The sequence below is a fragment of the Pseudothermotoga sp. genome (assembly GCF_031962025.1).
In the GTDB taxonomy this organism is placed as follows: Bacteria; Thermotogota; Thermotogae; order Thermotogales; family DSM-5069; genus Pseudothermotoga_B.
In genome coordinates this window covers 44,367-102,037 of sequence record NZ_JAVRKW010000006.1, presented here as the reverse complement: position 1 = coordinate 102,037, position 57,671 = coordinate 44,367, and the positions used below count along the sequence as shown (strand labels likewise).

62 protein-coding genes and 1 tRNA gene (1 of these 63 only partly in view) are annotated in these 57,671 nt (G+C 41.6%); 43 read left to right on the top strand and 20 right to left on the bottom strand.

Annotated features, from left to right (window positions below; translation table 11 throughout):
* The 4 genes from AC4E92_RS06535 to AC4E92_RS06520 all read left to right on the top strand — a co-directional run.
* On the top strand, positions 1-1,095 hold the 3' portion of the coding sequence (locus AC4E92_RS06535; protein WP_490239789.1) for an FAD-dependent oxidoreductase. 519 nt of this gene lie to the left of the window's left edge; the window shows 1,095 of its 1,614 coding nt (coding positions 520-1,614); its start codon lies beyond the left edge, outside the window; its stop codon occupies positions 1,093-1,095.
* Entirely contained in the window at positions 1,088-2,644 is a 1,557-nt protein-coding gene (locus AC4E92_RS06530) for an FGGY-family carbohydrate kinase (RefSeq protein WP_490239788.1), read from the top strand. Before AC4E92_RS06535 ends, AC4E92_RS06530 begins: the two co-directional genes overlap by 8 nt.
* 12 nt (positions 2,645-2,656) lie before the next feature.
* Positions 2,657-4,366: an FAD-binding oxidoreductase gene (locus AC4E92_RS06525; RefSeq protein WP_490239787.1), complete on the top strand. Its 1,710-nt coding sequence runs from the start codon at positions 2,657-2,659 to the stop codon at positions 4,364-4,366.
* Positions 4,367-4,519: 153 nt separating this feature from the next.
* Positions 4,520-5,248 carry a GntR family transcriptional regulator gene (locus tag AC4E92_RS06520; RefSeq protein WP_490239786.1) on the top strand — a complete coding sequence of 243 codons (729 nt, stop codon included), beginning with the start codon at positions 4,520-4,522 and terminating at the stop codon, positions 5,246-5,248.
* A gap of 34 nt (positions 5,249-5,282) precedes the next feature.
* Here AC4E92_RS06520 and AC4E92_RS06515 read toward each other — a convergent pair whose 3' ends face one another.
* The 3 genes from AC4E92_RS06515 to AC4E92_RS06505 are packed head-to-tail and all read right to left on the bottom strand — an operon-like array spanning position 5,283 to position 7,095.
* Positions 5,283-6,371 (bottom strand): MATE family efflux transporter, encoded by a 1,089-nt coding sequence (locus AC4E92_RS06515; protein WP_490239823.1) that lies wholly within the window; start codon positions 6,369-6,371, stop codon positions 5,283-5,285.
* Positions 6,326-6,691, bottom strand: coding sequence for an MATE family efflux transporter (locus tag AC4E92_RS06510; protein ID WP_490239785.1), 366 nt, complete (start codon positions 6,689-6,691; stop codon positions 6,326-6,328). Before AC4E92_RS06510 ends, AC4E92_RS06515 begins: the two co-directional genes overlap by 46 nt.
* 56 nt (positions 6,692-6,747) lie before the next feature.
* Positions 6,748-7,095 carry a cupin domain-containing protein gene (locus tag AC4E92_RS06505; RefSeq protein WP_490239822.1) on the bottom strand — a complete coding sequence of 116 codons (348 nt, stop codon included), beginning with the start codon at positions 7,093-7,095 and terminating at the stop codon, positions 6,748-6,750.
* A gap of 406 nt (positions 7,096-7,501) precedes the next feature.
* Between AC4E92_RS06505 and AC4E92_RS06500 the strand changes: the two genes are divergently transcribed.
* From AC4E92_RS06500 to AC4E92_RS06465, 8 genes are all read left to right on the top strand, one after another.
* Complete coding sequence (locus AC4E92_RS06500; RefSeq protein ID WP_490239784.1) at positions 7,502-8,497, top strand: hydroxyacid dehydrogenase; 996 nt, start codon at positions 7,502-7,504, stop codon at positions 8,495-8,497.
* Between the two features lie 17 nt (positions 8,498-8,514).
* Positions 8,515-9,441 (top strand): sugar phosphate isomerase/epimerase family protein, encoded by a 927-nt coding sequence (locus tag AC4E92_RS06495; RefSeq protein ID WP_490239783.1) that lies wholly within the window; start codon positions 8,515-8,517, stop codon positions 9,439-9,441.
* Entirely contained in the window at positions 9,442-10,428 is a 987-nt protein-coding gene (gene gyaR, locus AC4E92_RS06490; protein ID WP_490239782.1) for a glyoxylate reductase, read from the top strand. It begins immediately after the preceding gene.
* A gap of 80 nt (positions 10,429-10,508) precedes the next feature.
* Positions 10,509-11,021 (top strand): rubrerythrin family protein, encoded by a 513-nt coding sequence (locus tag AC4E92_RS06485; protein ID WP_490239781.1) that lies wholly within the window; start codon positions 10,509-10,511, stop codon positions 11,019-11,021.
* Positions 11,022-11,034: 13 nt separating this feature from the next.
* Complete coding sequence (locus tag AC4E92_RS06480; protein ID WP_490239780.1) at positions 11,035-11,430, top strand: class II SORL domain-containing protein; 396 nt, start codon at positions 11,035-11,037, stop codon at positions 11,428-11,430.
* A 47-nt stretch (positions 11,431-11,477) separates the two neighbouring features.
* The gene (locus tag AC4E92_RS06475) at positions 11,478-13,175 is read left to right on the top strand and encodes a 2-oxoacid:acceptor oxidoreductase subunit alpha (protein WP_490239779.1); all 1,698 of its coding nucleotides are present in this window, start codon (positions 11,478-11,480) and stop codon (positions 13,173-13,175) included.
* Positions 13,175-14,029 (top strand): thiamine pyrophosphate-dependent enzyme, encoded by an 855-nt coding sequence (locus AC4E92_RS06470; protein ID WP_490239778.1) that lies wholly within the window; start codon positions 13,175-13,177, stop codon positions 14,027-14,029. Before AC4E92_RS06475 ends, AC4E92_RS06470 begins: the two co-directional genes overlap by 1 nt.
* Positions 14,029-14,496, top strand: a complete 468-nt coding sequence (locus tag AC4E92_RS06465; protein ID WP_490239777.1) for a peroxiredoxin — start codon at positions 14,029-14,031, stop codon at positions 14,494-14,496. The genes AC4E92_RS06470 and AC4E92_RS06465 overlap by 1 nt, the downstream gene beginning before the upstream one ends.
* Before the next feature lie 22 nt (positions 14,497-14,518).
* Here AC4E92_RS06465 and AC4E92_RS06460 read toward each other — a convergent pair whose 3' ends face one another.
* From AC4E92_RS06460 to AC4E92_RS06435, 6 genes are all read right to left on the bottom strand, one after another.
* Positions 14,519-15,466, bottom strand: a complete 948-nt coding sequence (locus AC4E92_RS06460) for an ABC transporter ATP-binding protein (protein WP_490239776.1) — start codon at positions 15,464-15,466, stop codon at positions 14,519-14,521.
* Complete coding sequence (locus AC4E92_RS06455) at positions 15,442-16,386, bottom strand: ABC transporter ATP-binding protein (RefSeq protein WP_490239775.1); 945 nt, start codon at positions 16,384-16,386, stop codon at positions 15,442-15,444. Before AC4E92_RS06455 ends, AC4E92_RS06460 begins: the two co-directional genes overlap by 25 nt.
* A gap of 9 nt (positions 16,387-16,395) precedes the next feature.
* Positions 16,396-17,202, bottom strand: coding sequence for an ABC transporter permease (locus AC4E92_RS06450; RefSeq protein WP_490239821.1), 807 nt, complete (start codon positions 17,200-17,202; stop codon positions 16,396-16,398).
* Positions 17,203-17,212: 10 nt separating this feature from the next.
* Entirely contained in the window at positions 17,213-18,187 is a 975-nt protein-coding gene (locus AC4E92_RS06445; RefSeq protein ID WP_490239774.1) for an ABC transporter permease, read from the bottom strand.
* Positions 18,188-18,231: 44 nt separating this feature from the next.
* Positions 18,232-19,809 (bottom strand): ABC transporter substrate-binding protein, encoded by a 1,578-nt coding sequence (locus tag AC4E92_RS06440; RefSeq protein WP_490239773.1) that lies wholly within the window; start codon positions 19,807-19,809, stop codon positions 18,232-18,234.
* A 136-nt stretch (positions 19,810-19,945) separates the two neighbouring features.
* The gene (locus tag AC4E92_RS06435) at positions 19,946-20,797 is read right to left on the bottom strand and encodes a BadF/BadG/BcrA/BcrD ATPase family protein (protein WP_490239772.1); all 852 of its coding nucleotides are present in this window, start codon (positions 20,795-20,797) and stop codon (positions 19,946-19,948) included.
* A gap of 96 nt (positions 20,798-20,893) precedes the next feature.
* Between AC4E92_RS06435 and AC4E92_RS06430 the strand changes: the two genes are divergently transcribed.
* Genes AC4E92_RS06430 through AC4E92_RS06400 form a run of 7 tightly spaced genes read left to right on the top strand, consistent with a single transcriptional unit; the run spans position 20,894 to position 28,810 of the window.
* On the top strand, positions 20,894-22,669 hold the full coding sequence (locus AC4E92_RS06430) for an ABC transporter substrate-binding protein (RefSeq protein WP_490239771.1): 1,776 nt from the start codon (positions 20,894-20,896) through the stop codon (positions 22,667-22,669).
* 54 nt (positions 22,670-22,723) lie between these two features.
* The gene (locus AC4E92_RS06425) at positions 22,724-23,692 is read left to right on the top strand and encodes an ABC transporter permease (protein WP_490239770.1); all 969 of its coding nucleotides are present in this window, start codon (positions 22,724-22,726) and stop codon (positions 23,690-23,692) included.
* Positions 23,693-23,701: 9 nt separating this feature from the next.
* Entirely contained in the window at positions 23,702-24,787 is a 1,086-nt protein-coding gene (locus AC4E92_RS06420; protein ID WP_490239769.1) for an ABC transporter permease, read from the top strand.
* On the top strand, positions 24,784-25,749 hold the full coding sequence (locus AC4E92_RS06415) for an ABC transporter ATP-binding protein (RefSeq protein WP_490239768.1): 966 nt from the start codon (positions 24,784-24,786) through the stop codon (positions 25,747-25,749). Before AC4E92_RS06420 ends, AC4E92_RS06415 begins: the two co-directional genes overlap by 4 nt.
* Positions 25,746-26,714 (top strand): ABC transporter ATP-binding protein, encoded by a 969-nt coding sequence (locus AC4E92_RS06410; RefSeq protein ID WP_490239767.1) that lies wholly within the window; start codon positions 25,746-25,748, stop codon positions 26,712-26,714. The genes AC4E92_RS06415 and AC4E92_RS06410 overlap by 4 nt, the downstream gene beginning before the upstream one ends.
* Positions 26,715-26,717: 3 nt before the next feature.
* Positions 26,718-27,737: a serine hydrolase domain-containing protein gene (locus AC4E92_RS06405; protein WP_490239766.1), complete on the top strand. Its 1,020-nt coding sequence runs from the start codon at positions 26,718-26,720 to the stop codon at positions 27,735-27,737.
* Entirely contained in the window at positions 27,716-28,810 is a 1,095-nt protein-coding gene (locus AC4E92_RS06400; protein ID WP_490239765.1) for an anhydro-N-acetylmuramic acid kinase, read from the top strand. The genes AC4E92_RS06405 and AC4E92_RS06400 overlap by 22 nt, the downstream gene beginning before the upstream one ends.
* A gap of 1 nt (position 28,811) precedes the next feature.
* On the opposite strand, the gene AC4E92_RS06395 is transcribed toward AC4E92_RS06400, so the two are convergent.
* Positions 28,812-29,993 (bottom strand): glycosyltransferase family 4 protein, encoded by a 1,182-nt coding sequence (locus AC4E92_RS06395; RefSeq protein ID WP_490239764.1) that lies wholly within the window; start codon positions 29,991-29,993, stop codon positions 28,812-28,814.
* Positions 29,994-30,057: 64 nt separating this feature from the next.
* Here AC4E92_RS06395 and AC4E92_RS06390 point away from each other — a divergent pair.
* Positions 30,058-30,147 (top strand) — tRNA-Ser (locus AC4E92_RS06390).
* Positions 30,148-30,176: 29 nt separating this feature from the next.
* Positions 30,177-31,106 (top strand): class II fructose-1,6-bisphosphate aldolase, encoded by a 930-nt coding sequence (gene fba, locus AC4E92_RS06385; protein WP_490239763.1) that lies wholly within the window; start codon positions 30,177-30,179, stop codon positions 31,104-31,106.
* Here fba and rsfS read toward each other — a convergent pair.
* The 5 genes from rsfS to AC4E92_RS06360 are packed head-to-tail and all read right to left on the bottom strand — an operon-like array spanning position 31,103 to position 34,939.
* A complete protein-coding gene (rsfS, locus tag AC4E92_RS06380) occupies positions 31,103-31,429 on the bottom strand; it encodes a ribosome silencing factor (RefSeq protein ID WP_490239762.1) in 327 nt (108 codons plus the stop codon). The two genes, fba and rsfS, sit on opposite strands and share 4 nt — an antisense overlap.
* Positions 31,430-31,433: 4 nt before the next feature.
* On the bottom strand, positions 31,434-33,251 hold the full coding sequence (glmS, locus tag AC4E92_RS06375) for a glutamine--fructose-6-phosphate transaminase (isomerizing) (protein WP_490239761.1): 1,818 nt from the start codon (positions 33,249-33,251) through the stop codon (positions 31,434-31,436).
* Positions 33,205-34,209, bottom strand: coding sequence for a phosphate acyltransferase PlsX (plsX, locus tag AC4E92_RS06370; RefSeq protein WP_490239760.1), 1,005 nt, complete (start codon positions 34,207-34,209; stop codon positions 33,205-33,207). Before plsX ends, glmS begins: the two co-directional genes overlap by 47 nt.
* A 4-nt stretch (positions 34,210-34,213) precedes the next feature.
* The gene (gene rpmF, locus AC4E92_RS06365; protein ID WP_490239759.1) at positions 34,214-34,396 is read right to left on the bottom strand and encodes a 50S ribosomal protein L32; all 183 of its coding nucleotides are present in this window, start codon (positions 34,394-34,396) and stop codon (positions 34,214-34,216) included.
* A gap of 3 nt (positions 34,397-34,399) precedes the next feature.
* Positions 34,400-34,939, bottom strand: a complete 540-nt coding sequence (locus AC4E92_RS06360; protein WP_490239758.1) for a YceD family protein — start codon at positions 34,937-34,939, stop codon at positions 34,400-34,402.
* 41 nt (positions 34,940-34,980) lie between these two features.
* Between AC4E92_RS06360 and AC4E92_RS06355 the strand changes: the two genes are divergently transcribed.
* Genes AC4E92_RS06355 through AC4E92_RS06335 form a run of 5 tightly spaced genes read left to right on the top strand, consistent with a single transcriptional unit; the run spans position 34,981 to position 40,472 of the window.
* Positions 34,981-35,862 carry a lytic transglycosylase domain-containing protein gene (locus tag AC4E92_RS06355; RefSeq protein ID WP_490239757.1) on the top strand — a complete coding sequence of 294 codons (882 nt, stop codon included), beginning with the start codon at positions 34,981-34,983 and terminating at the stop codon, positions 35,860-35,862.
* Positions 35,863-35,887: 25 nt separating this feature from the next.
* On the top strand, positions 35,888-37,501 hold the full coding sequence (gene fliF / locus AC4E92_RS06350; RefSeq protein WP_490239756.1) for a flagellar basal-body MS-ring/collar protein FliF: 1,614 nt from the start codon (positions 35,888-35,890) through the stop codon (positions 37,499-37,501).
* A 1-nt stretch (position 37,502) separates the two neighbouring features.
* The gene (gene fliG / locus AC4E92_RS06345) at positions 37,503-38,513 is read left to right on the top strand and encodes a flagellar motor switch protein FliG (protein WP_490239755.1); all 1,011 of its coding nucleotides are present in this window, start codon (positions 37,503-37,505) and stop codon (positions 38,511-38,513) included.
* Entirely contained in the window at positions 38,510-39,175 is a 666-nt protein-coding gene (locus AC4E92_RS06340) for a FliH/SctL family protein (protein WP_490239754.1), read from the top strand. Before fliG ends, AC4E92_RS06340 begins: the two co-directional genes overlap by 4 nt.
* Positions 39,159-40,472: a FliI/YscN family ATPase gene (locus AC4E92_RS06335; RefSeq protein WP_490239753.1), complete on the top strand. Its 1,314-nt coding sequence runs from the start codon at positions 39,159-39,161 to the stop codon at positions 40,470-40,472. The genes AC4E92_RS06340 and AC4E92_RS06335 overlap by 17 nt, the downstream gene beginning before the upstream one ends.
* Here AC4E92_RS06335 and AC4E92_RS06330 read toward each other — a convergent pair whose 3' ends face one another.
* Positions 40,473-41,039, bottom strand: a complete 567-nt coding sequence (locus AC4E92_RS06330) for a class I SAM-dependent methyltransferase (RefSeq protein ID WP_490239752.1) — start codon at positions 41,037-41,039, stop codon at positions 40,473-40,475.
* 125 nt (positions 41,040-41,164) lie between these two features.
* Here AC4E92_RS06330 and AC4E92_RS06325 point away from each other — a divergent pair, with 125 nt between their 5' ends.
* Positions 41,165-42,586 (top strand): MATE family efflux transporter, encoded by a 1,422-nt coding sequence (locus tag AC4E92_RS06325; protein ID WP_490239751.1) that lies wholly within the window; start codon positions 41,165-41,167, stop codon positions 42,584-42,586.
* 1 nt (position 42,587) lies between these two features.
* On the opposite strand, the gene AC4E92_RS06320 is transcribed toward AC4E92_RS06325, so the two are convergent.
* From AC4E92_RS06320 to AC4E92_RS06305, 4 genes are read right to left on the bottom strand one after another with little or no spacing between them, the layout of a single operon-like run.
* Positions 42,588-43,751 carry a tetratricopeptide repeat protein gene (locus tag AC4E92_RS06320; protein ID WP_490239750.1) on the bottom strand — a complete coding sequence of 388 codons (1,164 nt, stop codon included), beginning with the start codon at positions 43,749-43,751 and terminating at the stop codon, positions 42,588-42,590.
* A gap of 2 nt (positions 43,752-43,753) precedes the next feature.
* Complete coding sequence (locus AC4E92_RS06315; RefSeq protein WP_490239749.1) at positions 43,754-44,779, bottom strand: AI-2E family transporter; 1,026 nt, start codon at positions 44,777-44,779, stop codon at positions 43,754-43,756.
* Positions 44,758-45,858 (bottom strand): MFS transporter, encoded by a 1,101-nt coding sequence (locus AC4E92_RS06310; RefSeq protein WP_490239748.1) that lies wholly within the window; start codon positions 45,856-45,858, stop codon positions 44,758-44,760. Before AC4E92_RS06310 ends, AC4E92_RS06315 begins: the two co-directional genes overlap by 22 nt.
* A 23-nt stretch (positions 45,859-45,881) precedes the next feature.
* Positions 45,882-46,700 (bottom strand): Mrp/NBP35 family ATP-binding protein, encoded by an 819-nt coding sequence (locus tag AC4E92_RS06305; protein ID WP_490239747.1) that lies wholly within the window; start codon positions 46,698-46,700, stop codon positions 45,882-45,884.
* 76 nt (positions 46,701-46,776) lie between these two features.
* Here AC4E92_RS06305 and AC4E92_RS06300 point away from each other — a divergent pair, with 76 nt between their 5' ends.
* From AC4E92_RS06300 to AC4E92_RS06225, 16 genes are all read left to right on the top strand, one after another.
* Positions 46,777-47,517 carry a metal ABC transporter ATP-binding protein gene (locus AC4E92_RS06300; protein ID WP_490239746.1) on the top strand — a complete coding sequence of 247 codons (741 nt, stop codon included), beginning with the start codon at positions 46,777-46,779 and terminating at the stop codon, positions 47,515-47,517.
* On the top strand, positions 47,465-48,286 hold the full coding sequence (locus AC4E92_RS06295) for a metal ABC transporter permease (protein WP_490239745.1): 822 nt from the start codon (positions 47,465-47,467) through the stop codon (positions 48,284-48,286). Before AC4E92_RS06300 ends, AC4E92_RS06295 begins: the two co-directional genes overlap by 53 nt.
* A gap of 6 nt (positions 48,287-48,292) precedes the next feature.
* Positions 48,293-48,661, top strand: a complete 369-nt coding sequence (gene queD / locus AC4E92_RS06290; protein WP_490239744.1) for a 6-carboxytetrahydropterin synthase QueD — start codon at positions 48,293-48,295, stop codon at positions 48,659-48,661.
* Positions 48,658-49,440 (top strand): GTP cyclohydrolase FolE2, encoded by a 783-nt coding sequence (gene folE2, locus AC4E92_RS06285; protein ID WP_490239743.1) that lies wholly within the window; start codon positions 48,658-48,660, stop codon positions 49,438-49,440. Before queD ends, folE2 begins: the two co-directional genes overlap by 4 nt.
* The gene (gene thyX / locus AC4E92_RS06280) at positions 49,437-50,090 is read left to right on the top strand and encodes an FAD-dependent thymidylate synthase (RefSeq protein ID WP_490239742.1); all 654 of its coding nucleotides are present in this window, start codon (positions 49,437-49,439) and stop codon (positions 50,088-50,090) included. The genes folE2 and thyX overlap by 4 nt, the downstream gene beginning before the upstream one ends.
* A complete protein-coding gene (locus AC4E92_RS06275; RefSeq protein ID WP_490239741.1) occupies positions 50,087-50,440 on the top strand; it encodes a hypothetical protein in 354 nt (117 codons plus the stop codon). The genes thyX and AC4E92_RS06275 overlap by 4 nt, the downstream gene beginning before the upstream one ends.
* A gap of 3 nt (positions 50,441-50,443) precedes the next feature.
* Complete coding sequence (locus AC4E92_RS06270) at positions 50,444-51,391, top strand: CBS domain-containing protein (RefSeq protein WP_490239740.1); 948 nt, start codon at positions 50,444-50,446, stop codon at positions 51,389-51,391.
* Positions 51,388-51,720 (top strand): iron-sulfur binding hydrogenase, encoded by a 333-nt coding sequence (locus AC4E92_RS06265; protein WP_490239739.1) that lies wholly within the window; start codon positions 51,388-51,390, stop codon positions 51,718-51,720. Before AC4E92_RS06270 ends, AC4E92_RS06265 begins: the two co-directional genes overlap by 4 nt.
* The gene (locus AC4E92_RS06260; protein ID WP_490239738.1) at positions 51,717-52,430 is read left to right on the top strand and encodes a phosphotransferase; all 714 of its coding nucleotides are present in this window, start codon (positions 51,717-51,719) and stop codon (positions 52,428-52,430) included. The genes AC4E92_RS06265 and AC4E92_RS06260 overlap by 4 nt, the downstream gene beginning before the upstream one ends.
* A complete protein-coding gene (locus tag AC4E92_RS06255) occupies positions 52,421-52,972 on the top strand; it encodes an ATP-binding protein (RefSeq protein WP_490239737.1) in 552 nt (183 codons plus the stop codon). Before AC4E92_RS06260 ends, AC4E92_RS06255 begins: the two co-directional genes overlap by 10 nt.
* Positions 52,972-55,161, top strand: a complete 2,190-nt coding sequence (locus tag AC4E92_RS06250; RefSeq protein WP_490239736.1) for a BamA/OMP85 family outer membrane protein — start codon at positions 52,972-52,974, stop codon at positions 55,159-55,161. The genes AC4E92_RS06255 and AC4E92_RS06250 overlap by 1 nt, the downstream gene beginning before the upstream one ends.
* A gap of 87 nt (positions 55,162-55,248) precedes the next feature.
* On the top strand, positions 55,249-56,127 hold the full coding sequence (locus AC4E92_RS06245) for a YicC/YloC family endoribonuclease (RefSeq protein ID WP_490239735.1): 879 nt from the start codon (positions 55,249-55,251) through the stop codon (positions 56,125-56,127).
* A 22-nt stretch (positions 56,128-56,149) separates the two neighbouring features.
* Positions 56,150-56,425, top strand: coding sequence for a DUF370 domain-containing protein (locus AC4E92_RS06240; RefSeq protein WP_012003659.1), 276 nt, complete (start codon positions 56,150-56,152; stop codon positions 56,423-56,425).
* 4 nt (positions 56,426-56,429) lie between these two features.
* Complete coding sequence (gmk, locus tag AC4E92_RS06235) at positions 56,430-57,056, top strand: guanylate kinase (protein WP_490239734.1); 627 nt, start codon at positions 56,430-56,432, stop codon at positions 57,054-57,056.
* Positions 57,049-57,279, top strand: a complete 231-nt coding sequence (locus AC4E92_RS06230) for a DNA-directed RNA polymerase subunit omega (RefSeq protein ID WP_490239733.1) — start codon at positions 57,049-57,051, stop codon at positions 57,277-57,279. Before gmk ends, AC4E92_RS06230 begins: the two co-directional genes overlap by 8 nt.
* A gap of 96 nt (positions 57,280-57,375) precedes the next feature.
* On the top strand, positions 57,376-57,671 hold a 296-nt coding region (locus tag AC4E92_RS06225), incomplete at its 3' end, for a flavoprotein (RefSeq protein ID WP_490239732.1).

Here is a 57,671-nt window from a genome sequence, read left to right as displayed (position 1 = left end):
CTGACATTGGAAGGAGCACAGGTGCTTGGAGTCTATGAGATACAAAAGCAACCATCCGGGCTTGCGAGAAATATATCTCAGTGTTTGGAAGATTTCAAGATTCCTCTGTTTCTTTCCCATACGGTTACAAGAGTATTCGGAAAAGAAAGATTACAAGCCGTTGAAATAACAAAAGTCGATGAAAATAAAAAACCCATTCCTTCTACTGCACAAACGATAGAGTGCGATGGATTGATTTTAGCCGTTGGGCTAATACCGGAAAATGAACTTGCAGAGTCGCTTGGAATAGAAATGGACGAAAAAACAAAAGGTCCAGTTGTCGATCAGAACATGATGACAAGTGTAGAAGGTGTCTTCAGCTGTGGAAATGCTCTGCATGTGCATGATCTTGTAGATTATGTTACACAGACCGGTAAAATCGCAGGAAGATCTGCAGCGATGTATTCAAAAGGATTGCTCACGGTTAAAAAGTATCTGCAGATAGAACCATCAGAGGATATCGCTTACTGCGTGCCTCAAAGAATCAGTCTTCCATGCCGTGAAAAAATCAGATTGTTTTTCCGACCAAAATATCAGAAAAGGAACGCAAAATTGCTTGTCAGATCTGATGAAATAATTTCTCAAAAAACTTTTGAGACGGTTAGACCACAGCAAACTGAATTTGTCGATTTTGAGATTTCATCAGTAAAGAGTAAAATCACTATCGAGCTTTCCGGTCTGGGGGGAGAAGATATGGAAAGATTTAACAGAAAAATAGTGTGTATCGTATGTCCAAAGGGATGTGAAATTGAGATTTTTGGTGAAAACGATTTTCGCGGGTACAGTTGTCCAAGAGGCTTTGAATTTGCAAAAAACGACCTTTTGAATCCAAAACGAATACTGTGTACGACTGTTGCCACAATCAACCATAAGCTGCTTCCTGTAAAAACAGACAGACCTATACCACTTGAATCTTTTAAAGAAGCAATGGACTGTGTGAGAAAAGTCGTTGTTCAAAAACCTGTTGCAAGAGGAGAGATCATTCTTGAAAACATAGCCGGAACAGGTGCAAACCTTGTGGCAACAAGCACATCGAAGGTGATAGAGTATGTCTGATGTGATACTCACAATAGATTGCGGCACGCAGAGCCTGAGAGTACTTCTTTTTGATTCAAACGGTAAACTGTTGCAAATGCACAAAGAGGAATACCCGCAAACTTACATCTCGCCAAAACCTGGCTGGGCTGAACAGGATGTAGAAGTGTACATAAAAGCCCTTTCAAAAGCCTGTTCAGTGGTTAAAGAAAAAGACACCGCTCTGTGGAAAAAAATAGCGGCTGTGACAGTAACCACCCAGCGCGACACCTGTGTTTTTCTGGACAAAGATGGCAACCCATTAAAGCCAGCAATTTTATGGTTAGATCAAAGAATGGCTGAGCTTGATATCAAACTACCCTTGCATTACAAAATAGGTTTTAAGATCGTCGGGATGGATAAGGCCGCAAAGATCTCGGCAAAAAAATGCAAGGCAAACTGGGTCAGGCAGAACGAACCGGAGATCTGGCAGAAAACCCACAAATTTTTGCTGCTTTCCGGCTGGTTTCACTATCTTCTCAGCGGCAAATTCATCGATTCAATTGCCAATCAGATAGGTCATATACCTTTTAATTACAAAAAACTCAGATGGGCTGATCCAAAGCACGATTACCAGCCTTATCTGTTTCAGATAGAAAAGGACAAACTCCCCGACTTGGTTGAACCGGCGACCGTAATAGGAACTTTGACCAAAAAGGCTTCAGAACTGACTCAGATCGCACAGGGCACTCCGTTGATAGCCGCAGGATCAGACAAAGGTTGTGAAACTGTTGCCATGGGATGCCTGACAGAATCCCTTGCATGTGCAAGCCTTGGCACAACGACCACGATGCAGATAACTTCCAGAAAATACCTTGAACCATTGAAATTCATGCCTTCATACCCTGCTGTGATCCCGAATCGTTTCAATCCAGAGGTCGAGATATTCAGAGGATTCTGGATGGTTAGCTGGTTCAAAAAGGAATTTGGCAGTTATGAATCTCAAATAGCACAGGAAAAAGGTATAAAAGTCGAAGATGTCTTTGATGAACTGCTGAAAGTAACAAAGCCCGGTTCACTCGGCTTGATGCTTCAACCTTACTGGGGTGCTGGTTTAAAAATGCCAGAAGCAAGAGGAGCAATCATAGGATTTGGTGATGTGCACAACAGAGCTTATCTGTACAGAGCCATAATAGAAGGTCTTTCCTATGCACTGAAAGACGCGGCAGAAAAGATAGAAAAGGTTTCTCACACACCCATCGAAAAAGTCATGGTAACAGGTGGAGGATCAAGATCGGATTTCGTTTGCCAGACACTGGCAGATGTTTTGAACAAAGAAACAGTCAGAGGAGAAACTTACGAAGGCTCTGGTCTTGGAGCAGCTATAGTCGGTTTTGTTGGAATAAAATACTACTCTTCTTTTGAAAACGCCGTTCAAAAGATGGTCAGATACAGCAAACAATTCATACCGGACAAGGACCGTGCAAAACTTTACTCTCAGCTGTATGAACATGTCTACAAAAAGATGTATGGCAGATTATGTCCACTGTATAGATCCATGCAAAGGATAACCGGTTATCCAGAATGTTGAGAGGTGAAAGAAATGGAATTTCAACCAAAATGGATTGAGCAGGCACCTCCTGCTGGTTCTTACAGATCAATCTTCAAATGGGGAGATCCAAATTTTTTCAAACACCCAAACAAAAGGCTCTACAGATTGATGAAGCAGGTCTTTGAATTATCCGATGAACATTTCGAACATCATGTAAATCCCGGTTTTGAACAGGTGAAGGTCGATATACCAATTAAGCTTTCACCAAAACACATTCAAGCTTTCGAAAACATGCTTGGAGCAGAGAATGTGAAAACAGATGACTATTCTAGGGTGAAAGCAAGTTTTGGAAAAACCATGCTTGATTTAATGAGATTGAGAGAAAAGAAAATAGAAAACCTCCCAGATGCAGTTTTATTTCCAAAAGATAAAAAAGACGTTGTAGAAATAGTAAAGTACTGCAGTGAAAACAAAATACCAATCTATCCAAGGGGAGGAGGCTCAACAGTAACAAGAGGAACTGAATGTGTAAATGGCGGTGTTTGCGTAGATTTCACAAAACACATGAATCGAATTCTCAAACTGAACGAAATCAACCACACCGTCACAGTTCAACCGGGTATCTACGGTCCAGAACTTGAAAGAAAACTGAACAACGCACCTGAAGAACTCGGCGCAAAGTACAGATACACCTGCGGTCATCTGCCCCAGTCCTTTGAGGGCTCCACCGTTGGCGGATGGATCGTCACAAGAGGTGCAGGGCAGAATTCGACGTATTATGGGAAAATTGAAGACCTTGTAGTCTGTCAGGAATACATAACCCCCGTAGGAGAGATCATTACAAAAGAATATCCAAGGGCTGCTCTTGGTCCATCGATAGACCAAATCTTCATTGGTAGCGAGGGAGCTTATGGATTACTTGTCTCAGCCACGCTTAAAATCTTCAGATATCTTCCGGAAAATGATCAAAGATTCAGTTTAATCTTTCCAGATTTTCACAGTGCGATAGAAGCAACAAGGGAGATAATGCAATCTCAATTTGGTGTTCCTTCGGTAATGAGATTATCAGACCCCGAGGAAACAGACGTCGCGTTAAAACTCTATGGTGTTGAAGGTACACTGATAGACAAAATGATAAGCTTTCGGGGCTTTAAACCCATGAAAAGATGTTTGCTCCTTGGAATTGCGCAGGGAGAGAAAAGCTATGCAAAAAACGTCAAAAGAAACATAATGAAGCTGGCAAGAAGATATGGTGCGATGTACACAACAGGTTTTGTGGCAAAATCATGGGAACACGGCAGATTTACAGATCCATACCTCAGAGATGATCTGAATGATTTTGGCATAGTCATAGATACACTCGAATGCGCTGTGGCGTGGGATCAGGTTGAATATGTTTGGGAAAATGTCAGAAAATACTGCAAACAAAGACCAAAAACCATCGTTATGAGCCATTGTTCACATTTCTATCCTCAGGGAACCAACCTGTATTTCATCTTCATAGGGAAATTTGAAAGCATCGAAGAGTTTGTTGAATACCAGAGCGGGATACTCGACAACATAGTAAAACACGGTGCGGCGTTGAGCCACCACCACGGAATAGGAAAACTGTTCGCACCATGGTTCGAAGAATGCATAGGCAAAAATCAGCTTGAAGTGATGAAAGCCTTAAAAAGATACTTTGATCCCAACAACATCATGAACCCCGGAGGAACACTTGGATTAGACCTAAGTGATGCACAAAAAAGGAAAATATCATAAAAAGCACCAGATCGCCTCTGGTCACCTTCAAGAAGGTTTAGGCTTTTTGAGCAGATTCACCAACTATTTTTGTACAACTTAGCATCACTCAAAAATATTACATCGTATTCCCAGTAGTTCATTTCTGATAAAATAACTTGGAGGAATGATGAGTTGATAGATAAAACAAGTGCTATGCCTCTTTATGTTCAGCTGAAACAGGAACTGAAAGAAAAGATATTGAAAGGCGATTGGAAAGAGGGAGAAAAAATTCCCACAGAATTTGATTTGATGAAAACCTACAAAGTCAGCAGAGCCACTGTCAGATCAGCTATAGATAGTCTTGTTCTGGAAGGATATCTTGTCAAAAAACACGGAGTTGGCACCTTTGTCAAAAGAATAAGACCATCTCTTGGTTTCGAGCCTCTGATAAGTTTAAGCTATGCCTTGGAGACTTTTAATATCCACTCCAAAAACACTGTAATTGAGAAAAAATACATAGATCTTGATTTGAAATTGAAACAAAATCTTCGTTTCAGGCATACATCAAAATGCCTTTACCTTAGAAGATTACGCTATGTCGATGAAATACCTTTGGCAATTGAAGATTCGTACTTTCATCCAGAAATTGCATCCATCTTTGACGATAAAGATCTGTCAAAATCCATCGCAAAAATACTCGTCAATGAAACAGACATATCGATATCAAAGGTTGAGCAAATAATAATCCCGCGTATAGCAGAGAAAGAAGAAAGGTCACTGTTGATGTTGCCTGAAGAAACTCAGATTTTGCATATGCAACGCTGGATCTATGTCCAAAACCAGACTGAGCCGATTTATTATTTGAACCTGATCATGAGAAGTGATCTATCTACCCTGCGTATAACAACTTTAAATTTTTAAATCATCAGCAGATGAGATAAACAAATATGAAGAACTACAGCACGTTTGTTTCAACAGCATCAATCCTGTTTTTCTCCATCTGGAAAATTTTTCTCAAACCCTTTAGAGTCGCAAGTCCCCACGCAAAAGTCACAGCTTCTGCCACCATATTCCCACACAACATTCCCCACCACACACCTTTTAAACCTAAATTCAAAACAAACACAAAGAGCCATGAAAAGAAAACATGCAAAACCACCGTTCTGAGAATTGAAACTGCAAGGCTTTTAACTCCATGACCTATACCCTGAAACATAGCAGAAGTAAACATTCCAAATGGAACCGTGGGGATGAAAAAGCTCAAAATTTTCAGGGCATTCACAAGATCTCGGAAAAGAACGCTGGCACTTTTCGAATAGGTGAATACAAATGCTATCTTTGAAGCAAACAAAAACACTGCCGTCATTGTGCACAGACCAATGATAAGACCAAATTTCACCGCAAAAAGGTAAGCTTCTTCCAGTTTTTTTGAATTTCTTTCACCATAGGCTGCACCGGTTACAGAAGTCACGGCGTTTGCTATACCCATCAATGGTATCGTGCCGAAATTTATGATTCTCCACGCACTTGTGAAAATGGCAACACCTATATCTCCACCAGCTACTATGATGAATCTATTCAACACAAAATTAGATGTAGACATGATTATTTGGCCAAAAGACGTTGGTATTCCAACCCTCAGTATATCAATCACTATCTGCCTACCCTCACGCAAATGCTTAAAGCTGAGTGAAACATAAGTATTTTTCTTCAAAAACAACCAGTTTGCCATCAAAAGGGTTGAAGCAACTATCGAAGCAACGGTTGCATAAGCTGCCCCCTCAATACCCCAGCCGAAGGTGTATATGAACAAAGGATCTAAGAAAATATTCAAAACTGCTCCAAGGGTTATGGCATTCATTGATCTTTTTGTGTCACCTTCGCCTCTGAGTATCCCATTTACCACGTTGTTAAACATCAAGAGTGTTATACCCACAAGCATTACTCTGGAATACTTTACTGCAAGCTCGAATGTCCTACCGCTGGCTCCTGTTAGTTTTAAAACAGAGCCGAGGAAAGGATACACCGTTGATGTTGCGCTGATGCCAAAAATAATAGCAAGACTATAGAACAGGTAGCTGCAGAATCGGCTTGTTTTTTGTTTCTCTCTCCTATCTTTCGAGATATAACGGAACTTGCGCCGACACCGATTCCACCGGAAAAAGCCAGTATGATCATGAAAATAGGAAAAAACAGCCCAATCCCCGCAAGCGCCTCAGGTCCAAGTCCTGCTACCCAGATGCTATCAACAAGATTATATAGAGCCTGAACAACCAGAGCCACCATCATTGGCAGAGATAACTTCACGACAGCTTTCTTGGGATCGGACCGAAGAAGTGAAACACCCCTTGTGTCTCTTTGCATAAAAACACCTCTAATTCATTATTGAGAGATACCAGTATCTTTTTGCGGATTTTGTTTTACTGTTCACCGCGATTTGGCACAACACATATAAAGTGTGCGAATTTATCACCGACATTTGTAAATTGATGTTCTTCATTTGGTTCCACGAAAACGAAAGCACCTTTTTCAACCACTGTTTCTCCATCTTTTGATTTGACCTTTATTTTTCCATCTACAACAAAAACCTCGTGTTCCCAATCATGGGAATGATATGGTGTACTTGCTCCTGGTTTGAGTGTGAAAAGTCTCATCGCAAAAGTTGGCGAATTGTCATTTGGACCTACAAGAACTCGCTTTAAAACCTTACCATCGAAAAAACTCTGCGGCTGAATATCTTTGTAGCTACCGATTTTCAAATCAGACACCTCCTTTACCATTCTACATCTTTTGACCTGATATATAAGGTTCTCAACACAACTGACATGTTTTTGAAGATGATAAACACCAGAAAGTTTACTTTTTCGTTAATGAAAATGCACCAGAAAAACTACCGTGCACAAGAATTACACTTAAAAATCGGTTTCTGCATAAACCAGCTTTAGAAATAGAGTTTATAATTATTTTAGTCACGAACTGAATCTCAATAAAGGCACGAAAAGTCATACTCATCGCTTATAAAAGCGGGGCTTGAAAAAGCCACAGTTGATTAACCTCAATCAATGAACATTCTGCGATGGGTTCTCTGACAAAAAACATGTAGAAAAAACAAGAAAATTGATGTTAGAAAGGAGGAAAGAGTGCATTTTTCCATCTTGAAGAAGATGGAGTTTTATGCACTCAATACCTATGAAAGTCATGATCGTTCAACCAATTCATGAGAGTGGCATTGAAATGTTACAGCAAGCGGGTTTTCAGGTTGTCCATGCCTCAAGTACTGATCCAGAGGTCCTGAAAAAAGAGATAGTGGATATCGATGGTGTTATAGTCAGGACATCTCCGTTTACCGCAGAAATCATTCAGAGTGCGCAAAAATTGAAAGTGATCGCAAGACATGGAGTGGGCTTGGACAATGTAGATCTTGAAGAGGCTTCGAAAAAAGGCATCTGGGTTGTCAACACACCCAATGCAAATGCCGTTTCAGTAGCAGAGGCAACCATCGCATTCATCCTTGCACTTGCAAAAAAGCTCAAGCAAATGGACAGTGCCACGAGAAACAATAACTTCAAAATACGAGATTTTTTTTCCACAGTGGACTTAGATTCAAAAACTCTGGGGATAATAGGACTTGGGCGGATCGGCACACTTGTAGCCAGAAAATGTCAGATGGCTTTTTCAATGAAAGTTATGGCATTTGATCCATATGTTGATAAAGAAAAAGCCAGAGAAATTGGAGTAGAACTCGTGTCATTACAAACTCTTTTGAAAGAATCAGATTTTATCACAATACATGCACCACTGACCGATGAAACGAGAAACTTGATAAATGAATCTCAGTTAAAATTGATGAAGCCAACTGCTTTCATCATAAACATGGCACGGGGACCATTGTGGGATGAAAATGCAATTTTAAAAGCACTGACAGAAGGATGGATCGCCGGCGCTGCAACAGACGTTTTTGTCCAGGAACCACCACAAGAAGATCATCCATTTTTCAGTTGCGATAAAATACTGCTCACACCACACAACTCTGCTTTAACAAAAGAATGTGTTGTGAGAATGGCTCGGGATGCTGCACAGGGTGTCATAGAAGTTCTTTCAGGTAAAGTGCCGACCTTTGCTGTCAACTCACATCTTTTGAAAAAATATGGATACAGAGTGGATCAATAGAAAAGAAGGTGATGAAATTGTGGTACGATCTTTTTCACATGGGTATAGTGCACTTCATGGCTTATCCAGATGCGAAAACTCAGCAGCAAATAATTGAAAGCGTTAGAAAGATTCTGATCGATGAATTTTTCCAAGCCATCGAAGTTAGCGCTCTTGTTGACGAAGATACTCTCGTAAAGATAGGAAAAATGTGCAATACTGCAAGGGTTCAGTTGCTGATAGCGGCACAGCCTCTGGTTTTATCCTATAAGTTGAATTTGAATTCACTCGATGAAAAAGAGCGATTAAAAGCCGTCGAAAAAATCAAACAGGTCATCGATAGAGCATATATAAGCGGTGCAAAAGCAGTGGCGCTCTTGAGCGGCAAGATGCCGCAAGAAGATCAAATTGAAACTGCAAAAAATAAGCTGGTTGAATCTCTGGTTGAACTCTGCGATTATGCCGAAGCAAAAGCAGATAATCACGGCTATACACTGGCTGTTAACTTAGAGATTTTTGATTGGTCTGTCGACAAAAAAGCCCTTGTTGGACCAGCCCCGATAGCCTTTGATATCGCTTCAAAGGTCAGAACATTTTGCAAAAACTTCGGCTTGACCGTTGATCTTTCCCATCAGCCGCTTTTGTTTGAAGATTCATTTTACACTATTAGCCTGCTTTCAGCTTTCATCACACATGCTCACATTGGCAACGCTGTTCTTCAGAAAGATCATCCTGCTTATGGAGATATGCATCCAAGGTTTGGTATCAAAAACGGCAGCAATGATATCGATGAACTCACATATTTTCTAAAAGCGCTTTTGAAGAACAACTACTTTGAAAAGAAAAACAAACCCGTGGTATCTTTTGAAATAAAACCACTGCCAGATGAAGATCCAGAACTTGTCATTGCCAATGCAAAAAGGACTTTTCTCACATCGTATGCGAGATTAAAGGAGGTTTTGTGAATGGCAAGAAAAAAAGTCTTTGTTACAAGAACAATTCCACAGGAAGGTCTCAAGATGCTTTATGACCACTTCGATGTACAGGTCAGCGATTATGATGGCGTGATACCAAAACAAATGCTGATCGAAAAAGTCAAAGGTGTTGATGGATTGTTGTGCCTTTTGACCGATACAGTGGACAGAGAGGTCATGGACGCAGCAGGACCACAGCTCAAGGTCATTGCAAACTATGCCGTCGGTTATAACAACATAGACATCGAAGAAGCCACTAAGAGAGGCATAATGGTGACCAATACACCGGGTGTATTAACAGAAACGACAGCAGACTTAGCCTGGGCTTTGATGATGGCAATATCAAGAAGGATTGTCGAAGGTGATAAATTTGTGAGAGCCGGAAAATTCCGTGGATGGGAACCCATGTTGCTTCTGGGCACAGATCTGCATGGTGCAACACTCGGTATAATTGGTTTTGGAAGGATAGGTCAGGCTGTGGCAAAAAGAGCCCTGGGTTTTGATATGAAGGTTCTTTACTACAGCCGATCCAGAATTTCCGAGCAGATTGAAAAAGAATTGAAAGCAACATACGTCGACTTAAATACCCTTTTAAGAGAATCTGATTTTGTAACCCTTCATCTTCCTCTCACCAAACAGACATACCATTTAATCAAAGAAGAACAGTTGAGAATGATGAAAAAAGAATCTTACCTGATAAACACCGCACGTGGTCCTGTGGTAGATGAGAAAGCCCTGGTGAAAGCTTTGAAAAACAACTGGATAAGAGGTGCTGCACTGGATGTTTTTGAGAATGAGCCACAGATTGAACCAGAACTTCTAAAGATGGACAACGTCGTTCTTACACCGCATCTGGGTTCGGCTTCGTACAGAACCAGAACCAGGATGTCTGTTATGGCGGCTGAAAACATCATAAAGGCTTTGATGGGTGAGATACCACCAAATCTGGTCAATACAGAAATTCTGAAGAAAAATTAAGAGTCTGGTGATTGAGCATTAATTTTTGAATCAAACTGTAAATTGAATGTGTTGTATAATAAAAATAGGGGGTGAGATGAGTGAGAGAAATGACCAAAAAATTTTTGGAAGATGCCTTTGCAGGCGAAAGCATGGCACACATGAAGTATTTGATCTTTGCAGACGAGGCTGAAAGAAAGGGATTGAAGAAACTTGCCAATCTTTTCAGAGCAATAGCCTACGCTGAATTTGTTCATGCGAGAAACCACTACAGAGAACTGGGTAAAATTCATCAAGAAATGAAGGACAACGTACAGCAGTGTATCGATGGTGAAACCTTTGAGATCAACGAAATGTATCCAGTTTACAACACAGTCGCACAATTTCAGCAGGAAAAGGGTGCTGAAAGAAGTACAAAATACGCATGGGAAGCTGAAAAAATCCATGCAGAGATGTACAAAATGGCTAAGGACTTTGTAGAGAAAAAAGAGGATTACCCAGCCAACAAAATTTATATCTGCTCAGTCTGCGGTCACACAGTGGAAAACGAGCCACCGGAAAAATGTCCGGTCTGTGGTTCTTCCAAAAAAATGTACGTAGAATTTTCTGTTTAAAGGAGGGAAGTGTATGAAACTCGCTGATTTTATCAAGTCAGAAGATTTTAAAAAAGAAAAACACGTACCAATTATAGAAGTAGCTCAGAAAGTTAAGAAGGGAGATAAAGTAGAAATCACAGCTTGTGTTGGTAAACAAATTCCACACCCGAATACGACTGAACACCACATAAAGTGGATTAAACTGTTCTTCCAGCCAGATGGTGATCCGTATGTGTACGAAATAGGCAACTACGAATTCAACGTGCACGGTGAATCTACAAAAGGTCCAAATACAGGTGATGTTTACACTGAACCTGTGGTTAAAACTGTGGTGAAGATCAGCAAATCTGGAACAATTTTTGCACTGTCATACTGCAATATACACGGTCTGTGGGATAACAGTGCAAGAATCGAAGTCGAAGAATAAAAAAAGCCCTGGAAAAATCCAGGGCTTTTTTGTTTGGAGGTATTCTTATGGATCTTTCCATTGTCATTTGCGGTGAAGCCGGGCAGGGCATTCAGACGATTGAATATCTTTTCCCAAAAATTCTCAAGCAATATGGTTTGAATGTCTTTTCCTATAAAGAGTATATGTCTCGTGTTAGAGGTGGAAGCAACTCGACTTTGATAAGAGTCAGTGACAGTCCGGTAAGGGCTTTTTGCAAAAAAACAGATATTCTTTTTTCTCTGTCGCCAGGAGAAATGCACATTCACAGGCTTTTGAATAGGATAGACAAAAATACTTTCATCTTTGTCGACTCAGATTCGAATACAAAGCTTGATGATCTCAAATCAAAGATCAGGCAGATACCTGTTTTGAAGTTAGCCATGCAAGCTGGGGATAAACTGTATTCCAACTCTGTGGTTCTTGGCATGCTCTGTGCTCTTTTGAAACTTCCTTTTGAAAATGCACTTTCGGCTGTTGAGAGATGGTTTTGCAACAAGGGATCCAGGATCTGCGAAGAAAACAAAAAAGCAATTGAACTGGGGTATGATTATTTCACCAAAAACGTAGATTTAGATATCAAAGTGGATCTGAAAACAGATCAAAAAGTGAAAAACCACTTGTTGATGAACGGCGCTGAAGCCGTTGCACTGGGTGCTGTTGCCGGTGGCTGTAACTTCGTCTCCTCTTATCCAATGTCTCCTTCCACAGGTGTTCTCACCAATCTTGCAGTTTATTCAAAAGAATTCGACATAATAGTTGAGCAGGCGGAAGATGAAATATCTGCGATGAATATGGCTTTAGGGGCATGGTATGCCGGAGCAAGAGCACTTGTGACGACCAGCGGCGGAGGCTTTGCACTGATGACAGAAGCGTTGAGCCTTGCCGGGATGATAGAAAGTCCGATTGTAATACACCTTGCTCAAAGACCCGGTCCTGCGACCGGTCTTCCAACGAGAACCGAGCAGGCAGACCTGATGTTTGCGTTGTTCTCCGGTCACGGTGAATTTGAAAGGGTGATCCTTGCACCGGGTAATCTCGAACAGGCATTTTCCTGCACGATGAAAGCTTTTGATATTGCAGATAAATATCAAATACCTGTTTTTGTTCTCACAGACCAGTATCTAATGGACACAATCTACAATTTCCAGGAACTTGAACAGATAAAGGATCTGCCCAGTTACATCGTGAAAACTTCTTCTGAGTACAGAAGATACGAAATAACGGAAAACGGCATCTCTCAAAGAGGTGTACCGGGATATGGGAACGGCTTGGTGTGTGTAGACAGTGATGAACACGATGAATCTGGTAAAATCACAGAAGATTTTTCAACAAGGAAGAAAATGGTCGAAAAAAGGTTGAGAAAACTGAAGAACTTCTCCGACGAAATTTCAGCAGAGTTCATCGGTGACAAAGATTTTGAATATCTCATAGTGTGTTTTGGCTCGACAAGAGATATTGTTCTTGAGGCAACAAAAGACTTTGAAAATCTGGCAGTTGTTCATCTACAACAACTTTACCCATTACCATCCAATCTGAATGAATATCTGAACAAGTCAAAGAAAACACTCGTTGTAGAATCAAATGCGACCTCGCAACTTGGAAAACTCCTTAAAATGGAGCTCGGTTTCAACAATTTCAAAACATTGAACAAATACGATGGCTTACCCTTTTATGTTGAAGAAATAACAGATGCCGTTCAAAGCTTTATAAAGGGGGAGATCTGATGTCCACGAAATTCGATCTTGAAAATGTGGATATAGCATGGTGTCCCGGCTGTGGCAATTATTCAATACGCAGCATAGTCAAATCAGCACTTGAAGAACTCGGTATAGAACCAGAGAATCTCGTACTCGTCTCTGGTATCGGTCAGGCAGCAAAAGCTCCTCAATACATAAAATGCAATTATTTCAACGGCTTGCATGGAAGGAGTCTACCGGTGGCTGTAGGGATAAAGGCTTCCAACCCAAACCTTGTAGTAATTGTCGAAAGCGGAGACGGTTGTATGTACGGTGAAGGAGGAAATCACTTTGTACATGCCATAAGAAGAAATTCGGACATAACCGTTTTGGTTCACAACAATATGGTATATGGCTTGACAAAAGGTCAGGCTTCACCAACAAGTGAAATGGGATTCACAACACCCGTACAGGTTAACGGCGTTATCAACGAGCCTTTTAACCCCATAGCCGTTGCTTTATCGTTGAAATGTTCCTTTGTCGCAAGAGCCTTTTGTGCCGACATAGAGCAAACAAAAGAAATCATAAAAAGAGCCATTCTCCATAAAGGATTCTCACTTGTAGATATATTTCAGCCATGTGTAACTTTCAACAAAGTCAACACCTACAAATGGTTCAAACAGAACACTTACTATATGAAAGACCACGATGAAAAAAACCTTCAAAAGGCTTTTGAAAAGGCTATGGAAAAATCTCCACTACCACTGGGCGTGTTTTATGCCCAGGAAAGACCAACCTTCGAATCACAACAAAGAGTTTATAAAAATTCCTTAGACCCACTTTTCAAAAGAAAGCACAGTATTGAGAAACTCATGGATCTTATTGAGTCAAAGCGGAGGTGATGAAAATGTTGGAAATAGGTTCAACCAGTCCGGATTTTTCTTTGAAGGATCAGGATGGCAACACAATCAGACTTTCACAGTTGAAGGGTAAAAAGGTCCTTCTCTCATTCCATCCATTGGCATGGACATCTGTTTGTGCAAACCAGATGAAATCAATAGAACAGCACTACGATCAATTTGAAAAATTGAACACAGTTCCACTTGGACTGAGCGTTGACCCCGTACCAAGCAAAAAAGCCTGGGCAGAATCGCTGAATCTGAAGAAACTGAAGATTCTCTCTGATTTCTGGCCCCACGGCGAAGTTGCAAAAATGTACAATATATTCAGAGAAAAAGATGGTTTCTCAGAGAGAGCAAACATTATAATCGATGAAGATGGAAAAATCATCTTTTTCAAGGTATATCCAATCAAAGAACTACCAGATATTCAAAAAATAATAGAATTTTTGGCTTCCGCTGCCCAATGAATTTTATTATTCACAGCACCTATCAGGCATATAAAATGCACCTTACTTTTCTGCCGTCGACATTCACGATTTGCGAAAAATTCGAACATTCTTTTTTAGCATAGGGACATCTTGGCATAAAGGCACATCCAGTGGGAGGATTTATAAGATCGGGGGGTTCTCCTGTCTGTCCCAGTTTGTTGCCAACTTTGTTGGGATCTGGTGCTGCGGCTCTGAGCAATTTGGTGTACGGGTGTAATGGTTCATCAACTACCATTTTTGCGTCTCCTTCTTCAATGATCTGTCCGGCGTACATAACCGCTATCGTGTCAGAGATGTATTTTGCACAGGCAAGATCGTGTGTAACATGAATCAGAGAAACGGCATGGTTTTCTCTCAATTTCAAAAGCAGGTTGAGTATAGAGGCTTTTATCGACACATCAAGCATGGAAGTGGGTTCATCGGCGAGTATTATCTTTGGCTTGGTTATAATCGACCGTGCAATGACCACTCTTTGTTTTTGCCCACCAGACAGTTCATGCGGGTATTTTTCGATGGAATCAACAGGCAGTTCGACTTCTCTCAACACTTCGTTTATTCTTTCTTTCACATCAGGTATTTTGAAGATCTTAAGAGGTCTCTCAAGGAACTTGCCCACCTTTTTCACCGGGTTCAATGCCGAGAAAGGGTCTTGAAAGATCATCTGAACGATTTTTCTGTATTCCAATTCTCGATTTCTGCTCATCTTCTTTGGAATTTGTTCACCGAGCACAGATAATTTTCCATCATCCTGAACGTATATTCTTGCGACAACCCTTAAAAAAGTTGTCTTGCCACAGCCACTCTCTCCAACGATTGACAGTATCTCTTTTTCCTTAAGATGAAGGTCTACTCCCCTCAGAGCGTGCACTGTGTAGTGTTTTATACCTTTTCTCAAAACGAAATTTTTGACAATTCCTTCTGCAATCAGTACAGATGACAAGAAACCCACCTGCCTTGCTCAACCTGCTTGTACTCTGGATGCTGTTTAAGGCAAATTTCTTTTCTAAACTGGCATCTTTCATAGAAAGGACATCCTTCAATTGGAATGGAAAGATCTGGTGGTCTTCCCGCAATACTTTTGTACTCTCTGAGTTCTGCAGATATATTTGGTAAAGCTTCAATTAAACCTTTTGTGTAAGGGTGTAATGGCTTTTCATAGACATATCTGGTATCACCGTACTCGACTATCTCACCTGCGTACATTATGGCTAAGTGTTTTGATATTTCAAACAAAAGTGAGATATCGTGCGTTACGAAAACTGCCGAGAATCCTTTTTCCTCCTGCAGCTCAAAGATTTTTTCCAGAATTGATCTTTGCACAACCACATCCAGGGCTGTCGTTGGTTCATCAAAAACCACAAATTTTGGAGAAAGAACCAGTGCCATTCCTATGACTACTCTCTGGCGCATTCCTCCAGAAAGCTGGTGTGGATAACTGTTTGCACGATCTAGCGGAATACCAACAAGTTTTAGAACATCCTCAACCATCTCATAAGCCTGTTTTTTTCCAATACTCATGTGATGAAGTATCACGTCTGCGATCTGATCCTTTATTTTCATAACAGGATTAAGTGAATTCATAGAACTCTGTGGAACAAGAGAAAATTCCTTCCAGCGAATCTTGGACAATTCTTCCTCACATAGGCTGAATATATCTACTTTGTCTATCAAGACTTTGCCAGATTCTACATAACCGGGGCTTTTCAGCAACCTTAGCATCGCCAGAACGAGAGTAGACTTTCCACAGCCAGACTCACCGGCTATACCAAGAAAATCTTTTTCATAAACCTTCAGATTGACGCCATTTACTGCCCTAATGATCTTTTTTCTGAAACGGTAACCTGCTTTCAGATTCAAAATCTCGACCATTGAATCACCCTAACGCTTTCTCAGCCTTGGATTAGTCATTTCATCGAGTGAAAAATTCAAAAGTGCAAAAGCAGTTCCGAGCATGACTATTGCCAAGCCAGGCGCAAGAACCCAAGCCCACATTCGGTTCAACAGAGCATTGGCACTCTGTGCCCAGTAAAGCATCGTACCCCATGAAATTTTGCTCACATCACCCAGACCAAGGAAAGACAAAGATGCTTCACCGATAATCGCGTACAAAACAGCACTGAAGAAATTCGAAGCTATCAAAGACAGCATGTTTGGAAATATCTCAGAAAAGATAATTCTGATATTTCTTTCTCCAACCATCTTTGCCGCGATCACAAAGTCTCTATTTTTAACAGAAAGCATCTGTGATCTTATTATCCTGGCACCACCACCCCAGCCGGTGATCGCTATGACAAGTATAACGGTCCAAAAACTTCGAACCCTTATGTAGGAAGATATCACAATCATCAGGGGAATTCCCGGTATCACCAGAAACACATCTGTTATTGTCGACAGAACACGATCGACAATTCCTCCATAGTAACCTGAAATCATGCCAACAAGAGTTGATATACCGGTCATGAAAAGACCGGTGAGCACTCCAATCAACAGTGAAAGTCTTGTCCCGTATATCAGTTGCGAAAAAATATCCCTTCCCAACCGATCAGTGCCAAGAAGGTGTAAATTGTTCGGCTGTTCGTAAGGTAGATCAACTATTTCACTTGGGTCGTATGGTGCTATGTATGGAGCAAATATTGCTACTATAAGGAAAAACACGATTATACTAAAACCAATCCATGTTTTCACAGTCAAGAACTTACCCCCTCGTTCTTGGATCAAGAAACATGTACACAAAATCCATCAACAGATTCGCACTCAGTACAGACAGTGAGATGAAGAAAAAGATAGCCTGTATCAAAGGATAGTCCTGACTGACGGCTGCTCTGTATAGCTGGTAACCTACTCCGGGATAAGAAAAAACAATCTCCGTTAAAAGTGCGCCGCTCACCACAAATCCCAAGGATAAACCAAAGGCTGTTATACTTGGCAGGATGGCGTTTCTCATTGCGTAATTGCTGAGTATCTCTTTTTGTGAAAGTCCCTTGGCTTCAGCAAGGAGTATATAATCCTCAGCCAGAACAGTGACAATGTTGTTTCTCATCGTCAAAATCCAGCCACCAAGAGACGCAACAACCAGTGTCATACCCGGCAAAATGGCGTGATATATCACACTGGCAACAAAATCCCAACCGCTGAGAAACTCTTTGGTTGAATATGCGTTTGAGAGTGGAAACCATTTGAGAACATAACCAAAAACGTAGAGAAACATCATCGCAAGCCAGAAATATGGAAAGGCTCTTATCATCAAAGACATCATAGTCAGAGTCGTTCCAATTGGTCTATTTCTTTTGTATCCAGCGATTGCTCCCAACCACGTTCCTATCAAAAAACTTATCACAGTTGAGATTCCAACCAGCCCTATGGTCCAGGGCAGAGAAGATGCAAGGACATCTTTCACAGAAACTGGATAGTACACATAAGAGATGCCGAAGTTACCGGAAAAACTGTTTTTAATGTATTCAACATATTGAACAAGAATAGGTTTGTCCTTTTCCAGACCTATGGCAATTCTCAAAGCTTCAACAGCACTTTCACTAACTTCTGAGGAAAACCGAGACATAATTCTTTCCGCAGGATCTCCCGGCATCAAACGGGGAATCAGAAAATTCAACGTCAGAGCTGTCCAGAGAGCTATGAGAAAAAACAAAATCTTCTGAGAAATGTATTTCAAAAACTACACCTCCAGAAAATCGGGGGCGTTAACCCCCGAATCGATCACTTTGGTTCAAGATGCATTACAAGATAGATTTTGTCCATGCCAGTTGTTCTTGGCTCCACAAAAGCGTTGTTTTCATTTGGCCAGCCGGTGAAGTTCTTGGTCGAGTAAATGAACCACACCGGGTTGTAGAAGAGCGGTACAGCCGGAACATTATCAAGTATGATTTTCTGTATCTCTGAGACTATGGATTTTATCTCTTCTTTATCAGCCGTCTGAGAAAGTTTATTGAGCAATTCATCTGTGTATTTATCTATCCATCCTCCTCTGTTACTTCCAACATACGCATTCGAAGAGTATAGATAATTCTGGAAGAAAATATAAGGATTTGGACCATAGTTTGACCAGCTCACCGCAACATCAAAATCTTTCTGTCTGATCTTGGTCAAATACGCACCAAAGTCTATTGGAGTTACATTCAACTCTATACCAACCTTCTTGAGTTGTTGAGACAAAAGCTGTGAGACTGCTATCCAGTCTGTCCAACCAGCCGGGACAATGAGTTCATAAGACAGTCTCTTACCATCCGGTCCAACCAGCACTCCATCTTTAGCGGCTTTAAAACCAAGTGATTCAAGTTCAGTTTTAGCCTGTTGCAGGTTGAAAGTGTACCACTTACTCTTCAAGCTTTCATCTATAAGATATGAGTATCCAGATTTGATGACAACAGGATTGACTTTCACAGCGTAGTTCGTCATGCCTATTCTTATCAATTCGTCTGTATTGATGGCTTTGGCAACAGCTTTTCTGAAAGCCGCATTTTTGAAAGGTTCTCTTTCAAGATTGAAGAACAGAAATACTGGATTTCCTTCTGGGAACCAGTATTTTATGTCCTTGTTCTGTATATTTTCTATCCTGGGATAATTTATACCAGCCCAATCTATTTCACCATTTGCCACTGCAAGCTGTGCGGGCTCATTCCCGTTGAAGGCTGGAATTCTTATCCTGTCGACTTTGACCTTATCTGCCTGCCAGTAATCTACCCTCTTTTTCAAAGTGAAAACCTGGTCCGTAAAAGTTTCAAGCACATAAGCACCTGTACCGATCGGATTCTCATTGGTGAATTTGGATGGATCTTCAACCTTTTCCCATATGTGTTTTGGTACTATGTAGACACCTGCTATGTTGTAGATTACCAAAGTATTGAGTTTTGAAAAGCGCAACTTCACTGTGTAATCATCGATTTTTTCGATATTTTCCAATCCCGACTTATAGATACCTTGTGTGTCTAACGCCGGAAATGCTTTCATCATCTGAAAAGTAAAGATCACATCGTCTGCGGTAAAAGGTTTGCCATCTGACCACGTCACATTCTTTCTCAGATTGAAGGTAATCTCTTTGTAGTCTGAACTCCATTCATAACTAGAAGCAAGCCACGGTATGAGCTCACCGGTGAAGTTGTTTGAATACACTAAGGTTTCGTAAATAAAACCACATGCTGCATAACCGGTTCCACTGGCAAAATAAGGGTTGAAATTTCTCTGATGTGCGCCTGTCACTGAGATGATCATCGAAAGATCTGCCGAGAAAATCGATACCACAGCCATCAAAACCAAGACAACCAAAAATTTCTTCATAACCGCACCTCCCTCTATAAAATGGTTTATTGTTATAACACTATCACTTAGTATAACATATTCAAAAAATGTTCATACCATTATACCGATAAATCACTTTCGTTTAAAAAAATCCTGTAAGAAACTCATCGATTGATTATTTCAAGTTGAACAAAAATCGATTGGTTGCAAGCATATAATCGACATCGTGTTTAAGATTGAGTATCTCTGTGTTAGGAAGATTTTGCATAAAAATATGCTGAAAATGGGTAATCTTGAACATACCACCGTGGATGTACAGTTTTTTTGCACCGGTTTTTTGCAAAACACACACGGTCCTTTTTAGAAGAACCTGCAGATCTTGTTGCATCACTTTTAGCACAAGCGGCGTGATTGTCATACTGCTTGCAAAAGAGGCTATTTTTTCTTTGAAATCTTTCAGTCTCTGCAATTCAACAAGATCTTCGATGTAATTTACCCCGTAAAAACGAATCAATTCATCAAACACAGAATCATATTCACCGATACCATCTCTGTAATCCAGAGCAGCTTTTATGATCTTGCAGACGATGCTGAAAGCTCCTCCTTCATCATCAAATAGATGTCCCCAGCCTCCTGCACGATGAATCACCTGTAAACTGTCAATTCCCATCACCACAGATCCTGTACCGGCGATCGTGACAGCTATGGGTTCGTTTTCGTAACATGAGTACAAAATTCCTTCTGCATCGGTGAAAACCTGAATTGATGACTTTGGAAAATATTTATTGAGCACTTCAACAAGCAGAGATTTTCTTTTTTGGCTGCCAGCACCTGAAAATGCAGCTCTCACAAAATCCACGTCCTGTGACCATTCAAACAATTCTTTTATCGTCTGCTCAAGTTGTTTCAAATCAACAGCAGCCAGATTGACACCGCGATTTAAAACTATTCTGCGCACGGTACCATCTTCTTGTGCGACAGTTGCTTTCAGAGATGTTCCTCCACCGTCTATTCCAAGAATTTTCACACTCATTCCCCCATTTGCCATAGAGATTATCTTTATGATATTATACCTCTTGGAAATTAGTCATATTGTAATCACATTTAGTGGGAGGTGAATGGTGTGAAAAAGTGGTTAGTACTGATCTCGGTTTTCCTGGTAGTTTTAAGCGCTCTTGCGACTGAATTTTTTGTGGAAGACAGCATACTGACACCAGATCCAAAACCAAAATCGGGTGGCGTACTCAGGCTTGCACTTGCTTCAACACCTGAATCATTTTTACTTTATGGCACTCTTGATTCATCTGCGTACACCGTTATCATGGGTCCAATGTATTCCACTCTTGTCGAGATGCATCCCGTAACCAACGAAATCAGACCCGGTCTTGCCAAATCCTGGTCCGTTTCTCCAGACGGGAAAGAAGTAACATTCTTCATCAGGGAAGCGTACTGGTCTGATGGAAAACCCATAGTCGCAGACGACGTGATCTTTACCTTCGAATACTTTGTGATGAACAAATATGCTCGCGGTAATTCCATTGACAGATTCACAATACCAGACGAAAAAGGCGAAAACAAGATGATCCAGTGGGTAAAGATCGATGAAAAAACTGTCAAAGCTATTCTGCCTTCTCCATACGGACCATTTTTCACCGTTTTATCACATGTGTATATATACCCAAAGCACAAACTCGAACCACTGGTGGATAAAAACGACCTTGGCTCTGTGAACAAAATATGGCTGTCGAATGTCGATCCAAAAGAAGTTGTGGTGAATGGACCATATAAACTCGTACAGGTTATAACAGATCAAAAAGTCGTTCTGGAAAGAAATCCAAATTACTGGAAAACAGATCGATTTGGTAACAAACTGCCGTATTTTGACAGAGTTGAGTATCTCATCATTCGAGATGCCGAAGTTCGATTAGCAAAGTTCATGGCTGGAGAAATCGACTTCATGGCAGTAGCTTCCAAAGATTATCCCATGCTCAAACAGCAGGAACTGGCTGGGAACGTTCCATACAAAGTTTATGCAACGCAGCCCAACCAGCCAACGCCAAGCCCAATTCACATATCTTTCAACTTCGACGTTAACGATCCTGATTTGAAAGAGCTGTTTGCAAAGCTCGAGTTCAGAGAGGCTATGGAATACGCGCTGGACAGGCAGAGAATCATAGACGAAGTTTTTGCAGGTCTTGCAATACCAGATGCTGGATTGATGCTTCCTTCAAACAAGGCATTTTACAATCCAAAGGTCGAACAGCTCTTGAGAAAATACGATCTGAAAAAAGCTTCTGAACTGCTTGACAAGATAGGTCTAAAGAATCGAGACAAAGAAGGATACAGACTGTTCCCCAACGGAAGGCGTGTGGAATTCAATCTACTTGTCCAGAGTTCTCCACAGGAATATCAGGACATTGCACTTATTTTCGCACAGGATCTTCAAAAAATAGGTATCAAGGTTAACCTGCAAATCCTGGATTCATCACTGGTTGGTCAGATGTTCGGCGCGGGTAACTTCCAAGCTGGCGTGAGGGCATTTGGAAACCAGCCTGACCCACAGTTGAGAAAGGCAATCTGGCAACCTGGTACACAGCTTTATTACTGGCACTACTCAACAATGGACAAAACAGCCACTCCACCAAAGCCTGTGTTCGAAAACATGTTTGACTGGGAAAAGAGAATCTGGGAATTGTTTGAACTTGGTCAGATCGAAATGGATCCAGCCAAGAGAAAAGCCTACTACGACGAATGGCAGGAGCTTTATCACATTTATCTGCCAGTTATTTTTGTCTGCAAGGGTATGAACATCTGGGGTATAAACAACACACTTGGGAACGCTGGTCTGACACAGGATGGAATGATTGTGTTTACAGTATGGACCGCTTATCGAAAGTGATCTTTTTGCAGAGCTCCTCGAAAAGAGGAGCTCTGTTTTTGGAGGTTTAATTCGATGTGGGCTTTTGTTATTAGAAGAATTCTGATAATGATTCCAATGATGTTTTTAATCTCTATCATCTGTTTTGTTGTCACAGAACTTCAGCCGGGTGATTTTCTTTCTCAGTACCTTGAAAACCCAAGAATTTCACCGGAGCAGATAGAAACACTCAGGAGAGAACTTGCACTTGACAAACCTGCCTATCAGCGATACCTGATCTGGATTAGAAACATAATTCTCAAAGGTGATTTTGGATATTCTTTTTCCTATCAAAGACCGGTTGTTGAATTGATATGGGAAAGACTTGGATGGACTGTGGCAATCGCACTGTTTACGGTGGTGTTTCAGTGGTTGATAGCCGTACCCATGGGCATTTACTCGGCTTTTCACCCTTACAAAGTGAGCGATTATTTTCTGACAGTTGTTGGGTTTATAGGTTTATCAATACCTGAGTTCTTCCTGGCACTGGTGTTTATGTATTTGATACTCAGATTGGGTGGCACAGCCGTTGGCGGGTTGTTTTCACCACAGTTCATTGGATCGCCCTGGAGCTGGGCTAAATTCGTCGATCTTCTCAACCACATATGGTTACCCATAATCGTCGTCGGAGTAAGTGGACTGGCTGGTCTTATGAGAATAATGCGAGGCAACATGCTTGATATAATAGGATCACCATTTGTCACTTCGCTCAGAGCACGCGGCTTAGATGAAAAAGTCGTCAGACGGCATATTGTAAAAAATGCGCTCAACCCATTGGTCAGCATAGCTGGAATGGAACTTCCGAATATCTTCAGCGGTACGATAATCGCTTCGATTGTTCTCAATCTTCCAACTATTGGTCCCTTTTTCTATAACGCACTTTTGAACCATGACCAGTATTTGGTCATGACCTTTTTGATGTTTATTGCTTTGATCACACAGATCGGCAATCTTTTGGCTGACATTGCTCTGGCATTACTCGACCCGAGAATCAGAGTAAGTTGAGGTGGTAAGATGGGTAGATCCAGTAGAGTCTATCATCAGTTCAAAAAGCACAAACTCGGAGTTTTTGGCGTGTGGGTTTTGATTATTCTCTACCTTTTAATCATATTTGCCGACTTTATTTCTCCTTATGATTTTAAAGAAACACACAGCAAATTCACTTATGCTCCACCGACAGTTGTGAGATTTTTCCACGAAGGGAAACTTCACAGACCATTTGTCTATGGGCTGAAAAAAACTCGCGACCCTGTGACATTCATGGTGAAGTACGAACAGGACAGATCCAGAATTTACCCGGTGAAATTTTTTGTGAAAGGAGAAAGATACAAATTCTGGGGATTAATTGAAACTGATTTGCACCTTTTTGGAATAGATGCAGACCCTTCTGAAGCAATGATAGTTCTCTTCGGCACAGATAGATTCGGCAGGGATATATTTTCCAGGACGTTGATAGGCGGCAGAGTATCACTGACTGTTGGATTGATAGGCACTTTCATAAGTGTCATCATAGGTGCCATAATGGGCAGTATTTCAGGATATTACGGTGGCTGGATAGACATTTTAATTCAAAGATTTATAGAGCTTTTACGTTCCTTCCCAAGAATCCCCCTGTGGCTCGCTCTGGCTGTGATCTTACCACCAAGCTGGCCAAGTACGTGGGTTTATTTTGGAATAGTGATAGTACTTTCATTGATAGGATGGATGGGCGTGGCAAGGGTAGTTCGCGGTATGGTCCTGAGTCTTAGAGAGAAAGAATATGTCCTTGCGGCAAAGGTTGCCGGTGTTTCGGATTTCAAGATAATAAGAAAACATCTTCTACCCAACATAACCAGTTATCTGATAGTCGTATCGACTCTTTCTATACCCGGGATGATCCTGGGTGAAAGTGCGATAAGTTTTCTGGGACTCGGCATCAAGGAGCCAATGACAAGCTGGGGGCTTTTATTGAGACAGGCGCAGTCCATCTCAGCTCTTGCCACAAGTCCATGGTTGCTGATACCGGGTGTCTTCATAATGATTTCAGTCCTTGCCTTCAACTTTGTTGGTGATGCACTCAGAGATGCTCTTGATCCGTACAGGGTGGTTGAAAAGGTATGACAATTCTTTCAGTTGTAAATCTCAAAACTTACTTTAAAACCTTTGATGGACTGGTTAAAGCTGTCGATGGTATATCTTTTGAATTGAACGAAGGTGAAATACTCGCACTCGTTGGCGAATCGGGCTGCGGTAAGAGCGTAACAGCACTGACAATAATGGGACTTGTAAAGGGTGCGCTCATTGAAGGATCTATCAAATACAGGGGCATAGAGCTGACGGGGCTGTCAAATCAGGAATACAGAAAAATAAGAGGGAAAAAGATTTCGATGATTTTTCAAGAACCAATGGCAAGCTTCGATCCACTTTACACAGTTGGTCAGCAGATGATGGAAGTTGCCACAACTCATCTGAAAGTAGACCAGAAAACGGCTAAAGACGTTTGCATAGAAATGCTTAGAAAAGTGCATATCCCTCTGGCTGAAAAGAGATTTGACGAATACCCACACGAAATGAGTGGTGGCATGTTACAGAGGATAATGATTGCGATGGCTTTACTCACAAACCCCGATGTGATCATTGCGGATGAGCCAACAACAGCACTGGATGTCACAATTCAGGCACAGGTATTAAAACTCTTCAAAGAACTTCAGAAAACCTTCAAAACTTCTGTTATCTTTATAACCCACGATCTTGGGGTAGTTGCAGAGTTAGCGGATAGAGTTCATGTGATGTATGCTGGAAAAATCGTGGAAAAGGCAAATATCTTTGATCTGTTCAAAAAGCCGTTGCACCCGTATACGACGGCTCTTTTGCAATCCAGGGTAAAAAAAGAATACAAAGGCAAGCAGTTACCATATGTTCCGGGTACTGTACCTGCTGCAAACAAATTCCCAGAAGGATGTAGATTTCACCCAAGGTGTGCCAGGGCAATGAAAATCTGCTCACAAAAAGAACCACCGGAGATTTCTTTTGAAAAAAGTTCTGTGAGTTGCTGGCTTTATGTTAGGGGCGATGATCGATGATTCTCTCTCTTAAAGCCGTGAAAAAATATTTTCCAATAAGATCCGGAGTGTTTCTGCAAATAAGTGGCTGGGTGAGAGCACTTGAAGAGATCGATCTGGATATACAGGAAAATGAAACAGTTGGTGTTGTTGGTGAATCTGGATGTGGAAAGACAACCCTTGGTAAGATCGTCTCACGAATATTACAGCCAACCTCCGGACAGATCTTTTTCAAAGGTATAGATGTTTCAAAAAAAGTACCGAAAAACATTGAAAAAGAGTTCAGAAGAAATGTGCAGATGATCTTTCAGGATCCTTTTAATTCTCTCGATCCAAGAATGACAATAGCGGATATAATTGGCGAACCACTTGAAGCACACAATGTTTTTTCTTCCAGAAAAGAGCAGGAAGATTACATCAAAGACCTTCTTGGTAAAGTGGGATTGGCTGGTGAATATCTGTCAAGGTACCCGCATGAGTTTTCCGGTGGACAGAGGCAGAGAATAGCAATCGCAAGGGCGATATCTTTAAATCCAAAACTGATAGTCTGTGATGAACCCACATCGGCACTGGATGTTTCTGTTCAAAGCCAGATCATAAACCTTTTGATGAAGATAAGAGAAGAGTACAGAGTATCTTATTTGTTCATCTCGCACAACCTTGATGTTGTGTATCACATGAGCGACAGGCTCGTTGTGATGTATCTTGGGAACGTGGTAGAATGTGGTCAAGCCAGTGAAGTCTTTGAAAACCCGATGCATCCATACACAAAAGCGCTGATGAACTCCATTCCAAGCTGGGATCCACAGTTTAGAAAACTCCACACGCTGACACTTTCTGGAGAGCCACCAAGTCCTGTCAATCCACCGACTGGATGCCCGTTTTCAACAAGATGCAATTTGAAAATAGAAAAATGTGAAAAAGAAAAACCAAAACTCATCGGTGATGAAAAGCACAAAGTGGCTTGTTTTTTGAGCGAGGTGTAGAAAATGACGACAGAGGAGAAAATCGACAGAGTGGTTCAGGATGGACTGAACAAAATCTATCCGGGGTGCGTTGTCCTGGTGGGAAAGCCAGGTGAAATAATATACCGGAAGGCTTATGGAACAATTGATTTTGAGAGAAAAACCACCATTGAAACTGTCTACGATCTTGCGAGTCTGACAAAAGTCGTGGCTACAACAACCGCAGTTATGAAACTTTTCTCTGAAGGATACCTGCACCTGAACGACACAGTTGGACGTTTTTTGGATCTTGCAAAACCAAAAAGCGATATCACTATACTTCAGCTTTTGACTCACACATCCGGAATGCAGCCCTATTCGGAGCTGTGGAAATATCTAAAAAACAGAGAATTGCTGGATGAGATACTGAAAATCCAGCCAGTCGAAGAACCGTGTAGAAAAATAGTCTATTCATGCTTGAATTTCATAACTTTGATGGCAATAGTTGAAAAAATCACGGGTATGCCGTTTGACAAATACATCTATTCGATCTTCGAGCCCATAGGAATGAAAAATACGAGATTTTCTCCAGGTCCATCTGAAAATGTTGCACCAACTTCAATAAGAGACGGCAAAAGATTGATCGGTCAGCCGGACGATGAACTTGCCTATTATCTTGGCGGAGTAAGCGGAAATGCAGGACTGTTTTCAAATGTGCTAGACCTACACACTTTCATGACATGCCTTCTCACAGAGGCTATCGTACCGATCAATGTGGTGAAGCTTTTCACTCAAAAGATAGTCGAGGTAAACGGGAGTAAAAGGCATCTTGGCTGGATGTGTCCAATGAGTGGTACCAGCAGCGGCGATATGCTTGGTGAAAAATCCTTCGGTCATAGCGGTTTTACCGGTACAACTATCTGGTGCAGGGAAGATGGTCTTTTTGTGATTTTTCTGACAAACAAAGGATTTATCAAAAGACACGAAGACGAGATAATGAGAATCAGAATACTTCTGCACAACGTTGTATTTGGAGGGATAAAATGCTCTGGAGCAATTTTGTAGAATTACTCAACAAAAAAGAGAGAACCATAATGGGTTTGATGTCCGGCACAAGTGCCGATGGTCTGGATGTGGCAGTTGTCAAATTCACAGGTTCAGGCCGCAGCACAAAATTCAGATTGATTCACTTTCAGAGCATTGATTATCCGCAAGATTTCAAAAAACGCATTATAACAACTTACGATCCACTTTTATCATCTGTTGAGAATGTCACGTTTATGAATTTTGAGATCGCTCGAATGCATGCAAAGATGTTAAAACATCTGAATATGAAAGTTGATGCGATTGGATACCACGGTCAGACAGTTTATCACATGCCACAAAAAGGAGCCACATTGCAGATAGGAGAAGCCGATGTACTGGCAGTTGAGATGAATGTACCTGTGATTCATTCTTTCAGAACAAAGGATGTGGCGCTGGGCGGTGAAGGGGCGCCTATTACGTCCTATTTTGACTGGGCTTTTTTCAGAAAACCCAACACAGTTGTTTTGAACATAGGCGGTATAGCCAATGTCACTTACATAAATGAAAGAGTGCTGGCTTTTGATACAGGACCGGGTAACTGTCTGATCGATCTTTATGTGAAAGAAAATTTCAATTTGCAATACGACAAAGACGGCAATCTGGCAGGCAAAGGAAAGATAGACCAGCAAATCTTAAAAGAACTCATCAAAAAAGATGAAGATTACCTGAACAGAAAACCTCCAAAGACCACGGGTAGAGAGTGGTATAACAGAAAGTTTCTTGAAGGATTTCCAGCCAGAGATTATGATACTTTAAGGACATTGACGTATTTCACAGCTTTCTGTGTGCATGAGAATATCAAAAGGTATCTTTCAAAAGTAGAGAGAATCTACGTCTTTGGTGGAGGTGCTTTCAACAAAATCCTGATTCAGGACCTGAAATCTTTTGGCTACAAAGTGCTTTTGCCACATAAAACTTTTGCAAAAGCAAGGGAAGCCATTTCAATGGCGTTTCTTGCAAACGAATTTTTAAATGGCATGCCGGCGAATATACCGTCGGTAACCGGCGCGAAAAGACCGGCTTTACTCGGTAAAGTTTCTCTTCCATGGTGAATCAAGAAATGATAGCCTTCTTCATTTTCTCATAGAGGATCTCCCAAGTTCTTTCTTTTAGAATGTATTCAACGTTATTCTTTCCAAGCTCTGATATGTTCTGATTCAAAACTCGTTCAAGGGCATGTTGAAGGCTGTATCGATCCTTGTAAAAAATGGCTCCATTTGTCGATTTGAATAACAATCCATCGATGTCAACACTCAACACAGGCTTACCAGATGCCATGTAATCGAGTACCTTGTAAGAACTAACGGCGGGATTATTCATCTGTGCCTGGGAAAGTGTGAACAACAATAAATCACTTTTTGAAAACAAATAAGGTATGCACGTTTTTGGCACAGGTTCAAAGAAAAAGAAATTCTCCTTTGCTATCGCTTTTATCTGTGAAAGATAATCTTTATGGTATGGACCAACGAATATGAAAACGAAATTTTCAACCACGCGCTGGTCAACCTGATTGATCAACTGGATAAATTCTTTGACACCATTGTGTGGAACAATCGAGCCGGCATAAACAACTCTGATTGCCTTGGGTATTTTTGAGAATATTTCATCTATTTTTTCACATCGTTCTGGGTCTTTAAACATCTGAAAATCAACACCGTTTGGAATGTACAGAATATCCCTGCTGTGCAAGCCAAGGCGATTGAAATGCGCTGAAAGATCTGGTACAAGGCTAATTATTTCTGATGCCCTGGGATAGTATTTTTTGCACATATAACTGAAAAACCGCGCAACAGGGTTTGAATAGTTCATCATTCCAAGAGCCACAAGATCATCTGGCCAGACATCCCTTATCTCTATTGTGAACTTTGCTTTTTTCCTTTTACAGTAGTACCAGCCAAGAGCCCAGGAGAAAGGATGTGGCGAAGAGGCAATCACAACATCGTACTCGTTTTTTATGATGATCTTTTTACCGTTCATGAAATAATCACAGCAGGAAAGAAACCTTGACAGAGAATTGCCAAGATATTTTCTCGTCTTGATGACAAAAAACCTGACTCCCTGCACCTCAAAATAAGTCTCATTCCACGGTTTACTGTTCAGGTGTGAAAATTCACCAACGTATATATCTACAGTATGTCCGTCACTCAGAAACCTCTTTGCCAGTTCAAAGTGTCTGGTCTCCGAGCTTCCCATTTGTGGTAAACTCGCGTAGTGATTGAGAATTGCTATTTTCACAGATCAATCCCCTCTTTTCACTTGATCCTTGCAAAACTTTGCCGCTTGAGTATAATATAATCTTGGAGGCGTGTCCGAATTGGCTAAGGAGCCGGTCTTGAAAATCGGTGGTGGTGAAGCCACCTTGTGGGTTCGAGTCCCACCGCCTCCGCCACTTTCAATCCTACCACGGGAGGGCTTAAAATGCCGCTTGTCAGCAGTAAAGAAATGTTCAAAAAGGCTTACGGGAAATACGCCATAGGTGCTTTCAATGTCAATAACATGGAAATCCTTCAGGGAGTCATCGAAGCTGCAAAAGAAGAAAAAGCACCGCTGATTCTTCAAATATCAGCAGGTGCACGCAAGTACGCAAAACAGGTTTATCTGATGAAACTGATTGAAGCAGCTGTTGAGGACGCACCACAAATTCCTATCTGCGTTCATCTTGACCACGGCGATTCATTTGAGCTGTGTAAGGCTGTAATCGATGCGGGATTCACTTCGGTGATGATCGATGGATCTCATTTGCCCTTTGAAGAAAATGTGAAACTCACAAAGCAGGTTGTGGATTACGCACACCCAAGAGGTGTCGTAGTAGAAGGAGAACTCGGCAGACTCGTCGGTGTGGAAGAGCATGTCGTTGTGAGTGAAAGAGAGGCAAGTTACACAGACCCGGATAAAGCCGTTGAGTTTGTAGAAAGAACAAAAGTCGATTCACTGGCTATTGCCATAGGCACGAGCCATGGTGCGTACAAATTCAAAGGCGAGCCCAAACTCGATTTTGATAGGCTTTCAGAAATAGCAAAAAGATTGCCGGGTTTTCCACTGGTCCTGCACGGTGCATCAAGTGTTTTACAGGAATTTGTGGAAAAAGCAAACAAGTACGGCGGAAAACTCGCCGGGGCACAGGGTGTGCCAGAGGAAATGATTCGCAAAGCAACAACAATGGGAATATGCAAAGTTAACATCGACACCGATCTAAGGCTTGCTATGACGGCAACAATAAGGGAAATATTTGCACTTCATCCAGAGGAATTCGATCCAAGAAAATACCTGGGTCCTGCAAGGGATGCGATCAAGGAATTGGTCAAACACAAAATGAGAGCGGTACTTGGTTGCAGCGGTCAGGCTTAGTCAAGCCTGGCTGCATCACTCCACAGACCTTCCAGATCATAAAATTCCCTTGCATGTGATGTGAAAATGTGGACCACTATCTCTCCTGCGTCTACCAGCATCCAGTCATACCCGGTGCCTTTATCAAAATAAATCAAAGGATGGGCATTGGCTGTGAAAAATTCAACGACTGCATCTCTAAGAGTTCCCATGTGCGTCTGTGAATTGGCTGTCACAATTACAAAGTACTCCGTCGGCAGTGGTGTTTCAGACATATCAAGTACCACTGGGTCAATAGCCTCTTTTTCATACATCAACTGAATGAGTTTCTTAACCAGTTCCACACTATCACTCCACCGTCACACTTTTTGCAAGATTTCTGGGCTTGTCCGGATCAAGTCCCAATTCATCGGCAACAAAATAAGCGAACAACTGAATGACTGGTGTCATCAAAAGAGGATAAAGTTCTTCACTGCTGCTGTTCACAAAGATAACGTCATCTGCAAGCTCTGCAATTTCCTGATTATCAGTGTTTGTGATGGCAAGGATCTTTGCATTTCTTGATCTGCATTCTATGATATTGCTTTTCATCTTTGAGAATAAAGAATCATCTGGAGCAATTGCAAAAACCGGGAACTCAGGTCCAAGCATTGCTATTGGACCGTGCTTCAATTCACCGGCAGGGTATGCTGTGGCGTGAATATAACTTATCTCTTTCAACTTCAGAGCACCTTCAAGTGCTGTGGGATAACCGTATCCTCTGCCGATGTACATAAAGTGTTTGTAATCTTTGTACTTAATCGCCAGTTCACGAATCTTGTCTGCTGATTTTAGAACATTCTCGAAAATCTCAGGAACTCTCATGAGTCTATCGATCAATTGTAGATTAAAAGAACCATTTACAACTTCACCTGTTTTAAGCGCCAACAAATAGAGCATCACAAGCTGTGCAACATAAGATTTTGTTGCCGCAACGCTTATTTCTGGTCCTGCATTCAGATAGAGTACACAATCCGACTCGCGCGTTAATGTCGAGCCAACGACATTTGTCACGGCGATGATCTTTGCACCAAATTTCTTTGCGAGTCGTACAGATTCCAGAGTATCAGCGGTTTCTCCAGATTGCGAGATAGCAAGAACTATCGATTCGGGTCTTATATGAGGTCGCTTATAACGAAACTCCGATGAAACATCCACATCGACGGTGACATCAGTTGTGTTCTCCACAAGATATTTGAACACAAGTGCGGCGTGATAACTCGTCCCGCAGGCAACTACCTTCAGTGTTCTGGAAGTTTCCAGAATCTTTTCAAACGGTTTGAGTTCTTCAAGAACAACAGAACCGTTTTTAATCCTTCCGGTCAGGACAGACACTATACACGAAGGTTCTTCGAAAATCTCCTTCAACATGAAATGCTTATAACCAGATTTCTGTGCATCCTCATAAGACCATTCTATGTGAACGGGCTTATATTCACGTGCGGTACCATCAAAACCAATGATCTTTACGGTATTTCTTGAGAGTTCTGCAAGTTCACCATCCTGCAAAAAAACGACTTCCTTTGTGAATTTGAGCAATGGTGTAACATCAGATGCCAGTCCCGTAATTTGCCCGTTCATACCAACAACCAACGGGCTGCCCTTCCTTGCTCCAACGATGATATCCGGATGATCGCTATGGACAACAGCTATGGCATAACTTCCTTCGAGTTTCAGAACGGCTTTTCTAACAGCTTCAAGCAAATCACCGTTGTAGTATTCCTCTATTAAGTGCGGGATTACCTCTGTGTCCGTTTGAGAGAGAAATTTATGTCCCAATTCCTGCAGTCTGACCTTTAGAGATCTGAAATTCTCGATTATGCCGTTGTGGACAACAGATATCTTGCAAGAACAATCACAGTGAGGATGGGCATTGACATCATTGGGCTCACCGTGTGTAGCCCAGCGCGTATGAGCAATACCTGTCTGGATTATCTGACTCAAATTATCCTGTAACTGATTTTTCAGATTTTCGACCTTTCCCTTAGACTTACTAATGCACAGTTTGCTATCTTTTAAAAACGCAACGCCGGCAGAGTCATAACCGCGATATTCGAGTTTTTCGAGGGCTTCAATTAGATCATTGACTTTGATCTGTTGACCTGTTAGCCCCACTATCCCGCACACGTCTTATCTCACTCCTTATTCCATCGACTATTCGCATCTGAGCTCCCTGACAGGCAACCTTGATGGCATTTGAAATTGCAAATCTATCAGATGATCCATGGGCTTTAACCACAAGCCCGTTAACACCAAGGATGAAGGCTCCACCGTATGTGCGTGGATCGAGTGTTTTTTTCAACTCGGCAAAAACCTTTTTCATCAACAGTGCTCCAAGCTTCTGCAACAATCCAGCACCATCCACTTTGCGTTTCAAAGTCTGCAGAATCATCTTTGCCGTTCCTTCCATCGTCTTCATGGCAACATTTCCAGAAAAACCATCCGATACAACCACATCCACTTTGCCTGTGTTTATATCGTGCCCTTCAATATTTCCAACGAAATTTTCTGGAAAGTTTTCTTTCAGAAGAAGATATGCCTGCTTTGTCACTTCGTCCCCTTTTGTTTCTTCCTCACCAACGTTCAGCAATCCAATTTTCGGCTTTTCACGTCCAAGGACTTTTGCGTACGAAAAACCCATGACAGCAAAATCAACAAGGTGTTCTGCTCTGACATGCGCATTCGCACCCGCATCGATCAAAATCGTGAAACCATCAGTTGAAGGAACTGGCACACCCAGAGCGGGTCTTTCTACACCATCGAGTCTGCCAAGCACAAAAGTTGCACCTGCAAGAAGTGCACCGGTATTGCCGGCACTGACAAAAACGTCCACATTGCCATCTTTCAGCAATTTCAAACCAGTGTACATGGAGGAGTTTTTTCTTCGAAGAACTTCTGTGGGTTTCACATCCATCGGCAGAAAATCATCAACTTGTACTTTCTCAAAGCCATCTATTCCCTTTAGAGCTTGTTCTGTTCCTATGAGTGTGATCTTCACATCCTGTGAAGAAGACAACCTGGCACCCTCCAGAATTTCGGTGGGTGCCCTGTCTCCTCCCATCAAATCAAGTGCGACACGTACCATTGCCTCACTCTGCTATTTCCAGGACTTGCCTTCCGTTGTAATACCCGCAGTGCAGGCAAACCCTGTGCGGCAATTTTGGCTGACCACAATTTGGACACTTACTGACAGGTACAGTAATGGCTCTGTAAATCTTTGCGCGTTTGGCATGCGTCCTTGATCTTGTTCGCTTATATTTTGGAACTGCCATCTACTAACCCTCCTTGTTCGTTTTCTTCAATAAAAGTAACTTGCTCAACCTTGGATCTATTTTGTATTCCTCACAAGTATGATTTGGATCTTCATTCAAATCAGCCCCACAGTAGGGACACAATCCTTTGCAGTCAGGTTTACAGAGTACTTTCATCGGCACATCGACAACTATTGCTTCTATTATTCTTTCTGACAGATCTATACTGTCCGATGAGTAGTATAACACGTTTCTGAGAGATTTTAATTCTTCTTCTTTTTCCTTTGGTGCCTCGCTCAGTGGTTTGTAAAGTGCTTCAATAGTACCGTGGATTTTCAATTCAACAGGTTTCAGACACCTATCACAGGGATGTTCCAGAACTGTTTTAACATAACCACCAACAGCAATGCCATCCTTTGTCACGACAGCTACTATCTTAACCTCTATCGGTTGAAGAACTCTGCACTGCATATTGGGAAGTTCAACTGTCTGTGCCTCGTATATACCTTTTAGTATTATCCTGCGCTCTTTAGTGAGTTTTTCAAGATCGATTACCCAGTTCAAAAAACCACCTCAAATCTTCTATAATGAAAAAGGGTGATGTGATGCAAAAGACCGTCCTTTTCATTTTGATAATTTTTTCGTGCTCGATCTTCTCAGATCCTTTGTTTTTTCTTACAAATCCAACAACTCACTTTTCCATAGAATTGTACAACAACCAGTTCAAGTTGTCTATTTTTCAACCATTTTTTTACACATCTGTACCAGTCGATTGGATGCTGCCGGATCAAAACAGAGACCTGATCAAAGGCTTGATAAGTGTGGAATCTGGTTTTTTCATCCATGCCCTGTCAGAAAAAGGCGCGATGGGTTTAACACAGCTTATGCCATCTACCGCCCAGCAGCTTGGTGTGCTCAATCCATTCAACATCTTCTGGTCAATAGACGGGGCAAATCGATATCTGAACATCCTGAAAAACAAATTTGGAAAAATCGAGTATGCACTTTCCGCTTATTACGAAGGACCCGGTAAGGTGGAGCTGTACGGACCAAGCAAAAGCGGTTTTGAGTATTCCAGAAAAGTTTTGAGCGAGTCAAATAGGTTGAAAGACCAGCCAGTTTTTTTGAAGGATGTGCTGTACATCCAGCCATACGCACAAATCGGGGAAAATTACTCTGCCGGTTCGAACTTTTACTTTTCAATCTTTGGAATAGTGGATCTTGCAACTGGAATAGATTTTTCCCCTGATGGCATTTCTCACTTTGTGCTTGCCTACCCAACTATCACCCAATCTTTTTCCCTGATAATTGGCGAGAAAAATTTCAATCCAACGATAGGGGTTTGCTATAGAAAAATTCCAGACTTTGGTGTACAATTTCTACTAAGCTCCCAAGACTTTGACCTGTCTGTTCTACTCAAAATATGGCAGCTTTACATCGATGCCGGCTTTTCTTCCAAGGGCTTGCACATAGGAGTGATAAAATAGAATAGTATAACAGGGAGTGGTGAGTTTGAACTTTCTGAAGAAAGTCTGGGGATACTTTAAGAACCTGTATGAAAAATGGAAGGCACTTCCAGTCCCCAGCAAGATACTGTTCACGGGCATTGGTGTGGCAATACTGGTTGTGAGCATTGTAATGCTCGTGGTTTTCACAACTCCAAGGTATGTGCTGCTGGTCAGCGGATTGACCGATGAACAATCAGGGTATTTGATTCAGCAACTTCAAACAATGAACGTACAATACAAAGTCGAGCCCGGAAGGATACTCGTTCCGGATAAATACAACGTTTATGAATTGAGAATGAAGCTTGCCTCTATGGGTGTACTCGGTGCGGCTACCAAGGGATTTGAAATTCTCGATCAGCAGAGTTTTGGAGCGACCAGTTTTGACAGACAGGTTAGATACCAGGTTGCTTTGCAAGGAGAACTCGAACGCAGTATTATGACCATAAGCGGTGTTAAAGCGGCACGTGTTCACCTCACCCTACCAAAATACACCTATTATGTACGCGGTGAAATGGCTGAGCCCAGAGCATCTGTTCTGGTAGTTCTGCAACCCGGTCAAGATCTAACACAAAATCAGGTAAAGGGAATAATGGAGCTGGTAGCCGGTGCTGTCGAAGGGATGAAACTGGAGAATGTAAAAGTGGTCGACCAGATGTCGAGGGTACTGAGCGACAAGGTAATTACCTCAAGTGATATGCTTCTGGCTTCGAGTAGAACTGAGCTGAAGATGAGCCTTGAAGCTTATTACGGAAAAAAGATAAAACAGACACTTGAAGCCGTATTTGGACCGAGTAGAGTTGAGGTCATTCCAGACATCAGATTGAACTGGGAAAAAATAGAAAAACAGTCCACGAAATATGAACCAGTTACAAGACAGGGGGGGATCATCAGAAGTCAGGAACAGGAATCAGAAAAAAGCACAAATCAACCACCGGCAAATGGTGCAGTTGGCACAGACTCAAACATACCCCCCACCTATCCAAGTGCAACAGGTGAAGGAACTTCGACTTATGAAAAAACCCATACGATAACCAACTACGAGCTGAACAGCATCGTCGAAAATGTTGTTCAAAACAAAGAAGGAGAAATCGAAGCCCTTAGTCTGTCTGTTGTAATAGATGCTTCCTCATCGGTTTTTCAAAAATTCGACGAAAATGAAAGGGTCAAATGGGCTGGTATTGTTTCAGACCTTGTCAGCAAGGGTATCGGAGCCAATTCGAGCGATCCAAAACTTTCTATTTCAGTTGCCTTTTTACCTTTTGACAGATCCATAGAAGAAGAATACCAGAAAAGTTTGGCTGAAATGGAAAAAAAGAGACGCTTTTCCATGATGATCTTTGGCTTGAGTGTTCTGTTCATACTCTGCTTCTTCTTGATTTATCTGATCATCATACAGCTCAGAAGAATCAAAGGAAGAAAAGCAGTGGAACAGAGAAAGCTGAGAATGGAAGAAGAATTAAAGAAAGTGCTCGAGGAAGAAAAAGTCAAAGAAGCACCTCTCACACCAGAGCAGCAGGCATTGCTTGAACTCAAAGAAAACCTGGAAAAGATCTACAAAGAGTCACCAGAAGAAGTTGCAAGTATCATAAAACTCTGGTTGGTGGAAAGAGGGATATGAGATGGCTGAGAAAAAACAGATCAGTGGAAGAAGAAAAGCCGCGGTTTTGCTCGTTATGCTTGGACCAGAGAAAGCCGCATCTGTATTGAAACACCTTGATGAATCTGATGTCGAACAGTTAACAATTGAGATAGCCAACGTTGGAAAGATATCCGATGAAGAAAAAAGATCTGTTCTTTCAGAGTTTCAAGAAATTGCCCGTGCAAGAGAGATGATCTCACAGGGCGGGATCGAATATGCCAAAGAAGTCCTGCAAAAAGCCTTTGGACCAGAAAAAGCAATGAAGATCATTGAAAGACTGGTTTCTAACCTTCAGGTAAAACCATTCGATTTTCTCAAACAAACCGATCCCATACAGCTGGTCAATTTTTTACAGAGCGAACATCCCCAAACAATTGCTCTGATATTGAGTTATCTTGAGCCGCAACTTGCAGGAAGAATCCTGTCATCGCTTTCCGAAGACCTTCAGGTTGAAGTTGTAAAAAGAATAGCGTTACTGGAGCGTTCTTCTCCAGACGTCATAAGAGAAATCGAGAAAAATCTGGAAAGGAAATTGTCAGGGTTTGTCAGCCAGAGCTTCAGTCAGGTGGGCGGTGTTGATACAGCGGCAGAGATCATGAACAGTTTAGATCGATCATCGGAAAAGAAAATAATGGAGAAACTCGGCTATGATTCACCTGAGTTGGCAGAAGAAATCAGGCGCAGAATGTTTGTCTTTGAAGATCTGACAAAACTCGATGACAGATCAGTACAGTTGATTCTGCGTGAAGTGGAGACCAAAGACCTGGCACTCGCTCTCAAGGGCGCTTCAGAGGAAGTTAAAGAAAAGATATTCAAAAATATCTCCAAGAGAGCTGCTCAATTGCTTCAGGATGAACTGGAGTACATGGGACCTGTCAGGATAAAAGACGTCGAAGAAGCCCAGCAGAAGATCATAAATGTTGTGAGAAGACTTGAAGAAGCCGGTGAAATAATCGTAGCCAAAGGTGGTGGCGAGGAGCTGATCGTGTGATCATCAAAAAACGCCAGCTTTTTATAGACAGCCCCTGTGTATTGAGCCAGGCAAAAACCGTTCAGGATCCGGCAGAATTCCTCAAAAAAGCCGAGCAAGAACTGAACAATGCACACAGGCAAGCCGAGCAGATAATCAACGATGCACAAACTCACGCTCAAAAAATAGTTGAAAACGCAAAAAAAGAAGCTCAGAGTATCTTGGAAAACGCAAAAAAAGAAGCTCTAACTGTGCAGAATCAAATTAAAATCACGAGCCAGATACTCAACAAAATCGCGGAGGAATTCCAAAAACAGCTCAGATCAAAAGTCAGTGATATTTCCCATCAACTAACGGATGTTCTGTACATCCTGGTGAAAAAGATAACCTATAAAGAGATAGACAGGGTAAACTATCAGGAGAAAATTCAGAACATTCTGAACAGAATCGTAGGTATGAGCAACATCAGAGTTACCATGAATGCAAACGACTTTGAAGATTTCCCCCAGCTTGTAGAACAATTCAAATCCATTGGCGCAGAAGTCGTCAAATCAGCAACTTTGAAACGTGGAGACATCATCGTGGACACCGAGATCGGTCTCATAGACGGTACCAATCAGTATGCGATCGAAATCGTGGACCAGATTCTTGAGGAGGTCTTCGGGCATGAGCGATCCTCTTGAGATTTTAGAGCTACTCAAAAACAGGATCGAGCAGGAAGACTTTCTAAAAATCAACGGCAAGGTAAGCCGTATTGTTGGATTGACCGTTGAATCAATCGGACCAGATGCGTTCCTTGGAGAAGTATGCAAACTGAATCTGAATGGTAAACAACCGCTTTGCGAAGTTGTGGGATTCAAAGATGGAAGAGTCCTGCTCATGCCGCTCGAAGATCTGTCAGGGGCAAAACACGGAACGGTGATCTACAAAACCGGCAAGCGATTAGATGTGCCGGTCTCAGACCAGATGAAAGGCAGAGTACTTGACGGTCTTGGAAGACCTATCGATGGAAAACCCCTGCTGACCAAACACAGATATCCACTGATCAACAGTGCACCTCACCCTTTGAAAAGGGCGAGGATCGTCGAACCTCTGCCGGTAGGCGTCCGCGCAATAGACGGCTTTATAACCATAGGCAAGGGACAGAGAATAGGAATTTTTGCAGGAAGCGGTGTTGGAAAAAGTACACTCCTTGGAATGATAGCAAGAAACACCGTTGCCGATGTAAATGTCATCGCTCTGATAGGCGAAAGAGGCAGAGAGGTCAGAGAATTCATAGAAAAAGATCTTGCAAAAGGTATTGAAAAATCGGTGGTAATCGTCTCAACCTCTGATCAGCCTGCGTTGATGAGGGCGAAAGCTTTATACACTGCGACGAGTATTGCAGAGTACTTTCGTGACATGGGTCTGGATGTACTCTTGATGGTGGATTCTCTGACGCGCTGGGCTATGGCTCAAAGAGAAATAGGTCTTGCAATTGGAGAACCTCCAACCGCAAGGGGATATCCACCAAGCGTTTTTGCCGGCATACCGGGGATACTGGAAAGAGCCGGAAATTCAGATAAAGGAAGCATCACAGCGATATACACGGTCCTTGTCGAAGCCGATGACTTCAACGAACCAATTTCCGATACGGTTAGAAGTGTTGTCGATGGTCACATAATGCTTTCCAGAAGACTGGCAGAATTAAACCACTATCCTGCAATAGACGTCCTTGCCAGTGTGAGCAGGTTGATGATAGACATAGCAAGCAAAGACCACATAGAAGCCAGTAAAAAATTGCGCAGCCTGATGGCAGTTTATTATGAAGCCAAAGACCTTATAGATGTGGGTGCATACAAGAACGGATCAAATCCACAGATAGACAACGCAATAAAAATGATAGGTCCTATAAACGATTTTCTCAAGCAGGGAATAGATGAAAAACCGACATACGAGCAAACGATAAATCAACTTCTCAAACTCTCCAGCATGGTGTAATCATCTTTTAATCTCAGCTATCTTGGAAAACTCCAGATGAAAAATCTGATCGTAAATTTCTTCTTTGAGAAGCTTGAAACCATTTTCACGTGCTATTTTTTTGATAAAACCGGAATTTTGCTCGAATTTCCATTTTGTCACATGCACGGTTTTGATTACCTCAAAACCACTGTCTATCAAAACGGGGACAGCAAAAAAACTCTTATGACCGATCTTTTTTGGAATAGTTGCATCCCATATCAATAACCTTCCCCATCTTTTTAAAACATAACTGACATTCTCAAAGATAGCTTTGTGTTTTGGAAGGTAGAAAAAAGTGAAAAAACAGATAACCATATCAAATGATTCAGGGGCAAAAGACAGTTTAAGTGGATTCATGAGAATTCTCAGTGATTTTGGATCAGCTCCTTTCATAAGTTCCTCATCTGGTGTAACCAGAATCGCCCTTTGTTTGAGGATTTTTGTGAACAAATCATCGCCGCCCGTGCATATTACAAGTATTCTATCCGCATCAAAGTCATTCTCTATTTTTATCTGCTGATCCTTGGTGCTGTAATAGCCACCCATTGAATACCCCCTGAAAAAGTATACGATGAATGGACAGATTTTGACACAGCACGGACACAAAAAGTTACGAACGCGAACTAAATTCGAAACCAATAAGTGTTATTCACTCTAATGGAGGTTTGAAGTTGAAATACTCTCTATTCAAACAGTATCTCACAAAAAGTCAGGCAAGAGAAATTCAAAGAGAGCTTTTGGCTCTCGGTCTGCCGTCTATGGCTGAAAATGCATTGCAGATGCTCCTTGGATTGGTTGATACGGCTTTTCTGGGTCACCTTTCATGGCAGGCGATGAGTGGGGTTTCACTCGCAAATCAGATATTCTTCATATTTCAGATCATTCTCATAGCTGCATCAACAGGTGTCACAGTACTGGTATCAAATGCCATCGGCGCGAGAAATCATCGGATGATATCTAAAACTCTCTGGAACGGTTTGTACCTTGCAACTATCTGGGGATTGATGATGATGTTTTTCGTACCGCTGGTACCGGTGATCTTAAAAATTTTCCCCAATGTCGATCGGCAGGTGTACGAATCAGGTGTGGATTATTTAAGGATAATACTGCTCGGTATACTCACGATGTCATTAATGGGAACCCTTGGTGCGGCTTTAAGAGGTGCTGGGGATACAAAAACTCCAATGATAGTCGCGGCAATTTCGAACAGTTTGAATGTGTTTCTGGATTATGCGATGATCTTTGGAAAATTCGGTTTACCAAGACTTGAAACAAAAGGTGCAGCACTTGCAACTGTGCTATCGCGTTTAGTGGGTGTTATTTTACTGTTCGTAGCTGTTTTCAAAAGCTATACTCTGTATGCAAAAGACAAAAAAGGCAGAAAATTCGATCTGTCGACGATCAAAAGTATTCTATCGGTTGGTCTGCCAACTGCCGGTGAGAACATGTTATTTTCCACAGGGTTGCTTATTTTTGCAAATATACTGCTTTTGGCTGGATCGAAAGCCTATGCGGCTCACAGGGTTGGTATAAATATCGAGTCGATCTCTTTCATGCCCGGAATGGGAATCTCTGTTGCAATAACAACACTCGTGGGTAGGTACAACGGCAAAGCAGATTTTAAAAGGATAGCCGGGGTCGTTCGCCAGGGCTGGATTCTCACATCGATTTTCCAGATATCAGTTGGATTATTCATCTTTGCATTTCCAGAGCTCTTGATAAGGCTTTTTACAAATGACCTGCAAATAATAACTATGGCTGAGTTACCTGTTAGATTCATAGGCTTAGTTCAGGCTTTTCTGGCAATTGATTATTCAATGAACGGTGCTTTAAGGGGTACAGGAAACACATCCTTTCCGATGTTCACAATTGCATTCGCAATGTGGTTCATCAGACTACCAGTTGGATATTTTCTTGTGGCTCATTTCAGGATGGGATTACTTGGAGCATGGATTGGCATGATAATAGATATAATATTCAGAAGTCTGGTTAAGTTGGTGTTCTATCTAACCGGCAGATGGGAGAAAACCGCAAGAAAAACCGCTCTGAAAGTTAATGCAAAGACATCGGAAATCTCGCAACACGATGACTGAGTCAATTTTTTTCTTTATCCTGTGATCTGAGCATTTTGCTCAAATCTTTTATACACTGGTATTCCTTTATTGCCTGATTGACATCACCCAGTTGCTCATAAAGCATTGCCAGCTTCGATCGAGTTTTCAGATCTGATGGTTCTCTTTGCAGAATTCTTTTACACGTCTTAACGGCAGCTTTTTTCATTCCAAGTGCAATCAATACACTGAGTCTGATTTTATCTATAGCCAGGATAATGAAAAAGACTGCAACCCAGAAAACGATCCAGATCAAAAAGAACTTTCTTTCCTTGACAGCAGTACTGTGTTGTTTGAGAGAACTGTTAATGTTCTTGTCTTTTGATTGGATCTGGTCAAATTTCACACCAAATTTCTTGGCGTTCTCTATTAAAAAAAGCAGCCTTTTTCTGATTTCTTCTTTTGGCAGTGATAGCTGATCAAATTGTAAGATGACCTTGGACAGTTCAAAAGAATCTATTCGAGACGGCTCTAACCTGTTTACTGTGTTAAGTAATTCCATGTACGATTTCAGTTCAACGGCAAATTGCACAGGATTACTTGTCTCAAATTGATTTGCAACCTCAAGAAGTCTGTACAGAGAAGGGAAAGATGACTCTTCATTCTGGTGCAAAAGGCAGGTCTGGGTTATCTGCTGGGAAATTTCTGAAAAATTCCTGGAAGTTTTGATCAATCCAACCAGGTTCCAGTCCAGCAGGTAGGGATCTTTCAGAAAATTCTCAACAAGCCATTTCCCAAAATCTGTCGGAGCAGTTACGCGCAACCCCACTTTCCACAGACTTTTTATGAAGGCTATTTCTTGAAAATCACCGTTTTCAAACCTTCTAACATGATCTTCTAACTGTGGAAAAACCAGCAAAAGCTCTTTTACAAGATCTACTTGAAGATCCAGACAACTGGACATGTCTTTTATAAACTGGTCAAAATTCTCGCTGACAACAGCCTGTCTTAATGCGTCAAAATGCGCAAGACGTCTTTTGGCAGCTATCCGCGGTCCCTCAGAGAAAATCAATTGAGAATCCGGATCTTTTTTGATCAGAGCTATCAATTCCTGCCAGCTCTGTTCTGGATCTTTACCAATTTGATCAATCGTCCCCGCAAAGAAAAGGGACCAGAAAATGAGCGAGATCAAAACGGCATACCTCATTATCAATCCCTTTCAAACTGCGGGTAGAGAAATTGTTTATAAAAAACAACTGCAAAGACAGCCGCTGGCACACCGAAAAACACACCAACCGGTCCAAAGATCTCGCCTGTGAGTAAGATTGAAAAGATCATCAAAACGGGATTAACTCTGGCATAGCCTTTCATGATTTCAAAAAACAGCACGAAAACACCAAGATGTATCAAAACAGAGAAAAAGACTACCCAGAGCATGCCCTGTAATCCCAAAGACAGAGAAAACAGAAAAACAGGAATGAACTCGAAGATAACACCAACGATCGGTATAAAATTTGTCAAAAAAGCCCAGAAGGCTATCAGTGGGGCATAGGATATGTTCATGATCCTGAACAGTAAAAAGAACGCAGCGCCAACTATTATCGCATTCAGGGTAATAACGCTGATGAATCGGCGCATATTCATCTTGAGTTCTTCCACAAACTCGTTAATCTGCTCTCTACATTTTTTCGGGTACATAAGCGGTATAACTCGAGTTATCTTGCTCGAATACAGAGAGACATAGATGATACCAAGTATTGTGAAGAACAGCACAACCAGTGCACCGGGGATTTTGGACGCAATCACTCTCAAAAGATAATTTGCAAGCTGATTGATGCCCGGTTTTATGAAATCCACTATACCGTTCAGCATCTTCAAAAGCTCGTTGTTGTTCTGTATATACTGTTCCCACGCTCTTTTTTCAATTATGTCTGCGATCAGCGTATAAAAATCGGCAAACTGCGTGAATGCACTTGGAATGATTGTTACAAGGCCCCAGATAAACACGGAAAAACAAATCACAAGCGAGATAATGATTGACAGTTTTTTAGAAATCTTGAAGATTTTCTTGATAAGACCAGCCACTGCATCCACAACCATAACTGCGATAAAGGTGAACAAAAGCGTGTTGAAGAAATTTTTATACAGCACAAAGAGAACCACAAAGATTGCTGTATAGATAAGCGTAAAGTACATTGCTAACCTTTTTGGCTCTAAACCTTTCTGAAAAGGCACAGCTTTCTCCCCCCTAAGAAAACAACAAAAGCCACCAGAAAGGATATCAGGGCTGTGAAATAAACCAGAACGTTAATGCTGTCTCCAAACGGAAGTATCACAAAAACCCTTAGACCTGTGCCACAAGCCCATGCAAATCCCATGACTATGGATGAAGCAAAAGAAGTGTGATTGGGTAAGGTTATTTGAGCCTGCGATAGATTTGAAGACATGGTCAGATAGCCAAAGGCGTCTATTAGAACATAACTCATCATCATGAGTAGCATATTCGATGCACCGGCAAAAGCCAAAAGAGCACCACCCATGCCAAGAAAACTGACAAGATTTGTGACAGTATTGCCGAATCTTTTACTCATCCAGGAACCCAGCATGGTTGTAAACACTCCAACTGCTATGCCTGCCGAGAGCAGCGATCCTCCAAAAACTATTGAAAAACCCTTCTGTGTGGAAACAATTGGAGCATAAAGATGAGCAATAGACATGACCAGAGTTCTCATACTGACCACAAACCACAGATAAAATAGCAGTTTCTTTTGCTGTGAACTGACTTTCACAGCCTGGTGATCGTGATTGTAGCTCAATTTTGGCTCGGATTTCATCATAAATGCCATTACAGCAAGCACAGGCAAACTGACCAGCCACAGAAATTCAAGCCCAACTTTTGATGAAAAAAGAGTCACAAAGACAGGACCAGCAGCGGCGCCAAGAGTTCCGGCGGCAACAAAAAATGGCATCGACTTTTCAGACAGACCATGTGCAGCCGCGGCACCGGCTGGATGAAAGGCAGAATTGGCAAAAAAAGCTATTATAAAAAATACAAACAGTACTGATATATTCGGCGCAAATTCAATCACGCTTATAAACAAAACCGTTACGACCGTTGAAATGTACATGAACCTGAATCTGTTTTGAATTTTATCAGACAATGCACCAAAAAAGATTTGAAAGATGGATGAGATAAAAGAAATCACGGTTATGAATAGAGCGATCTGTTTCGCATTCACATGATATTTTTGCATAAAATACGGTGCAAGAGGCGTCAAAAAAGAAACATAAAAATCTGATACAAAGTGATTCAAAGGTGCAAAGAAGTGTATTTTGATCAGCCTCCAATTGCTGAAAGCACTTTTTCAACAAGTGACCTGAAACTTTTTTCAGCTTCAGAACCTCTTAGAAAAGAGACGACCGGCTTACCTGCATCTGAATATTGAGCCACCGTCGGATCCATTGGTATCTCGCCCAGACACTGAACACCTGTTATTTGCACCAGCTCATTCACTACTCCTTCTCCAAATGGCTTGATCTTTGTGCCACAATTCGGGCAGATCAGATAAGACATATTGGTCACAAATCCGAGCACCCTCTGCCCCATTTCACCGACAAAATTTATAGCCCTTTCAACATCGTCAACGGCAACACGCTGGGGTGTTGTAACTATAACAGTTCCGTCCAGCTTTACCATCTGAAAAAGACTGAGTGCCTCGTCTCCTGTTCCTGGAGGCAGATCAAATATGAGAAAATCGAGTTTTCCCCAGTCAGTATCACCGAGAAATTGCTGAATCACAGTGTGTTTCAGTGGACCTCTCCACACGACTGGTTGCCCATCCTCGAGTAACATTGCCATCGAAAGCACCTTTAAATTGGTCAGGTATTTCAAAGGTAAAATAAGACCGTTTTGCATCACAGGTTCATCTTTCAAACCGAGCATGCGGGCGACATTCGGACCGTGTATATCCAGATCGGCTAATCCAACTTCAAAACCTTCTTCTGCAAGGGCAACTGCTAAATTCACCGCAACCGTCGTTTTACCAACGCCACCTTTTCCACTGAGAACTGCGATCTTGTGGTTGATCTTTGACAGATTTTCCTCAATCCTTTTTTGCCTTTCCTTGATCTGCGCAAATTTGTCCATCTGTTCCATCTGCTTACCTCCTTTATAATATTCTACACTGTTTGCTCCAAGATGATAAAATTAAATGGTAAAGGAGGAGAGTTTTTTGATATATCCCTTACAAATTCAAGATCTCACAGTCTCAATAGATGAAAAGATAATCCTGAAAGACGTGAATCTCTCTATTGAACAAAAAGGACTTTACACAGTGGTCGGACCAAATGGTGGCGGCAAGACAACACTTGTCAAAAGCATACTCAATCTTATAAAACCCTTAAAAGGAGAAATAAAGATATTTGGAATGCCAAATGACCGTTACCTTGAAAAAGAAGTCATTGGCTATCTTCCTCAGCGTTCTCCCGCTCGCGAAAATTTTCCAATAAAAGTCAAAGATGTCGTCAGAATGGGAGCTTTGAGATGCAAAGAAAAAAACGTGGAAAAAATCGTTGCCCAAGCCCTTGAAAAAGTCGGAATGATAGATTTTTCTGAGAAAGTCTTTTCACAGCTCAGTATCGGTCAGCAGCAGAAGGTTTTAATAGCACGGGCGGTGGTCTGCAAGCCAAAATTTCTCATACTCGATGAACCCACAACCGGGCTTGATGTGGACAGTCAAAAGGCATTTTATGAAATGATAAAGCGCTTTGTAGATGAAAATATGACTGTATTAATGGTAACGCACGACATAGGTTTTGTAATAGACTTTTCAGATGGAGTTTTCTGCATAAACCAGACCATGCTTTCTCACAAAATATGCGACAATTTCCAGATCTCCAGAGAGTTTTTCGACAAACTCTATGGTTATGGAGTTAGACCAATCGTTCACAGGCACGGTGAGACAGATGATTAGTCATTTTCTTGTAAGGGCATTCATGGCTGGCATTCTGACAGTTATCGGCACATCGTTGACGGGAGTTCATGTTGTACTCAGAAGGATGGCGTTTTTTGGTGATGGTGTTGCACATATTGCCTTTGCCGCGGCGGCGATAGGAACTGTCTTGGGGTTTTCAAGTTTTCTCACAGCTCTTTTACTGTCCATCTTTGTATCAATAGTTCTTGGTTATCTATCGCAGAAAGGTATTCACGAAGATACTGGCATCGGTATACTCTTTTCCCTATCCATGGCGGTCGGGATAATACTGTTTTCCATAAAAAATGAACGGCGTAGCCTCATGTCTTACATGTTTGGCGATATACTGGCTGTTTCCAGGAACGATTTGTTCCTTCTTGCCGTTATATCGCTGATCGTGGTGGTCTTCACGATCCTGTGGAAAGACAAACTCATATACATGAGTTTTGACAGAGAATTCGTCAAGGTTACAGGAGTTAAAACCGAGTCGATATATTATACTTTTCTTGCGATTCTTGCCGCGACAATAGTAATTGCCGTGAGAACTGTCGGAGTCGTTTTGGTTTCTGCGTTCCTGATAACCCCCACCGCAGCCGCGAGTATCGTAGCAAAAGATTTCAGAAGAATTTTTCTCCTTGCACCGATCTTTGGGATTATAACCGTTGTTGCCGGTATAACAGCTTCCATCTGGATAGATGTTCCGGTTGGCTCTATGATAGTGGTCGTCCAGAGTCTGTTTTTCTTTGCACTTTTGCTGTTCAAGAGGTGATGAAATGTGTTTTTCATATCCAGAGATTTCAATTTCGATGCCGCGCACAGACTTGAAAATTATCACGGCAAATGTGAGTCACTCCATGGTCACACTTACAAGGTTAGAGTTACTCTTGCTGGTGAACCAGATGAAGAGGGTATGATCATAGATTTCATTGAGCTCAGAGACATTGTGAAAAAAGAAGTGCTCGATCAACTCGATCACAGTTATCTAAATCAAATTATCAGCCAACCAACGGCTGAGAATATATCAAAATGGATCTGGAATAAATTGAAAGTCAAACTCACCAATGAGAGACACACACTTTATGAGATAACCGTCTGGGAAAGTCCGGATACTTTTGTGACTTATAGAGGTGAGATGAGTAAATGAAAGACGTACAGAGTCAATCAGACACAAGAAACGTATATCTGCAAAGAGTCGGTATAAAAAATCTGAGCTATCCGGTCACAGTGATGGATAAGAAAAATGGATATCAGGATACAGTGGCTAATATAAACATGTACGTCGATCTACCTGTTGAATTCAGAGGAACACACATGAGCAGATTTGTCGAGGTTCTGAACAGATATCGCCTGGGAATAGATCCAAAACTCATAAAGCAGATGCTCGAAGAGCTCAGGATGAATTTAAACGCCAGCGTCGCAAGAGTTGAAATAGAGTTTCCGTATTTTGTGCTGAAAAATGCCCCTGTTTCCAATCAGGAGAGTTTTACAAAGTACACCTGTCGGATAGAGGGTCAAAAATCCGCCGATATGTACGATTTCACCGTCTGTGTAGGTGTACCAATACTCACCCTTTGCCCGTGTTCAAAAGAGATCAGCGAAAGAGGAGCACACAATCAGAGGGCAATTGTCTGGATACATGTGCGTTCTAAAAGATTAATCTGGTTTGAGGAACTGATAGAATACGCAGAGAAAAGTGCAAGCTCGCCGGTGTACACTATTCTAAAGAGAGTCGATGAGAAATTCGTTACTGAACATGCGTATGACAATCCAAGGTTTGTTGAAGATGTTGCAAGAGAGATTGCACTCAAATTGAACGAAGATAGCAGAATCTTCTGGTATAAGGTAGAAGTTGAGAGTTTCGAGTCCATACACGATCACAATGCCTATGCCTGTGTAACTAAAAACAAGGAGGAATCACAATGACCATAGAAGTTCTCGATAAAGGGTTTGTGAAGCTGATAGACAGCATGGGAACAGATATCTCGATAGTTAGAGCCGCAAGGATTTCTCATGGCAAGGAGCCGATCGATGAAGAGAGAGACAGAAGATTACTGGAACATCTATTGAAAAGCGGGCATGAATCACCTTTTGAACATGTCGTTTTCACTTTCCACATTAAATGTCCGATCTTTGTGGCAAGACAGTGGATGAGACACAGAATAGCATCATACAACGAGCTGAGCGGAAGATACACTCAGTTCACTGACGAATTTTATTCACCTGATTTTGAGAAGAGATTTGCTAAAGAGCAAAGTGAACAGGCAAGGCAGATCATCGAGCAGGCATACGAAAACTCTTATAGGTGTTACATGCAGTTGCTGCAAATGGGTCTTCAAAGGGAAATAGCGCGACTGGTCCTTCCACTTGCCACTTACACACAGTTTATCTGGACAGTTAACGCAAGAAGTCTCATGAACTTTCTTTCTTTGAGAGCAGACTCACATGCTCAATGGGAGATGCAGCAGTTTGCAATCGCCGTTGCTCGCATTTTCAAACAGCTCTGTCCATGGACCTATGAAGCATTTTTGAAATACCGATACACAGGAGATATCCTCAAGGAGGTGAATTTGTGAAGCTTTCAGAAATCTTAGCAGAAGTCAAAGCAAAGGTCATAACTGGTGAGGAAAAAGTCAATGAGCTCGAATTTGAATACATTTCTGCTTCAGATTTGATGAGTGAAGTGCTGGCAATAGCAAGACCTGGTATGGTCCTGTTAACAGGGTTGACAACACCACAGGTTGTCAGAACAGCAGAGGTTGTCGGAATACAGGCAGTCATAATTGTCAGAAAAGATACTCTCCCATCCGAAACGGTGGAAATGGCACGTGCCTGTGGAATAGTGCTTGCCGTTACGAAAATGACCATGTTTGAAGCCTGTGGAAGGCTCTATAACAAAAAACTCAAACCTGTTTGGAGTGTCTGAACGATGGAAAAAATACTCGATCGTGTGCAGGGTTTTTTCTTGGACATGTCCATTACGGAGATAATGAACCACAGTGTCATCTCCGTGAAACCAGATAGAACACTCAGACAAGTTAAGGAAATTCTTCGAATCAAAAGAATTTCTGGTCTGCCCGTAGTTGACAGTGACAGAAAACTAATAGGCATAGTGAGCATCGAAGACATAATAAAAGCCCTGGAAGGGGGATATATAGACGACACCGTTGAAAACAGAATGACTAAAAATGTCATTTTCATCGAAAGTACAGCGACTTTAAAAGAAGTGATAGAGTTTTTTGAGAAATGGTCTTATGGAAGATTTCCCGTTGTGGATAGTGAAAAAAGACTGGTTGGAATAGTCACCAAAAACGATGTGATGATGGCTTTACTTGCCAAACTTGGACTTGTTTATCTTCATGACGAAAGGCGTCGTGAGGTTCTCGACAGCCCAGAGTATTTTGCGAGGTCTCTTTTGACCGGTGAAAGATTGGACAAATCCGGTGCAGATTTTTATTTTCCCATAGATTACTTTGACATAAACCTTGCCGGGGTAGGTGCATCAAAACTCAGACAGTTTTTGCTTTCAAAAGGAGTCGATGAAAAAACAGCAAGAAGAGTATCGATTGCCACCTACGAAGCCGAGACAAATGTGGTCATTCACAGTGGCAGCACAGGTGCGATATACTGTTTCATAAAACCCGAAAGCATTTTTGTGAGAGTCGAAGACACAGGCAGAGGGATTGAAGACGTTGAACTGGCGATGCGTGAGGGTTATTCTACAGCACCAGATTATGTGAGAGAGCTTGGCTTCGGTGCGGGAATGGGTCTTGCAAACATGAAGCGCTGTTCAGACAACATGATAGTCATGTCAAAGGTAGGTGCCGGCGTAGTGGTTGAAATGGAATTTTTAAGGGGAAGGGAGGCAAAACAGTGAAAATCTCTCAAATCGCAGAAAAACTGGGGTTAGAAATCTGTTGCGGAAATTGTGAGCAGGAAGTACTTTACGGTTGCAGTGGAGATCTTCTCAGCGAGGTTATGTCGCATGCAAAGCCTTCTTCAATCTGGGTAACTGTGCAATCGCATGTGAATATCGTTGCGGTGGCGGCAATCTCCGGTATAAAAGCGATAGTATTGTGTAACGGTCACAAATATCCTCAGGAAACTATTGTGAAAGCAGAGCACGAGGGTATATGTCTGCTGAAAACCAGCAGTTCTCCTTTTGAAATCGCGGGATTACTGTATTCAATTGGAATCAAGTCATGATAAAGGCAGATCTTCACGTGCACTCATGCTTATCGCCATGTGCCCAGATAACAATGGTACCGGGTATCATATCTTCGGCAATCAGAGAGAAAAAACTGGATGTGGTATCCATAACAGATCACAATGCCTGTTACAACTTGGAAAGTTTCGCTAAAAAAATCAGCGGTCTTTTCGTTCCGGGTGTGGAACTCACTTCTTTTGAGGAAGTTCATGTACTGGCTTATTTTTATTCAATTGAAGCGGCGATCAATCTGTGTAATTTTGTAAAAAGATTCTTGCCAAAAGTCAACTACGACCCTGAGTTGATGGGATATCAGATAGTTGTGAATGAAAAAGATGAATTTCAAAGGTTAGAAGAAGATTTTTTGGGTATAGCCCTTGAACTATCACTTAGCGATCTTGTAGATATCATCTGTTCGCATGGTGGAATACCGGCTTACGCACATGTCGAAAGACGATTTGGAATACTGTATCAACTTGGTGTCTTTCCAAAAGATGAGCGGGTTAAACTGGCTGAAGCACGTACAAAAGATGGATGGATTGAAGCTGTTAAAGCCGGTTTCACCGTGCTCAGCAACTCAGATGCTCACAGTCCAGACGAAATAGGTTGCAGATTTACAAGATTGGCACTAAAAGATTTGAACTTTGAAGAACTGTTTCATGTCTTATCCAAGCCAAGCAGAGAGAAGGTTCTTTCGATATGGGATTGAGGACCATATCCGATCACATAATGGACATTGTGCAGAATTCTCTCAATGCCGGTGCAAGCAGGATAATTTTAAGGATCGAACAGAACAAAAACTGGTTTTGCTTTGAGGTTGAAGACAACGGAAGAGGTATGGATGAAGAACAACTCCATAAGATATTCGATCCATTTTATACAACAAGAGATCCACGCGTGAGAAGAGTGGGGCTTGGTTTACCTTTTCTCAAACAGGCAGCAGAGGCAACAGGTGGAAGCGTAAAGGTGGAAAGTGTAAAAGGTGTTGGCACAACAGTGAGAGCCTGTTTTGATACCAACCACGTTGACTGCCAGGATATAGGAGAACTTTCAGATTCGATTTCTACATTGCTACTATCATCAAATGATGTAGAATTAGTCGTGTACAGATACAAAGACGAAAGATCCTATACCATATCGAGCAGCCAGCTTAAAGAGCTGTTAAAGGATTTTTCTTCACCTTCTGCCATGAAGCTGGTTTATGAAGCAGTTGAAGAACTTGAAAAAAGTATCATAGAGGAGGTGCCTTAATGAGACTCTGGTTGACTTTTTTGTTCTCAGTGGTTTTATCCTGTGTAATGACCGCAGTGGTGATAAGCGATCTTAATTTTGTCGGGCTTGAAACTGTTGAAGCATCCCAGCTGCTTGCCTTAGTGAAAGACTACTTGAAAATCGAATTGACAGATCAGGGGGTTCAAGAACTGATTAAAAAGATCTTCGATACAGGGTATTTTTCTTCTATTGAGCCAAGATTGATTTCATCCAATAATGGATACGTGCTTCAACTCAATGTTCAGGAAAATCCCGTTGTGAAAGGCTGGAAAATCGACCTTGTTGGACCTGAACTGGTCAAAAAATCAGATCTGGAAGCAGCCGTGAAACTCGAGAAAAACAAAGCCTTGAGCATTGCGAAAGTCAGAGACTCTCTGCAGGCGATCAAAGAAAAATTCGATGAAGCCGGTTATTTTCTGGTGGAAGTCAGCGGTGATCTGGATAAAGATATCTACGTTTTTAGAATAACACAGTACGCACTGTGGGAAGTTTATTTTGAAGGTGAAACTGATGGACTTGATTTTTCAAAAATCAGACAGCAAATAAAAATAGACACGCTCAAGGACTTTTACACAACTCCTGGTTTTTTGAGAATTTTAACCAAGGACATCAAGCGCTGTTATCCAAAAGTTGAGAACATGTCATCTGTTATGAGCGTGTTGAGTAAATATGTGTACTTCGACAAAGAGACTTCAATCAATTTTGAAAAGATGGAAGTACCTGGTGTTGCTGAAAAGACGGCGGTCCTGAAAATCAACGTGGTTCTTAAAAAGATCATATCAGACAGCAAAGTTTACAAAGAGATTGAAATTATCGGGAACAAACTCATACCAACAGAAGAACTCAAAAATTCTCTGAGCGTCAAACCAGATCAGGCTGTTTACAACGTCGATATTCTCAAGTCTATGCAAGCCATCGTCGATTACTACGAGAGCAAGGGTTATCCAATGACGTATGTCATAGCAAAAGAGCAGCAGGACAAATTACAATTTCAGGTTTTAGAAAAGTACGTTTCTGATGTGGAACTCAAAGGTCTTGAAACAACAAAAAAATATGTCATAAGTGATTTAATCACATTCGAAAAAGGTGAACCTCTCAAGAAACAGGATTTCTATGATACGGTCTCTGCACTGAACCGAACACAGTTCTTTGAATCTGTTAATGCATATCCCGTAGGTACAGTGGATTCAACCCAGGTCAAAGTTATAGTAGATATAACCGAAAAAAAGAGAAAATTTGATCTCAACGGCGGTATAACATGGACTCCTACCCAGGGACCCTGGTATGAAGGGTTCATGGGAGAAGTAACCCTGGGCACAACCAATCCTTTTGGATACGGACAGAGCTTTTCCATAACCGGTAAACTGGGCTTGACAAACAAAAGCATCAGCTTTGACTATTCTGTGAGAAAACCTTTTGAACTGCCTGCAACGCTTGGAGCACTTTTCAGCTATGAATACGAAACGTCTAATTCGTCAATAACGAATATCTTAAAGATAGGTGCTAACTTCACTACTCTCAGATCACAGGGACATGCCTTTGGGGCCGGTGTGACTTACGAATACAGGTACTATTCGTATTTGAGCGATGATGAAAACACTTTGATCCTGTCGGGCAATTACTCTTATGACACGCGCAACAGTGCAATTTTTGCAACAAATGGTCAGTATCTCTACATAGGATTGGACAAGGCAGGACTTTTTCAAATTCTGAACGATAGAGACTACTGGAAAGCCAGACTCGATGCCAGAGCCTTTGTGCCAGTCTACGAAGATCTTTTCTCACTAGCATTCAGAGGTTTTGCTGCAAGTTTGTTCTTGGAAAAATACAAATTATCCGGGGTGTCTGAAGAAAAGATATTATTCTACGGTGTCAATGCGGTGAGAGGCACAGAAAGTACTGAGCAAAAAGCCGGCTGGCTTGGTAGCATTGAGCTCAGATACGATCTGAAATCACAAACTGTACCGATGTATTTACTCGCATTTGCAGATGTAGGCGGAACGGGTGAGAGTCTGTGGAAAACAAGATTGAATTTCACAGCAGGACCTGAACTTGACATTGCAGTACCTATGCTGGGAGTAATCGGTTTTGGTGTGGCTTACAACTTTGACGGAAACTGGAGTTTTGATAACTTCAAACCATTCTTCCGATTTGGTGCAGCTTTCTAAAGAGAAAATGAGTTATGAAGAGATAAAAAGATATAAACGGCTATTTTCGATTGAAATGTGGTATAGTTAGACATAGGTGGGGATATTTTGCCAAAGAGCATGACAGGTTATGCAAAATACGAAAAAATTAGCGACAAGTACAGAGTTCTGTGCGAAATAAAATCGCTGAACTCGAAATATTTTGTTACAGACATTCAGTCTCCTTCTTTCATGTTCAGCAGAGAAAGTGAACTGGTACAGCTCATACAGAATGTCGTAAAAAGAGGCAAGGTAGCCCTGAGATTATATGTGGAATTTTTGACACCGCTGGATGCAGTGAAAATCGATTATGGTCTTGCAAAAAGTTATTACGATGCCATGGAAGACCTTGTCAGCCGGCTTGGGATACCTGAGCCGGTCAATTTAGATAACCTTTTGCGCTTCCGAGACCTTGTGCGGTTTGAACTATCTCAACAGCAAGAAGAGGAAATTTTTGAAATCGTGCAGCAGGTTGTCCAGAAAACCTTAAAACTGCTGGATGAAGAAAGATTAGAAGAAGGATTGAAATTAGCACAGGATTTTGAAAAGATACTCCAGCAATTACAGATTTTACACGATGAAATTTCCAGACTCAGTGAACAATCGCCGCTGCTCATGAAAGAAAAAATCATACAGGATGTAAAAAAGATACTCGACAACAGTACACAGCTAAATGAAGGATTGCTTGAGAACGCAGTGGTTCTGGCAGTACAGCGAGCCGACATACGAGAGGAACTCACCAGATTGAAGAGCCATATAGAAAAAGCCAAGCAGCTTCTTTCATTGAACGATCCTGTCGGCAATCACCTTGACTTTGTCGCTCAGGAGATGTTCAGAGAAATCAACACGATTTTGTCCAAATCGCAAGACCAGAGAATCACAGACAACGCTTTAAAAGCAAAGGTACTGGTTTCTCAGTTCAGAGAACAGATCCAAAACATTGAGTAATCCTTAGGAGGTGTGGTCCGCGATGTACGGTTTGATCAACATAGGTTTTGGTAATGTGATCTCAGGTGATCGTGTGATAGCAATCGTAAATCCGGAATCCGCTCCATTGAAACGGCTCAAAGATGAAGCCAAAGATGAAGGTAAACTCATCGATGCTACCTATGGCAGAAAGACAAGAGCTATACTGATTACAGACAGCAACCACATAATACTCAGTGCAATCCAGCCAGAAACAATAGCCCAAAGATTCAAGCAATCGATGATAGAGATCGAGGAAAATCTGAACAAAGTGAGGTAGTAGAGTGAAAGGTGTTCTGTATGTGATCAGCGGACCATCAGGTGTGGGCAAAACCTCCATCATAGAAGCGACCTTGAAAAAAGTTAAGAACATAGTATTCTCTGTTTCGTGCACCACCAGACCTAAAAGACCGGGCGAAGTCGAAGGAAAAGATTACTTTTTCGTCGATGTCGTAAAATTCAGAGAAATGATCGAGCGTGAAGAATTTCTTGAATGGGCAGTGGTTCACAATCATTATTACGGAACACCGAAGAAGTTTGTTCAGGAGCAAATTGAGAATGGAAAGAGTGTGCTGCTTGACATCGACGTACAGGGAGCAATGACAGTTATGAACAAATACAAAGACGCCGTATACATATTCATTGCACCGCCATCCTTCGACGTGCTCAAGCAAAGACTGATCAATCGTGGCACGGAAGACAGGGAAAATCTCCAAAGACGGCTTGAAGATGCCAAAAAAGAACTTTCGTACATTCCGAATTTTGAGTATATAATAGTCAACGCAAATTTACAGGAATCAATCGAGCAGTTATGTTCTATAATTGTTGCAGAACAGTTGAAGGTCAAACGAGTTATTGACCGGCTGGGTTTGCACAGATTCTTCGAAAACGGAGGTGGAGATATTGAGTAGACCAGTCATAAACTACGATTATCTGTCTAAAAGAATACCTTACAAGTACGCGGTACCCATTGCAGTTGCCAAAAGAGCAGAAGCATTGAAAGAGTACGCAAAACCATACGTGACAACACCAGATGGTAATCTGGTATCAATTGCTTTTAAAGAACTTCAAGAAGGTTATATAAGGATCAAAAACGAGGAGATATTGAAAATTCTTCTGCCGGAAGTAAAGTGATCTCAACAAAACCCATCGTGCTACGTTAAGTGGGTCGCGACATATCATGGTTATGCAATTTCAAAAATGCTTAAAAGGAGGAAAGAGCGCACTCTTTTGTATCTTACGATAGAGTTTTTGCGCTCAGCTGTGATGAAAATACTTGTTGGAATAACCGGATGCATAGCGCTCTACAAAGTTGCTGAACTTGTCAGTTCGCTCAGAAAGTCTGGAAACGAACTGAAAATCGTAATGACACAGAGTGCTGAGAGACTCGTTTCAAAGGATCTGTTCTCAGCAGTTGGAAATTGCGAAGTTTATACCGATTCAGACGCTTTCAACATAAGAAATGGTTTCATACCTCACACAGAGTTATCAAAATGGCCGGATGTGCTCGTTGTTGCACCGGCTAC

What these genes read in the sequence shown, in the direction of transcription:
- AC4E92_RS06530 (WP_490239788.1), top strand. Translation starts at nt 1,088, where the DNA reads ATGTCTGATGTGATACTCACAATAGATTGCGGCACGCAGAGCCTGAGA.
- AC4E92_RS06525 (WP_490239787.1), top strand. Translation starts at nt 2,657, where the DNA reads ATGGAATTTCAACCAAAATGGATTGAGCAGGCACCTCCTGCTGGTTCT.
- AC4E92_RS06510 (WP_490239785.1), bottom strand. Translation starts at nt 6,691, where the DNA reads ATGCAAAGAGACACAAGGGGTGTTTCACTTCTTCGGTCCGATCCCAAG.
- AC4E92_RS06500 (WP_490239784.1), top strand. Translation starts at nt 7,502, where the DNA reads ATGCACTCAATACCTATGAAAGTCATGATCGTTCAACCAATTCATGAG.
- gyaR (WP_490239782.1), top strand. Translation starts at nt 9,442, where the DNA reads ATGGCAAGAAAAAAAGTCTTTGTTACAAGAACAATTCCACAGGAAGGT.
- AC4E92_RS06480 (WP_490239780.1), top strand. Translation starts at nt 11,035, where the DNA reads ATGAAACTCGCTGATTTTATCAAGTCAGAAGATTTTAAAAAAGAAAAA.
- AC4E92_RS06475 (WP_490239779.1), top strand. Translation starts at nt 11,478, where the DNA reads ATGGATCTTTCCATTGTCATTTGCGGTGAAGCCGGGCAGGGCATTCAG.
- AC4E92_RS06470 (WP_490239778.1), top strand. Translation starts at nt 13,175, where the DNA reads ATGTCCACGAAATTCGATCTTGAAAATGTGGATATAGCATGGTGTCCC.
- AC4E92_RS06465 (WP_490239777.1), top strand. Translation starts at nt 14,029, where the DNA reads ATGAAAATGTTGGAAATAGGTTCAACCAGTCCGGATTTTTCTTTGAAG.
- AC4E92_RS06455 (WP_490239775.1), bottom strand. Translation starts at nt 16,386, where the DNA reads ATGGTCGAGATTTTGAATCTGAAAGCAGGTTACCGTTTCAGAAAAAAG.
- AC4E92_RS06440 (WP_490239773.1), bottom strand. Translation starts at nt 19,809, where the DNA reads ATGAAGAAATTTTTGGTTGTCTTGGTTTTGATGGCTGTGGTATCGATT.
- AC4E92_RS06425 (WP_490239770.1), top strand. Translation starts at nt 22,724, where the DNA reads ATGTGGGCTTTTGTTATTAGAAGAATTCTGATAATGATTCCAATGATG.
- AC4E92_RS06420 (WP_490239769.1), top strand. Translation starts at nt 23,702, where the DNA reads ATGGGTAGATCCAGTAGAGTCTATCATCAGTTCAAAAAGCACAAACTC.
- AC4E92_RS06415 (WP_490239768.1), top strand. Translation starts at nt 24,784, where the DNA reads ATGACAATTCTTTCAGTTGTAAATCTCAAAACTTACTTTAAAACCTTT.
- AC4E92_RS06410 (WP_490239767.1), top strand. Translation starts at nt 25,746, where the DNA reads ATGATTCTCTCTCTTAAAGCCGTGAAAAAATATTTTCCAATAAGATCC.
- AC4E92_RS06405 (WP_490239766.1), top strand. Translation starts at nt 26,718, where the DNA reads ATGACGACAGAGGAGAAAATCGACAGAGTGGTTCAGGATGGACTGAAC.
- AC4E92_RS06400 (WP_490239765.1), top strand. Translation starts at nt 27,716, where the DNA reads ATGCTCTGGAGCAATTTTGTAGAATTACTCAACAAAAAAGAGAGAACC.
- fba (WP_490239763.1), top strand. Translation starts at nt 30,177, where the DNA reads ATGCCGCTTGTCAGCAGTAAAGAAATGTTCAAAAAGGCTTACGGGAAA.
- plsX (WP_490239760.1), bottom strand. Translation starts at nt 34,209, where the DNA reads ATGGTACGTGTCGCACTTGATTTGATGGGAGGAGACAGGGCACCCACC.
- rpmF (WP_490239759.1), bottom strand. Translation starts at nt 34,396, where the DNA reads ATGGCAGTTCCAAAATATAAGCGAACAAGATCAAGGACGCATGCCAAA.
- AC4E92_RS06355 (WP_490239757.1), top strand. Translation starts at nt 34,981, where the DNA reads ATGCAAAAGACCGTCCTTTTCATTTTGATAATTTTTTCGTGCTCGATC.
- fliG (WP_490239755.1), top strand. Translation starts at nt 37,503, where the DNA reads ATGGCTGAGAAAAAACAGATCAGTGGAAGAAGAAAAGCCGCGGTTTTG.
- AC4E92_RS06335 (WP_490239753.1), top strand. Translation starts at nt 39,159, where the DNA reads ATGAGCGATCCTCTTGAGATTTTAGAGCTACTCAAAAACAGGATCGAG.
- AC4E92_RS06330 (WP_490239752.1), bottom strand. Translation starts at nt 41,039, where the DNA reads ATGGGTGGCTATTACAGCACCAAGGATCAGCAGATAAAAATAGAGAAT.
- AC4E92_RS06320 (WP_490239750.1), bottom strand. Translation starts at nt 43,751, where the DNA reads ATGAGGTATGCCGTTTTGATCTCGCTCATTTTCTGGTCCCTTTTCTTT.
- AC4E92_RS06305 (WP_490239747.1), bottom strand. Translation starts at nt 46,700, where the DNA reads ATGGAACAGATGGACAAATTTGCGCAGATCAAGGAAAGGCAAAAAAGG.
- AC4E92_RS06295 (WP_490239745.1), top strand. Translation starts at nt 47,465, where the DNA reads ATGGTTATGGAGTTAGACCAATCGTTCACAGGCACGGTGAGACAGATG.
- folE2 (WP_490239743.1), top strand. Translation starts at nt 48,658, where the DNA reads ATGAAAGACGTACAGAGTCAATCAGACACAAGAAACGTATATCTGCAA.
- thyX (WP_490239742.1), top strand. Translation starts at nt 49,437, where the DNA reads ATGACCATAGAAGTTCTCGATAAAGGGTTTGTGAAGCTGATAGACAGC.
- AC4E92_RS06270 (WP_490239740.1), top strand. Translation starts at nt 50,444, where the DNA reads ATGGAAAAAATACTCGATCGTGTGCAGGGTTTTTTCTTGGACATGTCC.
- AC4E92_RS06260 (WP_490239738.1), top strand. Translation starts at nt 51,717, where the DNA reads ATGATAAAGGCAGATCTTCACGTGCACTCATGCTTATCGCCATGTGCC.
- AC4E92_RS06255 (WP_490239737.1), top strand. Translation starts at nt 52,421, where the DNA reads ATGGGATTGAGGACCATATCCGATCACATAATGGACATTGTGCAGAAT.
- AC4E92_RS06250 (WP_490239736.1), top strand. Translation starts at nt 52,972, where the DNA reads ATGAGACTCTGGTTGACTTTTTTGTTCTCAGTGGTTTTATCCTGTGTA.
- AC4E92_RS06240 (WP_012003659.1), top strand. Translation starts at nt 56,150, where the DNA reads ATGTACGGTTTGATCAACATAGGTTTTGGTAATGTGATCTCAGGTGAT.